Here is a 55,267-nt window from a genome sequence, read left to right as displayed (position 1 = left end):
TGTGAGAGGACGGCGGTTAGTCACCGCCTCCTACTCGATTATGTTTGTGTTGACAAGTAGGGTATGCTATAATAATAAGATGATAAATTGCAAAGAGGGTAGAAAAAATGAGTGGATTTAAGTTGGTATCTAATTTTAAACCAACAGGAGACCAACCTCAAGCTATAGATAAATTAGTTGAAGGGGTAAAAAAAGGATATAGATTTCAAACCTTATTGGGTGTGACGGGTTCTGGAAAAACCTTTACTATGGCTAATATAATCCAGAAGTTAAATCGTCCTACTCTTGTCATCGCTCATAACAAGACCTTGGCTGCACAATTATACAGTGAATTTAAAGAGTTTTTTCCAGACAATGCGGTAGAATATTTTGTGAGTTATTATGACTACTACCAACCGGAGGCTTATATACCCCAAACTGATACTTATATTGAAAAAGATGCTTCTATAAATGAAGAAATAGATAAATTGAGGCACTCTGCTACGGCAGCTCTTTTTGAGCGAAGAGACGTTATAATTGTCGCCAGTGTTTCTTGTATATATGGCTTAGGTGACCCTGTAGATTACGAAAATCTTATGCTTTCTCTAAGGCCGGGAATGATAAAAGATAGGGACGAAATAATTAAAAAGCTTGTAGATATACAATATGAAAGAAATGATGTGAATTTTACAAGAGGCAAATTCAGGGTAAGAGGAGATGTTATAGAAATTTTCCCTGCTTCTTTTTCCAATAAGGCGATAAGGGTTGAGCTTTTTGGAGATGAAATTGACAGAATAGCGGAAATTGATGTGTTAACAGGTGAAGTACTGGGATTAAGAAAACACGTGGCTATATTTCCGGCTTCTCACTATGCTACTTCAAAAGACAAATTGGAAAGAGCAATAAAAAGCATTCGAGAAGAACTGGAGCAAAGGTATAAAGAACTTAAAGATGCTGGTAAAATAGTAGAAGCTGAAAGGTTAAGACAGAGAACAAATTATGACTTAGAGATGCTACAAGAGATGGGATACTGCCAAGGAATAGAAAATTATTCAAGGCATATTTCAGGAAGACCTCCAGGAAGCCCTCCTTATACCCTTTTAGATTATTTTCCTGAAGATTTTCTCATTTTTATAGATGAGTCCCATGTGACAATTCCTCAGATCAGAGGCATGTACAATGGAGACAGGTCAAGGAAAGAAGCATTAGTAGAATACGGATTTAGACTTCCTTCTGCTTTTGACAATCGTCCCCTTACTTTTGAAGAGTTTGAAGAGAGGATAAATCAAGTTATCTTTGTTTCTGCAACACCAGGGCCTTATGAAATTGAACATTCAGAGCAGGTTGTTGAGCAGTTAATACGACCGACAGGTCTTGTGGATCCAGAAGTGATAGTAAAGCCTGTTAAGGGACAAGTAGATGATTTGATAGGGGAAATTAGAAAAACAGTTGATAAAGGCTTTAGAGTGCTTGTTACAACTCTTACGAAAAAAATGGCTGAGGATTTAACGGATTATCTCAAAGATATGGGAATAAAAGTAAAATATTTACATTCTGATATTGAGACGATTGAAAGGGTTGAAATAATAAGAGATTTAAGGCTGGGTAAATTCGATGTTTTAATAGGCATAAACCTTTTGAGAGAGGGATTAGACATACCTGAGGTTGCTTTGGTGGCAATATTAGACGCAGACAAAGAGGGATTTTTGCGTTCAGAGACTTCTTTAATACAGACTATAGGACGTGCTGCAAGAAATGCGGAAGGACGAGTAATAATGTATGCAGACGCTGTAACAAATTCTATGAAGAGAGCAATTGATGAGACGAACAGAAGAAGAAAGATACAAATGGAATATAACAAAAAACATGGTATAACTCCAAAGACAGTAATTAAGGGAGTAAGAGATGTAATTGAAGCTACTCACGTTGCTGAAGAAGAACAGAAGTACACAAGAAAGAAAGTTAAAACTTATGACCCTGAAATTATTAAGTCAACTATAGAGCAACTTGAAAAAGAAATGAAAGAAGCTGCAATTGAACTGCAGTTTGAAAAGGCTGCAAAATTGAGAGATGTGATTTTTGAATTGAAGAAACAGTTGGAGGAAGTAGTTTGAGGTGAAATCATGGGGAAGGACAAAATTGTAATTAAAGGGGCAAGAGTTCACAATTTAAAAAATATAGATTTGGAGATTCCACGAGATAAGTTAACTGTAATAACGGGTTTATCAGGCTCTGGCAAATCTTCTCTTGCCTTTGATACCCTTTATGCCGAAGGTCAGAGAAGATATGTGGAGTCTTTGTCAGCTTATGCAAGGCAATTTTTAGGACAAATGGACAAACCAGACGTTGATTATATAGAAGGCCTTTCACCGGCAATATCTATAGACCAAAAGACCACAAATAAAAACCCTCGTTCTACGGTAGGAACGATAACTGAGATTTACGACTATCTAAGACTTTTATATGCAAGGGCTGGGATTCCCCATTGTCCTGTTTGCGGGAGAGAGATTAGCATGCAAACTATAGATCAGATGGTGGACAGGGTCAAAGAATTGCCAGAAGGTACAAGGATACAGGTACTGGCTCCTGTTATTAGAGGAAGAAAAGGGGAATATGCTAAGCTTTTAAATGATATAAAAAAGAGTGGATATGTCAGAGTGAAAATTGATGGAGTAATGTACGATATAAATGAGGAGATTAAGCTTGATAAAAATAAAAAGCATACTATTGAAGTCGTAGTAGATAGGATTATTATAAAACCGGGAATTGACATGAGGCTGACGGATTCGATAGAAACAGCTTTAAAATTAGCAGATGGGATAGTTACTATTGATGTAATAGACGGAGAAAGCTTTACACTCTCTGAAAAATACGCTTGTACAGAGTGCAACATAAGTATTGAGGAGCTCTCTCCGAGAATGTTTTCCTTCAATAGCCCTTATGGGGCTTGTCCTGTTTGCACCGGATTGGGAGAATTTATGAAGGTAGATCCAGAGCTTTTAATACAAGACCCTAAAAAATCATTAGCAAATGGGTTGTTGCCGGGGATTGTTGCTTCACAGGATAGTTATGCTTATTACAACATTTTAAGATTGATTGAACATTTTGGATATACAGAGAATACTCCTTATGAAAAGTTTAGTGAAGATTTAAAAAATGTACTGCTTTATGGCAAAGATACAAAAGGAAAGTCCTATGGATTTGAAGGGATAGTAAACAATCTTGAAAGAAGGTACAACAATACTTCTTCAGATTTTATAAAAGAAGAGATAGAAAAGTATATGAGACCGGTTACTTGTCCTGCATGCCATGGAGCAAGATTAAAGCCAGAAGCGTTAGCTGTGACTGTTGGTGGACTTTCCATAAAAGAAATGACAGACCTTTCTGTTGGCGAGCTTATAAAATTTATTGACCAACTCAAATTAACAGAAAGACATGAGATTATTGCAAAGCCAATTTTAAAAGAAATAAAAGCAAGGCTTAGTTTTCTTGTAGATGTAGGCCTTGATTATTTGACTCTGTCAAGGCCCGCAGCTACTTTATCAGGTGGAGAAGCACAAAGGATAAGATTGGCAAGTCAGATAGGTTCTGGACTTGTAGGAGTCACATATATCTTGGACGAACCCAGCATTGGACTTCATCAAAGAGATAATGAAAGACTTATAAATTCCTTGAAAAAATTAAGAGACCAAGGCAATACTCTTATAGTAGTAGAGCACGACGAGGATACAATATATGCGGCAGACTACATTGTGGATGTAGGACCAGGTGCAGGTGAGCATGGAGGAGAAATTGTAGTTGCGGGTACGATAGAAGATGTGTTAAAATGTGAAAAGTCAATTACAGGACAGTATTTAAGTGGCAAAATAAAGATAGAAGTGCCAAAACAGAGGAGAAAACCTAATGGAAAAGCTTTAATAGTGAAAGGAGCGAAGGAAAACAATTTAAAAAATATAGATGTGGTTTTCCCTCTTGGAGTATTTATATGCGTTACAGGGGTTTCTGGCTCAGGCAAAAGCACCCTTATAAATGAGATACTGTACAAAGCATTGGCACAGAAGATTTATAAGTCCAAAGATAAACCAGGTATGCACGATGCAATAGAGGGTATCGATAATATAGATAAAGTAATAAATATTGACCAGTCTCCTATAGGCAGGACTCCTCGCTCAAATCCTGCTACATATACAGGAGTTTTCGACTATATAAGAGAGGTTTTTGCAAATACCCCAGAAGCTAAAATGAGAGGCTATAAACCAGGGAGATTTAGTTTTAACGTTAAAGGTGGAAGGTGTGAAGCCTGTGGAGGAGATGGTATAATTAAAATTGAGATGAACTTTTTGCCGGATGTGTATGTCCCTTGTGAAGTGTGCAAGGGTCAAAGGTATAATAGGGAAACATTGGAAGTAAAATATAAAGGAAAAAATATTTCGGATGTACTTAATATGACGGTAGAAGAAGCGTTAGTGTTTTTTGAAAATATACCTAGGATAAAAAATAAATTGATGACTTTGTATGATGTAGGACTAGGATATATTAAACTAGGGCAACCTTCTACTCAGCTTTCAGGAGGAGAAGCCCAAAGAGTAAAATTAGCTACTGAACTTTCTAAAAGACCTACAGGTAAGACATTATATATTTTGGATGAGCCTACAACTGGATTACATTTTGCAGATGTGCATAGGCTTCTTGATGTTTTAAATAGATTAACTGATGCAGGTAACACTGTTATTGTAATTGAACACAACTTAGATGTCATAAAAAGTGCAGACTATATTATTGACTTAGGACCAGAAGGTGGAGACAAAGGTGGAATGGTAATAGCTACAGGGACACCTGAGGAAATTGCTGCTAATGAGAATTCTTATACTGGATGGTTTTTGAAAAAAGTCCTTTCTCAAAAATGAGGTGAATTTATGTATTATGCCATAGCTTCTCAGATATTAAAATATGTCCTTATTTTTCTCATCTACCTGTTTTTATACAGGGTTTTTAAAATAGTGTATATGGACATAAAAGGGGCAAGATATGAGAGGCAAATAACCTCTGCAAAACTTTCTTTTTTAAATGGAGAAAGGACTTTTAATCTTTTTGAAGTTACTACTATAGGAAGGTCGGAGGAATGTGATATAGTAATTGAAAGCCCTTATGTGTCTGCACGGCATGCTATCATACGAAAGAGGGGCAAAAGGTTTTATATACAAGATTTAAACAGTACAAATGGCACTTTTGTTAATGGCAAAAGAATAAAAGGAATTGCTAAAATAAGGAATAACGATGTAATTACTTTAGGTGATGTTGAACTCAAATTTATTTTGTAGGTGAAATCTTATGGAAGAATATATAAAAACCGGATCTAAAGCTATGAAAAATGTTTTTTGGATATTTGTAATAGCCTTTTTACTGCTTTTTATACACAATAAACCGAAGGGATTTGACACAATATATTTTACATTAGCATTTCCAATATTAATTTATATTGTTTATTACTTACATGTAAGATTGTTTCCATTGGGTGAAATCCAATTTATCATTTTAACTTCTTTTTTAACAGAAATGGGACTTATAATGATATACAGGGTTACTCCAGATTTGCTCATAAAGCAGATTGTTTGGATTGCAATAGGATTTTTACTTTACTTCATTTCCTCATATATTTCAAAATACTACGATTTACTCTATAAACTCAAATATGGGGAAGCTATTTACATTGCACTTACAATAGCACTACTGGGCTCAACATTAATTTTTGGAAGAGAGATAGGTGGTGCTAAAAACTGGCTTACTTTTGACGGCATATATGTTCAGCCAGCTGAACTTGCTAAGATAATATATATAATTTTTTTGGCAAAATATTTGTGCACCAGGAGAGAAACAAAAGACATAATTATTTTAGGATTAATAACTCTTGCAATTCTAGGAATATTTGTATTAGAAAAAGACTTAGGGATGGCGTTTTTATTTTATGCTACTACAGTATTATTAATTTTTGTCTCTACTTCTAATCTATTGTACACAGCAGTAGGGATTGGGCTATTTGTTTTAGGAGGCATAATATCCTACTTTTTGTTTTGGCACGTAAGAGTAAGAATTGAGGCATGGTTGAATCCTTGGATGGATGTACCGGGGAAGACATATCAAATTGTACAATCTCTTTTTGCTATTGCAGCAGGAGGATTTTTTGGCACAGGTCTTGGCATGGGGCATCCAGAGTATATACCTGTGGTTGCAAGTGATTTCATTTTTTCAGCAATTTGTGAGGAATTTGGACTTTTAGGAGCTGTAGCTATAATCCTTGTGTATTTTGTTATAATGTATAGAGGGATTAAAGTAGCATTAAATGCTAAAGACGGGTTTGGTGCGTTAGTAGCTACGGGACTCATTTCAATGTTTAGCTTACAGGTTTTTACTATAATTGGTGGGGTTATAAAATTTATACCGCTGACAGGGGTAACCCTTCCCTTTGTAAGTTATGGCGGTAGTTCTATGGTGATGAGCTTTGTGACATTGGGTATGCTCAATGGCATAGCTCTTAAGGAGGAACAACAAGATGTCCAATTTGAATCGCAATATTAAAATTCTCTTTGGAGTTTTTTCTGTACTTTTTTTCGGTTTAATCGCGTATTTAACTTATTTTCAGATATATGAAAGAGATAGATTAATTACCAGTTCTTATAGTGTTTATAATCGTAGGCTTATAGAACAAGAAAAAAAGATATTACGAGGTAGTATTTTAGATAGAAATGGAATTGTACTTGCAAAGAGTATAATTGAAGCAGATGGTTCCCAAAAAAGAGAATACTTAGATGGTTCTGCTTTTGCTCAAGTAATAGGGTATAGCCGTAGAATATATCAACAGGGAAATGCAGGAATAGAAAAGGCTTATGACAGAGAATTACTTGGAATGGTAGGAAATGACCCAATAATTATTCTAAGGAAATTGGTTTTAGCAAAAGGGCAGGTAGGTGATAATGTATATTTGACAATAGATAAAACTCTTCAAGACCTTGCTTATAAAGAGATGGAAGGAAAAAAAGGAGCAGTGGTGGCTTTAAATCCTAAAACAGGGGAAATCTTAGCCATGGTCTCTACCCCTTCTTATGACCCTAATACTTTAGGGGAGAATTGGAAAGAAATAATGACAAGCCCAGATAACGTGGTTTTAAATAGAGCTACACAAGGTTTGTATCCCCCTGGTTCTGTCTTTAAGATTGTAACTACTGCAGCAGTTTTGACATATGAACCTGAGTTATATAACAAGACTTTTGATTGCAAAGGATATATAATTGTGGATGGCAACAGGATAAATGATTTTGGAGGCATTGCTCATGGAATAGAGGATTTTAAACAAGCTTTTTATAGATCCTGTAATTCCTTTTTTATACAGATAGGTTTAGATTTAGGCAGTGAAAATTTACAGTCAATGGCATATAATTTTGGGTTGGATAAGAGAGTTCCTTTAGAAATAGATACAGCAAAAAATTATTTTCCTCCTATTGAAGGGAAAGTTGCTTTAGCAGAAACTTCTATAGGACAGGGTAAAATCCTTGTAACACCTCTTACAATGGCATTGGTTGCTTCTGCCGTTGCAAATGATGGGGTTATAATGAAACCTTATTTGATGAGATACGTGGCAGATCCTATTTCAGGTACAGTCATCGAAAAGAGCACTCCTTCGCAGTATTTGAATCCTATATCAAAAAAAGTGGCAGATACTATTAAACAATTGATGATAGGCGCAGTTAACGATAAAGAGGGGACAGGTAAAGCTGCACAAATTCCTGGTATTACAGTTGCAGGTAAAACTGGGACTGCAGAAAATCCTCACGGTGCTCCCCATGCGTGGTTTGTAGGTTTTGCACCTGCCGAAAATCCACAAATTGTCGTAAGTGTAATAGTTGAAAATGGTGGTGAAGGTGGGAAAGTAGCAGCGCCTATAGCAAGAGATATAATAAGATCTTATTTAACTAAATGAAATTCTAAGGTGATGGACAATGAACATAGAAGAGAAATTAAAACTTTTGCCTGAAAAACCTGGTGTTTATATAATGAAAGACAAAAGCGGCAAAATAATTTACGTAGGAAAAGCAGTAGTTCTCAAAAACAGAGTGAGACAGTATTTTCAAAATAAAGAAAATCAATTGCCAAAAGTAAAAGTAATGCTTTCTCATGTGGAAGACTTTGAGTACATTGTCACTGATACTGAACTTGAGGCTTTAATGTTGGAATGTAACTTAATTAAAAAGTATAAGCCTAAGTATAATGTATTATTAAAAGATGACAAAAATTACCCCTATATTAAAGTTACAGTAAATGAAGAGTATCCCCGCATAATGTTTACAAGAAGAATTGAGCCAGATGGAGCTAAATATTTTGGCCCTTATAGCAGTGCCTTTGCAGTGAGGGAGACTATAAAACTTGTCAGAAAAATGTTTCCAGTAAGGACATGTAACAGAAATATTGAAAAAGACATTGGTAAAGTAAGAGAATGTCTCTATTACCACATAGGATTGTGTTCTGCTCCTTGTACTAACAAAATAAATAAAGAAGATTATAGAAAATTAGTTGATCAGGCAGTTCTCTTTCTTGATGGAAAGAGGGATTGGCTCATACAAAAACTTAAAGAAGACATGCAAAAAGCGGCAGAAGAATTGAGGTTCGAGGAAGCGGCGAGGATTAGAGACCAGATTTTTGCTATTGAAAGGACGTCAGAAAAGCAAAAAGTGGTATCAGTAGGAGAAGATGAACAGGATATAATTTCAATGGCCCGAAGTGCGGATATTTCCTGTATACAGGTGTTCTTTGTACGAGATGGAAAATTAAGCGGAAGAGAGCATTATTATATGAAAAATACAGAAGGCATGGAAAGAGGAGAAATAATCTCTTCCTTTATAAAGCAATTTTATGAAGGTGCTCCTTACATTCCCAAAGAAATAATAACTGATGTGGAATTAGACGAAAGAGAGCTTCTCAGTGAATGGTTATCGCAAAAGAGAGGCAACAAAGTTTTTATAACAATTCCTGTAAGAGGTAAGAAAAAAGAACTGGTGGATATGGTTTATCAAAATGCTTTGGAAGCCCTTAAGAATGACATATCAGTAAGAGAAGAAATTTCAAAAGACCAAGCTGTATTAGAACTTTCTAATTTAGTAGGACTCGACTACGCCAAGAGAATTGAAGCCTATGATATTTCAAACACAAGAGGTCAGGATAACGTTGGAGCTATGGTAGTATTTGTGGATGGCAAGCCTAAAAAAAACCAGTACAGAAGATTTACCGTAAAATATGTTGAAGGGCAAGACGATTACCAGAGCATGAGAGAAGTTATAGAAAGGCGTTTTTTGCACGGTATTGAAGAAAAAGAGCTTATTGAAAAAGGTGAACTTAAAGAGGATAAGGCAAAATTTGCTGAAATGCCAGATTTAATATTTGTAGACGGCGGCATAGGGCATGTAAATGCTGTATTGCAGATGTTAAGTGGTTTTGGTATTTTTATTCCTGTTTATGGTATGGTAAAAGATTCAAAACACAGGACTCGAGGCCTTGTGTCACCTCAAGGTGAAATTGACATACCTATGACTACAAAAGCCTTTCGCTTAATTGCTCAAATACAAGAAGAGGCCCATAGGTTTGCTATAACTTTCCACAAAGAAAAGCAAAGCAAAAGATTTAAAAGCGAACTTCTCAATATCCCCGGCATAGGTGAAAAAAGGGCAAAAGCCTTATATGATGCCTTCAAGTCCATAGAAGAAATAAAAAGGGCAAGTGTGGAGGACCTTAAAAAAGTGGAAGGAATGAATGAAAAAGCTGCTCAAGCTGTATATGAATATTTTAGGAAATAAAAAGCGTCAAGATTTTGTCTTGACGCTTAAACATAATCCAGTAACCCCCTTACAGACACATCTCCTGACATAATACTAAGTCTTTTGCCCTCTTTTGTCTCTACTACCAAACTTCCATTATTGTCAATAGTGACAGCTTTTCCTTCAATTTCACCTTCATTGGCAATGACTTTTATCTGCCTTCCTATTGTTATGGACTTTTCAATGCATATAGGCCTTATGTATTCAAAGCCTTTTTGTAAATATGCATTATAATAAAATTCCAGGTTATTTAAAATGCTGGCGGTAAGTTTTTTCCTATCAACTTTAGAGTTGGTTTCTAAGTACAAGGAAGTGGCTTTCCCTTTTAATTCTTCAGGGAAATTGTCACAATTTACATTGACTCCAATTCCTATTATCACATAGTTTATTTTGTCAATTTCTGAACTCATCTCTGTCAATATTCCACACACTTTTTTATTGTTTAGTATTATATCATTTGGCCACTTTATTTTGCTTTCTACATGAAATACTTCTTCAATAGCTTTGACTACAGAAATTGCCGCTACTTGTGTGAGATTAAGTGCCTCCTGTGGCTGTATATTTGGTTTTAAAATGATAGACATCCAGATGCCACAGCCTTTTTGAGATATCCAACTTCTTCCTAATCGGCCTCTTCCTGCTATCTGCTCTTCGGCAATAATTACTGTACCATCAGGAACCTTTGATGCCATTTCTTTTGCGAAGTTGTTTGTAGAATCAATGACTAACTTATGTATATAATTTTTTCCTATAAAATTTGTAGTAAGATAAGGGGATACTTCTTCATAAATTAACAAATCAGGCTCAGAAACTAACATATACCCCAGCTTGTGATGGGCTTCTATTTGGTATCCTTCATTTTTTAATTCATTTATATGTTTCCATATAGCAGTTCTTGAGACGTTGAGTTGATCAGAAAGTTTTTGCCCAGAGATATATTCCCCTTTGTTTTCTTTTAAAAGTTTAAGAAGCTTTGACCTTAACATTTTTTCACCTCAAAAGTTTATATGGCTATAAACATATTATAATTTACATCTTCCAAGAAGAAAAGGTTTTGTCTATTTACTTATTTTACATTAAATAATATAATTGAATTAAATGCAGCGTTTTGTTGCTGGCTGGAGGTGAAAAAGTGGATAAGATTCCTGTTGAAACTTTGATAAAGGATTTAAATTTGGAAGTTATTGTTGAGGCCAAAAATAATAAAATAGATATAACTACACGTGATGTAAATAGGCCGGGCTTACAATTTTCCGGCTTTTATGAGCATTTTGCTTACGAAAGAGTGCAAATCATTGGAAAAGTTGAAACAACTTTTATAGAACAGTTGCCAGATGATGTATTAGCTGAAAGAGCAGACAGGTTTTTTAATTATCCCATTCCCTGTCTTATTGTAACGAGAGATTTAAATATTCGTCAAGAGATCATAGATGCTGCGCAAAAACACGATAGATACCTTTTAAGGACAAAAGAAGCTTCTACCAAGTTTATAAATAGATTAATTAATTACCTTGATGAAAAGTTAGCACCACAAATTACTATTCACGGAGACCTTGTAGATGTGTATGGTATAGGTGTTCTTTTATTAGGAGAAAGTGGCATAGGTAAAAGTGAAACGGCATTAGAGCTAATCAAAAGGGGACACCGACTGGTTGCTGATGATGCGGTGGAAATCAGCAAGATAAGTGAGGACAAGCTTCAAGGGAGTTCACCTGAGATAATAAGGCATTTTATTGAAATAAGAGGTATTGGCATACTTGACATAAAGACATTGTATGGTGTGGGTTCTGTTAGAAATTCTATGAACATAGACTTAGTTATTCAATTGGAAGAATGGGACGAAGATAAGTACTACGACAGGTTAGGATTAGAAGACGATTATATCAAATTTTTAGATGTCAAAGTTCCAAAGCTTACTATACCTGTAAGACCAGGAAGAAATCTCGCGATAATAGTAGAAGTAGCAGCGATGAACCACAGGCAAAAACAAATGGGATACAACGCTGCTCACGAACTTAACAAAAAATTATTAAAACAAATAGGGAATTAAAGGGAGAGGATAAAGTTGAAGTTAGTTTTGGATACTCACACTCACACAATTTCCAGCGGTCACGCTTACAGCACTATTACAGAAAACGCAAGGGAGGCTTATAAAAAAGGGCTTCAACTTATATGTATGACAGACCACGGACCTAAAATGCCAGGAGCTGCTCACCTTTGGTATTTTGGAAATTTAAAAGTGTTACCTGAAAAAATAGAGGGGGTGGAGATATTAAAAGGGGTAGAAGTTAATATAATGGATGAAGAAGGAAATTTGGACTTACCAGAAGGAATACTTAAAAAACTAGATATAGTGATTGCCAGTTTACATGACGTGTGTTTTGAACCAAGTGACGATATAGAAAGAAACACAAAAGCTATTATAAATGCTATAAAAAACCCTTATGTAGATATAATAGGACATCCTGGGAATCCCATCTATCCAATAGATATTGAAAAAGTTTTAATGGCTGCTAAAGAATATGGCAAATTTATTGAAATAAACAACAGCTCCTTTGTAAGTTCAAGAAAGGGCAGTGAAGAAAATTGTTTTCTCATTGCTAAAAAAGCGAAAGAAATGGGAGTAAAAATTGCTGTGGGAAGCGATGCACATGTAAGCTTTGATGTAGGAAGGTTTGAGGAAGCTCTCAAAGTTATTAAGAATGCCGGTATAACTGAAGATTTAGTGCTTAATACTGATGTTGGAAAAATAAAAGAATATCTTAAAGAGAAAAAACGGAAAATTGGAGGAGAGGAAGAATGAGAATTGGTGTTGACCTTGGAGGCACTAATATTGCTGTTGGATTGGTGGATGAAGAGGGACGTATAGTAGCTACAGGTAGCAGGCCGACAAAACCGGAAAGGGGTTATGAAGCAGTTGCCAAAGACATAGCGGATATAGCTATAGAACTTATTAAGAGGAGTAATCTAAGTGGAAGTGATATTAAGTCAATGGGAATAGGAGTCCCGGGTGTAGCAGATAGCGAAAGAGGCATAGTAATACGAGCGGTGAATCTCTTTTGGACAAAAGTTCCTCTTGCAAAAGAAATAAGAAAATACATTGATTTGCCAATATATATGGACAATGACGCAAATGTAGCAGCTTTGGCAGAAGCAGCATATGGGGCTGGCAAAGGTTCTAAGTCCTCAGTGACAATTACCTTAGGAACAGGAGTAGGTTCTGGTTTTATCCTTGATGGTAAAATATACAATGGTGCACATCATTTTGCACCTGAGCTTGGACACATAGTGATAGGAGACAATGGTATAAGATGTAACTGTGGTAAAATTGGATGTTTAGAGACATATGCTTCAGCAACTGCTTTAATAAGAGAAGGGAAAAAGGCAGTAGAGAAGAATCCCAATTCTCTTATTTTAAAATTTGCAAATGGAGATATAAACAGCATAACGGCTAAAAACGTAATTGATGCTGCGAAGCAGTATGATGAAGACGCCATGAGGATTTTTAATGACTATGTCAAATACTTAGCTATTGGGATTGTAAATGTGATAAACATGTTTGACCCTGAAGTGATAATATTGGGTGGCGGAGTTGCAAATGCAGGGGATTTTCTCATAAAACCTCTTAAAAAAGAAGTGGCAGAGAATATTTTATTCAAAGACTTACCGTATGCTGACATAAGAAAAGCAGAGCTTGGAAATGATGCAGGGATCATCGGTGCTGCCATATTAAGTTAAAGGAGGATAATTATGCAAATTCATGAACTTCACAAAAACGCAAAAGTGTCTGACGATCATGTTGCAATAAAGTTTAAAGATAGAATCTATAGTTACGGAGAAGTTGACTCTCTCATAGATAAGTACGCTTCTTTCTTTCAATCAATAGGTGTAAAAAAAGGTGATAGAGTAGCATTGAGTTTTCCTAATTGCCCTGAATATATTTTTTCTTTTATGGGAGCATCTAAAGCAGGGGCAATTGTTGTACCGCTAAACATGATGCTTACACTTGAAGAAATTGCATATATAATTATGGAATCAGGTGCTAATACTATAGTCATTCATCCTTTAATAGCTCAAAAAATTGATAAGTCTCAATTAGGAAGATTGAATCTCAAAAATGTGGTCGTTTTAGATGAAAATACCATTAATGCAATTTTAAAAATGGGTCCTTCTCAACATGTTGAAATAGAACCAGACGAAGTATGTACGTATATATATACCTCTGGAACGACAGGGAAACCTAAAGGTGCGATGCTTACTCACAATAACTTCATTGCTGATGTAAAAGCATTAGACGATGTATCTGACTTAGGACCAGAGGATAACTTTTTGTGCGTATTACCTTTGTTTCACAGTTTTTCTTGGACAGTCAACATACTTCTTGGATTTTATTTGGGTTCTGCTATTACAATAAAAGAAAGTTTTATGCCAAAAGACACATTGGAGACACTGACAAAAGAAGATGTAACTGTATTTTGCGGAGTGCCTTCGATGTTTGCAGTCCTTATGAGAATGGCAGAAAAGGGACAATTTAAAGCTTTAAGGTTAGCTATATCAGGTGGAGCTCCATTAGCCCCTGAGATACAAAGAGGATTTGAGGAAAAATTCAATTTTCCTCTTGTAGAAGGCTATGGTTTAAGTGAGGCAGCTCCTGTTGCACTTTTAAATCCTTTAGAGCCTAATGCAATAAGAAAGCCAGGGTCTGTGGGATTGCCACTTCCTTGTGTTGAAGCAAAGATAGTGGATGAAAATGACAATGAACTTCCTGTGGGAGAAGTAGGGGAGCTTGTTTTAAGAGGACCTAATATAATGGTTGGCTATCACAACATGCCAGAAGAAACTGCTAAGACTTTAAGAGGTGGTTGGCTCCACACGGGTGACCTTGCAAAAAAAGATGAAGACGGATATTTTTACATTGTAGACAGACTAAAAGACATGATAATATTAGGTGGGTTCAACGTATATCCGAGGGAAGTAGAAGATGCCTTGTTAGAACATCCAGATGTTTTAGAAGCTGCTGTGATAGGAGTGGGTGATCCATTGAAAGGAGAAGAAGTCAAAGCTTTTGTGGTGCTAAAAGAAGGAGCGAAAGCTGATAGAAAAGAGCTTCAAAGCTTTTTAAAGGATAAATTGGCTTCATATAAGATTCCAAAGCATTTTGAATTTGTGTCAGAACTTCCTAAGACTCCGACAGGTAAGATTAATAAAAAACTACTAAAGCAAATGTAAAGGTGAAAAAAATGAGAGATTCTAAACTTTTTGATATTGCATATTTTATAAGCGATTTAATGATATTAAATCTTCTGTGGATTGTATTTTCACTTCCTGTTGTGACAGTTTTTCAATCCACAGAAGCTCTTTTTCATTCAATACGTTTATTGAGAAAAGATGAAGGAAGCAGCGTGTGGAGAGAATTTTGGAAGGGTTTTACAAAGCACTTCTCGTGGATGCTTATAAACTTTGTGATTACCGTTGCTGTTATTTTAATACTTTACGTAGATGTGAGGTTTTTTATACAACAAAACACAGTTTTTGCATATATTCTTGCTGGCTTATTATTGTCAATGGGACTCATGTTTTTAATCACATTGATATACACGTTTTTGACGATTCAATATTATGAGGGGAAACTTTTTGGCTTATGGAAAACTTCTTTTTTATTAGGGCTTGGGTATTTGCCCCAAACAATACTTATACTTGTAATACTTATAGCTGCATTATTTATTATACAGATTATTCCAATACTATTTTTTATAATATTGGTAAGTGGCTCAGCTTATCTAATAGATATGATTTTTGAAGGAATAATTAAGAAGTATATAAAACGGGACGAAGAATAAAATATGATGGCATATATTTAGCATTTTATACAGCAGGCTTTCAATATATTGTTGAGTATTTAAATTATTTAAATCAAAGTGCATTATATTACTTTCATTTTTGAAAATCTTATCTATATTTTTAATTGATGATACAAAGCCACTTATGCGGGGAATATGATAAAGTTTTGCAGCATAAAAATTTTTTTAACATAATTTATTGACAGGTAAAAGTTAATATGCTATTATTTAATTAAATTAATTCGAAACGTTTCAATAAGGCAGGTGGTATAATGGCAACAATAAAGGATGTTGCAAATTTAGCAGGGGTAGCAGTTTCAACAGCGTCATATGCGTTGAACAATAGTCCTCGTGTAAGTCAAGAGACTAAAGAAAAGGTTTTAGCGGCAGCGAAACAATTAAATTATCAGCCTAATGGAATTGCTAGAGATCTAAAATTAAGTAAAACAAATACTATTGGGTTAATATTATCTGATTTATCTGGACCATTTTATTCAGAGCTTATTAAGGGTGTTCAAGATATAACAATTGCAAACGGTTACGATTTAATAGCCATAAGTTCACTTGGGGGTAAAAATAGTACGGCAGTGAAGTTTCTCAAAGAAAAAAGAGCTGATGGGATAATTATTTTAGCTCATAATATTGATAACAATTTGATAATTAGCGCCGCAAGAGAAGATATGCCTATTGTTCTTTTAGATCGCCCTCTTAAAGCAAAATATGTGTTGAATATTCAAGTAGATAATGAAGGAGGAGCGTATAAGGCTGTTGAACATTTGATAGCATTAGGACATCGTAAAATTGCATATTTAAGTGGACCTAATAATTCATACGATAATTTGAAACGTTTTGCGGGGTATAAAAAAGCGTTAGAAGATAGTGGCATTGCTTTTTCAAACCAGTGGGTATATCAAGGTAATTTTACTAAAGAAGGAGGATATCATGCTGGTAAATTAATGCTATTACAAAACTATATTCCGGAAGCTATATTTGCGGCAAATGATGAGATGGCAATAGGAGTAATTGAAGCCTTTAAAGAGGCTGACATTCTTATTGGAGAAGATGTTGCTTTGGTGGGCTTTGATGATATACAACTGTCTGAATATGTGACTCCAGCTTTAACTACAGTTAGGCAACCAATGAAAGAAATGGGAGTCATAGCAGCACAACAAGTCTTTCAAGCTTTGAATGGTAATTTTTCTACAGAAGCTATTTTATTAGAAACTAAATTAATTATACGCGACTCGTGTGGTGCTAAAAAAGTTAAATTGTAAATAAAAGAATGACTATTGAATGAGTTTTTATAATAAATTTTGGAAAGGTTGTAATATTGGATGAAGATAGAAATAAAAAAGAAAATGGTTATTATAAACAATGAACCTGTTTTTCTATATGGTGCAGAACTTCATTACTTTAGATGCCCGAAAAGTGAGTGGGCTGATCGGTTAGATAAAATTAAAAATGCTGGTTGCAATCTTGTAAGTAGTTATATACCGTGGTTGTGGCATGAGGTAAAAGAAGGTGAATTTGATTTTTATGGTAAAACCCGTGAAGAGAGAGACTTGGATGGATTTTTAAATCTTGTTAAGGATAAAGGATTATACTGTATAGTTAGACCAGGCCCTTATATTATGGCGGAAACTAAAAACTCTGGTATTCCTGAATGGTTATTAAGTAAGTATCCAGAGATAATTGCTAAGGATAGAGATAATAAAGAACATCCAGCAAAAGTTATTACCTATCAACATCCTGTTTTTTTAGAAAAAGTTAAAAAGTGGTACCAGTCAGTTAATGATGTCATTTCTAAATACCAAATTGATATGGATGGCCCTATAATAATGTACCAGTTGTGCAATGAAATAGGAATGTTCCATTGGGTGACAAATACTTCTGATTATAGTGAACACATGCAAAATAAATTTGCAGACTATTTGCTAAAAAAATATGGTTCTGTCGATAAATTAAACAAAAACTATAAATTTAACTACAATAATATAACAGAATTAATAAAGGATTTTGTAAATGGAAAATTAAACAATAATGCAATCAAATTACATTATGAGTGGGGAAGGTTCTGGAGAGAGTATATAAAAGAATATGTTTCGATTTTGAGAGATTATGCTGTAGAAAGTGGTATAAAAGTGCCGTTTATCATAAATATTCATGGTTTTAAGGATTTGTCATTGAGCAGCAGAGGTATGGATTATCCTATTGGACTTTCACAGCTTTATAAGACTGCAAAAATAGACGAGGTAGTATTAGCAGGAGATTTTTATCCTGGTCATGTATCTTATGATTCATATCACGACCTTGTTTTAAGTTGTGCTTTGACAGATGCAATTTCACAGAGTGAGCAACCTATATTTTCTGCGGAATTTCAGTCAGGTAGATTATCTGATAGACCTCGCATAAGCCCAAATGATGTAGATTTGGCCACACGAACTTGTATAGCAAATGGGATGAATGCAATTAACTTTTACATGTTTGTAAGTGGTGAAAACTATGATGATATAGGTCTTTTTGGGCGAAGACATGACTGGCAAGCACCTGTTGACTTTAAAGGAAATTTAAGACCCCATTATTTTAAAATTCAACATATAGGCAAAATGATTAAACTTTTTGAAAAACAGTTATTAAATGCACAGAAGGAAATAAACACATATATTGCTTTTTATCCAGATTACTATATGACGGAGGTTTATGATGAACAGACAAAAGGTATATTAAGTAAGATTGCTGATGAAAGAGATGCTTTTTTTTATAACGGTATTGGAAGGTTATTAACGGCAGCAAATATTTCATTTGATGCTTATGATATCATGAAGGAAGCTGTAATTCCGGTTGATAAAGTTCCGTCTCTTTGGATATTTTCTACAAAATGGATGGATGAAGAAATTCAAAAGAAATTATTGCAGTATGTAAAAGATGGGGGAATAATGATACTTTATCCTACGGTCCCTAAATTTAATTTACAAGGAGAAGAGTGTAGAATTTTGGCTGATGCTCTTGGGATTAAAGAGTTTTATATAAAAAAAGGCTGGGAACAGGTTGATGTACTTAATATAGATTCTGTTTTTGTGAATCAGAGAATGGTAATAAATGAATGTATCGGTGAGCCTGTGGTATGGGCAATGGAAAACGGGAAAAAAGAATACTCTGGTTTTATAAAAGATTATGGTTTAGGGAAAGTCTTAATGTTAGGTATAGGAATGGAGCATGACTACAGTTACAAATTGGATGTTATACGTGCAATTGCAGATAAAGTAGGAATAAAACCTGTAGTTTGGCTAGAGGATGAAAACCTATCAGCAACTATTCGCAAAAATGGGGAAAATAGTTTTATTTTTATAAATAATTATGATGAGATAGATAGAAAAACCACTATTAAATATAATAACAATTTTTTATTTGATGGAAGGGAATTGGTGATACCTAAAAGGTCTGGAGTTATGCTTACTATAGGATGTAGCTTAGTCGATGATATAAGTATAGTTTATAGTACTATGGAAATATATGATATTGTGAAAAATAAAAATTATCTTGCGCTATTTACAAAACTTTCTACAGGCGACACAGGAAAAGTTGTGTTCAAATCATTGAAGTGGGAACCTATGAGAGATGAAAAAAATGATGTAATTATCATTTCTAAAGGAATGTATAAGGTTAAAATAACTGGTATATTAGGTCAGGAAGCTACTATATTGTTTAAAATGAGCAATAGCGAGGGGAAGATCAATGAAAATTGATTTAAATGGGAAATGGGAGTATAGGCCAATAGCTCATACCCGTATTTGTGCAAATGGAGATTTAATTGAAAGCACAGAAGGTCTTCCAAAAGCTGGTATAATGGACATACCTAATAATTGGGAGATTGCAGGTATTCACGACTTCACAGGAAAAATTGAATTTATTCGGTATTTTGTTGTAAAATTAGATGATATTCAAGACAAGCTTCCTTTTCTGTGTTTTGAAGGGATTGATTATTTTGCAGAAATTTATTTAAATGAAAAATACATTGGATACCATGAAGGATACTTTCAACCATTTGAGTTTAATATAAAAGGTCTTTTAAAAGAACAGAATATCTTGAAAGTCATTGTTAATTCGCCTATGGAAGACCCAGAAACGGTATGGCCTAATAATAAAGTATTAATAAAGGGTGTACTAAACCATCATGATGCGCGACCGGGAGGTTGGAATCTAGAGCAAGGGCAAACAAAAAATACTGGTGGTATATGGAATAATGTTTATATAGACTTAAGACCGTCATGCTTTATTAAAAATATAAAATGGATTCCAACGCTTTTAAAGGATGGTACTGCCAAAGTTAACATAAAAACTGATATATATTGCGTGAAACCAGGGAACTACGATGTAAATATAGAGATAGATGGGGAGAAATATGAGCGTAAAATAGAAATACAAAATATAATAGAAGAGAAGGATTTTGTTATAACAATTAAGTCTCCTAAATTGTGGTGGACCTGGGACACAGGGGAGCCTTACCTTTATCACTTAAAGGTTAGCCTTGTCAAAGAAGGCGAATCAATTCACAGTAAAGAGCTGGATGTGGGAATAAGAAGTTTTACATATGATTTTTCTAATAACGAATGGTTGTTAAATAATGAGAAAATTTTTATTAGGGGTACAAATATAATACCTACTCAATGGCTAAGTGAATATACAAATAAAAAAATTCAAAAAGATATAAAACTAATAAAAGAAGCTAATATTAATTCTGTTCGTGTACATGCTCATATTACGAGAAAAGAATTTTATGAAGCCTGTGATAAAGAAGGCATACTTGTATGGCAAGATTTTCCGTTGCAATGGAGTTACGATCGAAGTGACAGATTCATAGAAAATGCGATAACCCAAATAAAAGACATGGTTGAGACTCTTTATAATCATACATCTATTGGAATATGGTGCTGTCATAATGAACCTAGTGTAAATACAGAGGAATTAGATGTGGTCCTTTATAAAACAGTCTGTGCACTTGATTCTACAAGATATGTCCATAAGCACTCTGATTATCGCGAACATCCTTATCCTGGTTGGTATTATACATCTATGGAAGAGTTTATAACAAAACCTTACAAACCAATAGTAAGTGAATTTGGAGCACAAGCTATGCCTAACATAAAAATAGCTAAAGAAATTTGTGGTGAAACTTGGCCACCTGATTGGGATAAGATGGAGTATCACGATTTTCAATACGATGAGACATTTAATGTAGCAAAAATACAGATGGGAAATAACTTAGAAGAATTTATAAAAAATTCTCAGCTATATCAAGCTAAACTTTTAAAATATGCTATTGAAGAATATCGCCTGGATAAATATAAAGATTTAAGCGGTATATACCAGTTTATGTTTGTAGACTGTTGGCCTTCTATAACGTGGTCAATAGTTGATTATAATAGAGAACCAAAGTTAGGATATTTTGCTTTAAAGAAAGCCTACCAGCCTTTACTTCCGGTTGTAAAAATGATGAGAAACACATGGATGAAAGAAAAAGGTGTAGAAATAAGATTGTACGTTATAAATGATTATCATAAGGACATTGAAAATTATCAATACGAACTTTTAATTAAAAAGGATGGAAATGAAACTATCATAAAAAGTGGGGATTTTAATATTGAAAAGGATACAGTAAAAGAAATACTCAAGTTTACATATTCTGCTTCAAAAGAGTTGCCGGATGGTGATTATAAGTTAGTAGCCAGGATTTTAGACAGCAGCAAAAAAATTGTTTCTTCAAATGATTACGAAATCAAAATAGTTTCTATGAAGGCAAATAATAAATAAAATTTCTGCGAGAGGAGAAAATGCTATGTCATACAAAAAAATGTTTGAAAATCAATATGGATATTTTTCTGAGGATGGAAGAGAGTATGTCATAAAGACGCCAAAGACTCCGCGTCCTTGGGTAAATGTAATAAGCAATGGTGATTATTCATTTATAGTTTCACAAACGGGTAGTGGCTTTTCTTGGAGAGGTAATGCTGTTGAAAATCGTCTTACAAGGTATTCCCAAGACATAATCAAGGATGAATGGGGGAAATACATATACATTAGAGATGAGGAATCCAAAGAATTTTGGTCTGCATCATGGAAACCTGTATGCAGCGAACCTGACTTTTATGAAGTCCGCCATGGAATTGGGTATTCTGTAATAACCCAGACAAAGAACGGTATAAAAAGCAGTTTGAAAATGTTTGTTGCACCATATGAACCAGTAGAATTATGGGAACTGACACTAACTAATGAAACTGATAGAAAACGCGTACTTAACCTTTTTACGTACCTTGAGTGGAATTTGGGTTTTGGGCACGATGAGCACAGAGAGTTTCACAAAATATTTATTGATACGAAATATGAGAAAGATATAAATGGATTTATAGTAAATAAATATTTATGGGGTTTGCCGAATAAAAAAGGACAGCACAACAATAGAAGCTGGGAATATGTAGCTTTTCATACGACAAGCGAAGTGCCTGTTTCTTACGATGGGGATAAAGAATCTTTTATAGGTATGTATGGTTCACAAGTAAATCCAAAGGCAATGGAGGAAAAGTTTCTGAAGAAAAATACAGGAAGATTTGGTGATGCCATTGGCGCTCTTCAAGTTGAAGTTGTGCTTGATCCAGGTGAAACTAAGAAAATTGCTTTTACTTTAGGTTGTGCAGATAATCTCACAGAGGCTTTAGAGCTTTCACGAAAATACAATAAGGTAACTGAAGTTGAAAATGCTTTTGAAAAAGTTAAGGAATTTTGGAGCCGATTTATTGATAGTGAAAAAATAAATACACCTGATGATGGAATGAATATTATGACTAATATCTGGCTTAAATACCAAGCAATATCATGTCGTATATGGGGTAAAGCAGCATATTATCAGATAAGCGGTGGCTATGGTTATAGAGACCAACTTCAGGATTCTATGATATTTTTAGAGAGTATACCAGAATATACAAAAAGGCAAATTCTCATGCATGCATCAAAACAAAAAAGAGACGGGACTGTACTACATTGGTGGATGACTATATCTGGTAATGGGCCTGAAACAAAATGTTCTGATGATTTGCTATGGCTTCCGTTTATAACGATAAATTATCTAAAGGAGACAAACGACTTTGATATACTTAATGAAGTAGTGCCTTTCCTGGATGGTAATGAAGGCAATCTTTATGAACATTGTAAACGCTCAATTGAAAGGGCATTCATGCGATTTAGCCCAAGAGGTGTTCCACTGATTGGAGAAAATGACTGGAACGATGGATTAAGTGCAGTTGGTTGGGACTGGAAAGGAGAGAGTTTCTGGCTTGGAGAATTTTTATATGTTATTCTTGAGGACTTTAAATATATTGCAAGAAAAATAGGGGATATAAAATTTGCCAATAAATGCGATGATGTTCAAAATACTCTTAAGGATTCTATAAATAGATTTGGCTGGGATGGAGAGTGGTATTTACAAGCTACTACTGATGAAGGTGAAAAAGTAGGAAGCAAAGAAAATGATGAGGGATTTATCTATTTAAATCCACAGACATGGGCAGTAATTAGTGGAATAGCAGATCCAGAAAGAAGTAAAGTTTGTATGGAATCTGTATCAAAATATTTGCTTAGAGATTATGGCACCCTTTTACTTTATCCCGCTTACAGTAAAGTAAGAGAAGATATTGGATATATTACAAGATATGCGCCTGGTCTTCGCGAAAATGGAGGAGTATATACTCATGCAGCTACTTGGTCTATTATAGCATATATTTTAATTAATCAAATTGACAAAGCTTATGAAGTTTATAGAAAAATATGCCCTCCTAATCGTTCGAGCAATATTGAGCATTATAAAGCTGAACCGTATGTATTGCCAGGAAATACGGATGGACCCCAGTCCCCTAATTATGGCCGTGGAAGCTGGACGTGGTATACTGGTTCTGCACAATGGCTTCATAGGGTAGCTACTAATTGGATTTTGGGTATACGTGCAGATTATGATGGTTTAATTGTTGACCCAGCTATTCCTGCAGAATGGGAAGGTTTTACTTATACAAGGAAGTTTAGAAACTCAATTTATAATATTGTTGTTGAAAATAAGGAACATGTTCAGAAAGGTGTAAAGGAAATTTATATAGATGGCAAATTGATTGAAGGTAATAAAATTCCCGATTTAAATGATGGTAAAACTCATGAAGTAAAAGTAATAATGGGTAAATAAAGCTCATATAGGAGGCTTTTTAATGAGATTATTGTTTGAATTACAATTATTTAAAAAGAAGAAAATTTTAGATTTAGAAAGTCAAAAGAGTTTTAAGTTTTTTTGGGAAGAAGCAAATACAGATAAAAATAGTCCTGGATTTGGTTTGATAAAAGATAGGTCTCCAAGCAATCCAGATGTGTGCAGTATTGCCTCTGTAGGATTTGGATTAACGGCTATTACAATTGGGGTAGAAAGGCATTGGATTACTTATAAAGAAGCATATGACAGAGTTTTAGGAACTCTTGATACTTTAATAAATAATGCAGAACAAATAAATGGTTTCTTTTATCACTTCTTAGATATGAATACTGCAAAGAGGACAAGAAATTCTGAAATATCAATTATAGATACAGCTATATTAATTAACGGAGCAATAACAGTAGGAGAATATTTTGGAGGTATCATAAAAGAAAAAGCTGAGCAGATTTATAAAAGAGTAAATTGGAAATGGTACTTAAATCCTAGGACAAATCATTTTTATATGGGATACTCTCCTGAGAAAGGTTTTTTTGGGGCCTGGGATTGGTATGCTGAGCAATTTATGGTATATTTTCTTGCAGCAGCCTCTCCAACTTTTCCTGTTAATGCAGAGGTGTTTTATCACTTTGAAAGGGCATGGGGAGCATATGGCTATTATCCTCCTATTGTTCATACATGGACAGGTTCTCTTTTTACATACCAATATTCTTTTGCTTGGTTTGACATGCGAAATAAAATTGATAAGGAAGGAGTTAATTGGTGGGAGAATTCAATTATTGCTTCAAAGTCAAACAGACAATTTTGTATTGATTACAGTGATATATATAAAACTTTTGGAGAAAATTCGTGGGGATTAACTGCCTGCGATGGGCCAAATGGTTACAAAGGAGGATATGGAGCTCCTCCATCAGGTTATGATAACAGGCAGAATTTTGTTGATGGGACAGTTCCACCTGCGGGAGCAGCTGGTTCTGTTATATTTACGCCAGAAGAATCAATTGAGGCTTTAAATAATTATTATAAAAACCATAAGAAATTATGGGGAAAATATGGATTTAAAGATGCTTATAATTTAGATGTTTCTCCGGAATGGTATGCTGAAGATGTTATAGGAATAGATAAAGGTATTACACTTTTAATGATAGAGAACTATAGAACAGGATTTATCTGGAAAACTTTTATGAAGAACAAGTACATACAGTCGGGAATGAAAAAGGTTGGTTTCGTGGACATTGCTTCTAAGATTATAGATGATTTTGAGGGTAATTCCATTTCAACAGGCTGGAAAGACGGAGGCAATAATGTATATCAAATACATATAGTAGATAATATGGCTAACACAGGGGTATATTGTTTGAAAGTAGAATATAAAAAAACGGAAGTAAAAGATGCTTATTTTTATACAAATATCAAGGAAATAGACCTGGATTATATGGATAGTTTTGTTTTTTCAATATATGGAAGAGTAAAATTAAAAATAAGTTTTATAGATAATAAAGGAAACAAGATTTCTGAGAAAATTTTCAAGGCAACAAATAAAAATGGTTGGAAGACTTATGAATGGGATATTTCTTCTATAAAAAATAAACTGGCGCAATTAACCGAAATAAGAATTGGAGTTGAACCAGGTGACATTAATGCTTCAGAAATTTTTTACCTTGATGATATTGAATTTAGGACTAATAAACCTATTGCTCACTCTGTATTAATAGATGGAAAGCCAATAGTGGGAAATATTTTAAAAGGAAATTATGTCTATTACAGTTGCAAAGGAGTTAAAGAAGGAAATTCAATTTATAGGTGGTTAATATCTTCATCACCTAATGGAGAATTTATACCTATTCCTGGCGCAAATTCATTAACATATAAATTAAAGCCAGAAGATAGTGGAAAATATATCAAATTTGAAGTTATTCCGAGGACCAAAGGAATTTTTGGCATTTTAGGTTCAATTTCAGGGCAAGCAGTGCAAAGTGCTGCAATTGGTGAAATAACTGAAGACAAAGTAGCCTTAGCGAGAAATAATTAAATTTTGGGTGGTATAGAAAATGATTGAAATTAAAAACAAGCAGATTATTATAGATGGCAAACCACAAATTATTATGTCTGGCGAAATACATTATTTTCGTCTTGATAAAAAATATTGGCAAGACCGTATTAATAAGTTAAAAGCAACAGGTTGTAATGCTGTATCTTCTTACATTCCATGGATTTGTCATGAGTCTTGCGAGGGAATGGTAGATTTGGAGGGTAAATACCGACCTGAATTGGACTTGGGCGGTTTTATTGATTTATGCAAGGAAAATGGGCTTTATTTTTTAGCAAGACCAGGGCCCTTTGTAATGGCAGAAATGAAAAACGAAGGTATTCCTTACTGGGTTTATGAAAAACATCCGGAAATTATTCCTGCATGTTGGGATAATAAACCTACAACTACAAAAACTGTTGATTACCTTGCACCTGGATTTTTGCAAGAGGTATATAAATGGTATGGAGCTGTAATGCAAGTAATTGCACCTCGTCTCTATACTAAAGGAGGAAATATTATTGGTGTTCAACTTGATAATGAAGTAGGTATGCTCTCTTGGGTAAGTAATTGCCCAGATTTTACAGAAAATACTCTTGTAGATTTTGTAAAATGGCTTAAAGAAAAATACGACGAAAAAACTCTTAGATTACGATATCCTTTTGATATAGAAGATATGGAAAGCTTTGCAATAAAAATTCGATCTCCTAAAGAAGAGTATGCCTTAGAACTTTTTCGCGACCTTGGATATTATATGAGAAACCGTTTTGCCCGTTATATTGCTGCGTTGCGTTCGTATGCAGAAGAATTCGGGGTTAAAGACATCCCGTTTTTTGTAAATATTCATGGTACTAGTAATGGGCGTGGTTTTACATTTCCTATTGGAATAAGTCAATTGTATGAATCATATACACAGGCACCCGGCTATATTGCGGGATCAGATATATATCTAGGTAATTTAACTATGGACAATTTTCAAGACTTATATATTATTAATAGTTTTATGGATGCAGTAAATACTACGGACCAACCCCTTACATCTTTAGAATTTGAATGTGGAGATGGTAATTACGGAAATACTTATGGTGGCCGATATGATTCTGCTGCGGTAGATCTAAAAACCCGCATGTGTATTGCTCAAGGAAATAAACTATTAAATTATTATCTTTTTTCTGGAGGCATAAACTACATTCTTGAGCCTAAACCTAACGATGGAAATGATAGAATAGCTACTACAGGTGAACGGCATGGTTTTGCAGCTCCAATATCGCCTGAAGGTGAATTAAATTATACATATCCCAGAATGGCACGCATTATTAATACGGTTATGGCGGTTTCTGACAAAATAGCATCTATGAAAGAAGAACATGATGAAGTCGCATTTGCTTTTATACCCGATTATTATATGACAGAGTATTATTACAGTAAAAGTAATAAAATGAAAGATATCATAGAGAATCTTACAATGAATAGGGCATATAGCGCTTGGGAAACTATGATACGGGCTATATTACTTGCTAATTATCGTTTTGGCTCCATTGACCTTCAAAATAAACCTATTGATCCTCAAAATATTCCAGTATTAGTTGTTGCATCAGCTCGCTATATGGATTTTAATATTCAACAAAAACTAGTTGACTATATGAAAGAGGGAGGAAATATTCTTCTTTATGGAGAAGTTCCACAATTAGATATGGAGGGCAAATCCTGCACTATTTTTGCAGATGCTATAAATGTTAAAGAAATTGGCATTAGAAAAAGCAGTGACGATTTTTATTTGACATTGTATGCTGATGGTTGGACTGCACCACGTCCTGAGGTGCGTGCACACTTTGCACAAACTTTTCAAGTGAAAAAAGGACAGGCTCTTCTGCGTATCCATGGTACAGATGAAGTGTGTGGTTTTGAAACCCAAGTAGGTAAAGGGAAGATCATAGCTATTACAACAAATTATGTTTGTGATGTTCTGTTTTTTAAAACAGCATTAGAGAGGCTTGGGGCTAAAGCAGCTCTTTCTCATGACTACTTGCAATATGGCATTTTTATAACTACAACTGTTAATAAAGAAAAAGAGCGCTTCCTATACATTATTAATCTGGATGACTTTGATAAAGAAATACATTTATATGAAAATGGACAGAAACTTTTAGATGGGCAAAAGTTTGTTATTCGGGGAAAAGATGGAGTCATGTTGCCCCTCAATGTTTTTTTCAATGGCGTAAAAATAATTTATTCTACTGCTGAAATTGTGGGAGTTGAAAAAAATTCTATAAAATTTCGGCTTACACAGCCCCAAGATATTATTGTATTAGAAACTGATAGAGAAGTAATTGCCAGTCAAGATTATGATATTATAAAAAACGGAGAGAGGATTAAAGTAGTTTCTAAAAAACATGCGAAAATAAATAATATGCTTGAGATAGGTTTTAAATAAAAGGGAAATAATAGTTGAAATGTTTCAATTAACTTAAGATAAGGATTATCTTTTAATAATGTTTATTATGTTATTTTTTGCATCTATTTTACACCGAAGATCTTGTGGGAAGTAAATGCGACTTTAAAATTAAATAAAAAATAAAAAAACTTATTGACAGTCTTAAAAGGAGGTGATATACTAAAATTAATCGAAACGTTTCACTAAATTTCCCAAAAAATATTACTCTGATGTAGTAATAACAAGTATCAGAATTTTTTACAGGCACATTGATTACGATTACACATTTTCGTGGATATAACAAGTTATACTTATATAACTTGTTATATTATAAAAAATTAAGGAAGAATGGGGGATTTTTATGAAAAATTTTAAAAGAGTGTTAGCCATAATCATGACGATACTTCTTATTACTTTGGCAGCAGGTTGTTCTAAGACTAGTAACAGTGCCTCTAACACTTCTGAAACAAGTTCGAATTCTAATACTGCAACAAAGGAAGTCGTGACAATTAAATATGCCAATTGGAATCTTGGAACAGAGGAAGAAAATAATCTTGAAAGACAGATGATACAAGCTTTCATGGAAACACATCCTAACATAAAAGTAGAAATTGACGAATCAATTAGTACACAAGATTGGAATGGAAGCTTAGCTACAGCTGCAGCTTCTGGAGAAATGCCTGATGTATTTATGCTTATAAATGTACCAACAGGTATTGCTAATGGTTGGTTATATGACTTGTCATCTCTTGCTCAAAATGATAACGAATGGAATCAAATTCCTAAGAATATAACAGATACAATCAATTACAATGGTAAAATTTATGCAGTTCCTTTTGCGGAGCACTTTATGGGATATTACATCAATAAAGACATTTTTGATAAAGAGAATATCACGCCGTTGAAATTTGGATTTACAGTTGACGAATTTAAAAAAGCTGTATTAGATTTAACTAAACCTAGCAAAGGAATTATAGGTTTAGACAATGAAAGCGAAATAATAGACTGGTATCCTGGAGCTGTTTCTAATAAATACGGTTGGTATACATGGGATGGGAAAGGATTTAATTTGACATCACAGGAATTCATTGATGGCATAAATCTTGCTAAGACTTTTGATAAAGCTGGTGCTGTTTTCAATGCTTTAAGTGATGAACAAAAGGCCAAAATTGCAGGAAGTAAAGATGCTAATGCTTGGCAAACTGGACATGTAGCTATTCATTGGGATGGAACTTGGATGATACCGGATTTTAAGAAAAACCTTAATTTTAATTGGGCATTTGTCGGAATTCCTAATGGTCGAACTCCAGTAACTTTGGACTATCTTGGAATATCAAAATCAACTAAACATCCTCAAGAAGCATATGAATTTGCAAAATGGATGTCTTTTTCAAAAGAGGGTTATTTAAAACGTCTTGAATTAGCCCAAAAATCAGGAATATATGTGAATTCCTTGCCTATTATGAATGATAAAGAGTTAATAGATAAATTTATTTCTTTAGCAAATGTCGAAGGACTGAAAGAAGCTTATGATAATATTAATAATAGTTTTGTAGAAGGATTTAAATTTATTCCAGGCTATGTAGATGCAAGGTGGAATGCTCCAACAGGTATTAAGATTGGTGATAAAGATAATGCAACAATTGGAGATGTTTTATGGAATGCTCCTAAACTTGGTCTCAAGATAGAAGATTATGTAAATCAACTTAATAAGTTAGCAAATGAGAAATATCAAGAAGCGGAAAAAGCAATTAAATAAGACTGTTTACTTTTATATTCAGGAGGCCGGTACAAATGAGAAAAGTAATTATATTTATTTTAATTACATCAATTCTTCTCTCTAGTGTTTTCTATCCTACTTATGTAAAAGCAGATAACTCGACAAAGAATACTGTAAAAACTACTTCAAAGGTTACGAATAACATTTTATTGGAACCCCAATATTACAAAGTTTTAGAGCAGTGGCGTAGTTTAGGTATAGCAGATTCTGTGCAGTTTAATATGACTGTACCGGCTTCTGAATTTCTATTAAAGGGTGGTGCTTATTTCCTCGAATTTCCTAAAAACAAAGGATATAATGGTAAGGCTGTCTATTTTAAAAGCGGTTCTGAAATTTCCTTTAGGGTAAATGTGGAAAATGATGCTTTATATATTTTGGCATTGGATTATTATCCAGTTGATGATTCTAGCGAAAATTTTGAAGTTTCAATAAAAGTAAATAATAATTTTCAGTTTTATGAATCAAGGAGGATTGCTTTTCCTTACGATTGGAAATATGCCAAAGAAGTATTTGATACTGACAGATACGGAAATCAGATCCTCCCAAGACAAATAAAAATATTTAAATGGTATAATGAAGATGTACAAGATCCAATGCACTTGGAGAGCAGTCCTTTAAAGTTTTATCTAAAAAAAGGTTGGAATATAATTACTATTTCTAATATAGGAGAAGATGCTATTGTTGGTGATGCTTATATAAAATCTGAAGAAAATATCATTAATTATCAACAATATTTAAATCAAGTTTCAAGTGATAAAGCATTTGACTTTTTCCATTCGTATGATGGTGAAAAAATATATAGCAAAAACAATTTAAGGACAAGGATTAAAGCAGAAAGAGATGTAGATTTATCTCCTTACAGTGTAAAATATGATTTGTTTAATATTGTTGATGGGAAATCCTGGAATAAATCAGGGGAAAAAGTAACTTGGGAAATCAATATTGAAAAAGATGGATATTATAATATTGCTTTAAAAGGCAGGCAAGACTTAAAAGTTAATAGGCCGGTTTTTAGAACTTTATACATTGATGGTAAAATACCTTTTGAAGAAGCAAAGCAAATTCGATTTATGTTTTCCACTAATTGGAGTAATTATGTGTTATCAGATGAAGAAGGTAAACCATACAAGTTTTATTTAACTAAAGGAAAGCACTTTATAACTTTGGAAGTAAATGCTTCGCCTTTTAAACAAGTAATTGAAAAAACTAATGAAATTATCAAAGAAATTAATAATTTGTCTCTAGATATAAGGAAGCTTACTGGCAATAATATTGACCTTTATCGAGATTGGACAATTACGGACTATATACCGGATATAAATGATAGATTGTATAACTGGGAAGTCCAGTTAAAACAAGAATTACAATATTTAAATGCTATCGATAAAACTCAGCAAGATTCAATGGAAGCCACTCTTATAAAAATGTCAATTACTCAATTAAAAAAATTACGGGAAAAGCCAAATGATATTCCAAAAAGGCTCACTATGTTGTCAGAAGGATCTTCTTCGGTATTAGAATATCTTAGCACTTTGGCAAATAGTTTAGAAGACAATCCATTTTCCGTTAATAAAATATATGTATATAGTGGTAAAGTTATTTTACCAAAACCAAATGTCGGACTTTTAACTAAATTAAAAGATAGTATCGAAAGATTTATATTGTCTTTTTACAATAATCCGTATCAAATGGTTGCTAATACAGGAAATGAGATAAATATATGGGTTAATAGGCCAAGACCTTATGTAGAGTTAATGCAAAAAATGGCGGATAATGAGTTTACTACAAAGACGGGTTATAAAGTTAATTTTTCTATTATGCCTGATGAAGGAAAGTTGATATTGGCCAATGCAGCAGGTGAGCAGCCAGATGCAGCATTAGGAATAAGCAATTGGTTACCTTATGAATTAGCTATAAGAGGAGCCGTTTATGATTTAAGGCAATTTAAAGATTTTGATAAATTTATAAGAGTTTTTTCAGCTGGTGCATTTCTTCCTTACATTATAGACGACAAAGTTTATGGGATTCCTGAAACACAGGATTTCTGGGTGTTATTTTACAGAAAAGATATATTTGATAAATTAAATTTACCTGTTCCAGATAATTGGAATGATGTTATAAAAATTTTGCCTGAATTGCAGAGATACGGTATGAATTTTTATGCACCTATAGCTGGTTATGGTGGGTTTAAGCCTTTTATGGTAACAGTGCCTTTTATTTATCAATATAATGGACAATTATATAGCAGCGATGGAATGAGTACGGCAATAAATAGTGAAGAAGCATTGAAAGGCATTGAGCTTATGAGTGAATTGTTTACTACTTATAGCTTGCCGATGCAAGTACCAAACTTCTATAACCATTTTCGATACGGTACTTTGCCAATAGGTATATCAAATTTCACAACTTATGTTCAGCTTTTAACAGCGGCTCCGGAAATTAAGGGGCTTTGGGACATAAGCCTTTATCCGGGGGTAGTCAATAAAAATGGAGAGGTAGAAAGGTGGGTGCCTGGTTCTGCACAATCTTGTGTTATTTTTAATAAAAGCAATAAAAAAAATGAAACTTGGGAGTTTTTAAAATGGTGGATGTCTACGGATACACAAATAGAATTTGCAAATAATTTAAGACTATCCTATGGGGATGAATATCTCTGGAATACTGCAAATATAGAAGCTTTCAAGAAGCTTCCATTAGATCCAAAGCAAAAAGAAGTTATTTTAGAACAGTGGAAATGGATAAAAGAAGTACCAAAAACTCCGGGCAGCTATATGTTAGAAAGAGAAATAAGCAATATATGGAACAAAATTGTTTTTGATGGTGAAAACCCTCGAAGTGCTATTGATGATGCGACGATTGTTGTAAATAGAGAGATAAGGCGCAAAATGGAAGAGTTTGGTTATATCAAAGATAGCAAAGTTATAAAACCATATAAAATACCTACTGTTGAGATGGTAGAGGGATGGATGAAAAATGATAAAAAATAGTATGAGTATTATAAAAAGAAATACAACTTCAAAAGAACCATATCTTTTTATGCTGCCCTACTTGATTTTATTTGCTACTTTTATTGTATTTCCTATTATTATTGCGATAATATTGTCTTTTACAAATTTTAATGGGCTTCAATTCCCAAAATTTATTGGGCTAAAAAATTATATAGATCTTATTACAAATGATGATGTATTTATGCAGTATGTTTTGCCTAACACTATTAAGTTTGCTTTAATTGTAGGACCGGGCGGATATATTCTGTCTTTTTTGTTGGCATGGATGCTAGCACAAATTCCAAAACTTCCCAGAACTATATTAGCACTTTTAATCTATTCTCCCTCTATGACGACAGGAATAGCGATGGCCGTTGTATGGACAGTAATTTTTAATGGAGACCAAACAGGTTATTTAAACAGCTTATTACTAAGCTTAGGAATTATAAATCAACCAATTCAATGGCTACAATCTCCACATTATTTAATGCCAATAATGATAATAGTGTCTTTATGGAGCAGTATGGGTTTAGGTTTTTTAGCGATGTTAGCTGGAGTCTTAAACATTGACCCTACCTTGTATGAAGCAGGTTATATTGATGGAATTAGCAATAGATTACAAGAAATAGTTTATATAACTATTCCATCGATGAAACCACAGATGCTTTTTGGTGCAGTTATGGCAGTAGTAAATACGTTCCAAAATGGTGCGATTGGAGTTATGCTGTCTGGCGCTAATCCAACACCTAATTATGCAGGACAACTGATAGTTAACCATATTGAAGATTATGGTATTATACGATATGAAATGGGTTATGCAGCAGCTATTTCAGTTATTTTATTGCTTATGGTTTACTGGATATCAAAAGTTGCTTGGAGATTATTTGGAGAAAATGATTGAAGGAGGGGTAGAGCTATGGCATCTTTTAGTGGTACCAAAATTAATCCTGCTAAATTTGATAAAAGTCAACTGCCTTTTTATATAATTTTAATACCTTTAGCTATTTTCATGATTTTGCCGATTATTTTTATTTTTTCTCACGCGTTTAAACCTTTGGATGAGTTATTTGCATTTCCACCTACTTTTTTTCCACAGAAGCCGACATTGCAAAATTTTAGAAATTTATTTAGTGCTACTAGTGAAAGTGGTATTCCGGTAACAAGATATCTTTTTAATAGTATCTTTGTTACTTCAACTATTATGATTATTACAATTTTCATTAGTACTGCAGCGGCTTTTGCTCTGTCCAAAATGAAATTTAAACTTAAAAATATTATTTTTGAGATTAATACATTAGCTTTAATGTTTGTAAGTACAGCTGTTACTATACCGAGATATCTTTTAATTTCAAAGCTTCACATTATAGATACTTATTTTGCACACATTTTGCCGTTAATGGCTATGCCAGTGGGATTATTTTTGATTAAACAGTTTTTAGATCAAATACCTGATTCATTAATAGAGGCTGCAAAAATTGATGGAGCATCAAGTTTTTATATTTATAGAAAAATTATTTTACCACTAATCAAGCCTGCTATTGCTACAGTTGCAATTTTATCGTTCCAAATTGCATGGAATAATATTGAAACGTCAAATTTATATGTCAATAATGAAAGTTTGCGGACATTTGCATTTTATATGAGCACGCTTACATCAAATGTAGGTAATACGGTTGCTGGTCAAGGTATGGCTGCAGCTGCAACTTTAATAATGTTTATACCGAACCTTGTTATCTTCATAATTTTGCAAAGTAATGTTATGAATACAATGGCTTATTCTGGAATTAAATAGATAGGTGATAGAAATGAATAAAAAAAGAAAACAATTTATTATAGTAATTTTTTTATTAATATCAACACTAATTCCCTCCTTTGCTTTTTCTGATGTTCCGTATTCTGTGTGGACGATGAATCCTGACGGGAAGATTGTTCTTACACAAATTCCTTATGTGCCGGTGGAAGTAATATATGGAAATTTCAACAATCCAGAAGATTTATTTATAGATAAAGAAGGGAATAAATATATTGCAGATACAGGGAATGGTGCAATATCTATAATAAATAAAGCTGGAAGTGAAGTTAAGAATATTGGAAAAGGTATCTTAAATCAGCCAACTGGCTTATTTGTCAATGATGAAGGATATATTTATGTTGCTGACTATGGGAATGAAGCTGTATATATTTTTGATAAAACAGGAAAACTTTTAAAAACTTTTAAGAAGCCAATCTCTCCTTTATTTGGGAAGGAATCGAAATTTAAACCCAAAAAATTAGTTGTTGATAAAAGAGATAATATATACGTGATAAGCGAAGGTTCTACCAACGGTGTAATACAGCTTAACAAAGATGGAGAATTTTTAGGCTATTTTGGAGTTAACACTACAAATCTAGGTTTTTTAAAAATACTGCAAAGATTTTTTTATACCGAATCTCAGATAAGTCAGTTGTTTAAAATAGTTCCTCCTTCCCCAGATAATATAGCAATAGATGATCAGTCTATAATTTACACTGATACGAGAGATATAAAGAGTCAAAACATAAAAAAGTTAAATGTTGCTGGACTTGATATGTTTGAAAAAGATAAAAAGTTTTTTCCTAATGATGTCGATATTACGGTTGACGATAATGGAAATATTTTCACTGTGGATGACAATGGATTTGTTTATGAGTATGATAATTTTGGGAATTTGTTGTTTGTTTTTGGAAATAAAAGTACAACAGGTTTAAGAGTCGGGTTATTTAAAAATCCTTCAAGTATTGTTGTGGATAAAGAAGGAAGAGTTTATGTACTTGACAAAGATTTGGGAAATATAACTGTTTTTAAGCCTACGGAGTATGCAAATGAGATACATAAAGGACTTTATCTTTACAATCAAGGACTATATGTGGAAAGCCAGAAACATTGGCAAAATGTTTTGAGAATGAACAGTGATTTTCTTTTGGCTCATAAAGCTATGGGAAAAGCCTATTATAAGCAGCAAGAATATGAAAAAGCTTTATTAGAATTTAAGTTAGCGAAAGATAAAAAGGAATATTCAAATGCTTTTTGGGAAATAAGACAAAATTATTTAATGAAAAATCTAGGGAAGTTTATAGCTATATTTTTTAGTCTATGGGTGCTATATAGAATATTGTTTTTTATAAATAAAAAAACAAACTTTTTATATCCTTTAAAAAGAGTTTATATTCGATTTTTTAACATTAAGATTGTAAGAGACTTAAATATGATATTCAAGTTTTTAAAGCATCCAATTGATTCCTTTTACGAATTGCATTGGGAAAATAAACCAGGAATTGCTGCTGCTACAATATTGTATATTTTGATTTTTGTAATACAAGTTATTAGGATTTATTATACTGGTTTTATATTTAATGATGTTGATTTACAAAATGTATCCATATTTGCAGAAGGATTGAAAATTTTTATACCTTTGTTACTTTGGATAGTTATGAATTATTTAGTAAGCAATATAACTGAAGGAGAAGGACGATTTAGGGATATATACGTGGGCATTGCTTATGCTTTATCACCCTATATAGTATTTAGTATACCTTTGGTGCTACTTTCAAATGTTTTGACATTAAATGAAATTTTTCTATATGACTTTGGATTTAAATTAGCAATTGTTTGGTCGATTGTTCTGATATATATTATGATTGTACAAATACATGATTATTCTTACTTTGGTGCACTTGCGAATATATTTACGACTCTTTTTTCGATGGTGATTGTTGTTTTGGTAGCTTTTGTTTTATATGTGGTCTGGAATCAATTATACGTGTTTATATATGACATTATTCAAGAGGTGGTAACCCGTGTTTAAAAAAATTTTAGTCGTGATTTTGTTATTGAGCTTTTTTTTAACACCTATGTTTTTTATTGCTAGAAAACAGAGCCATGCTTATGCTAATAATGAAAATCTATATATTTCTGTAAATACAAATAATTTTACACAAAAAGATGAAAAACAAAATAATAATGTAACAATTGGAAGTATAGGGGTTCAATATGAAAAAGTAGCAGAAAATAACCATCTCTCATTGTACATTGATAGAAATCCTTTTTCTATAAAAATAAAAAATAAAGTTACAGGATATGTGTGGAATTTTAACTTGGAAAATACGGAGAAAGAGAGACTTAATGAAGAATGGCAAAGATTTGCTAAGTCTTTAGTGGTTATATATTATTATGATACGAATTTTAACAAGAGACAAGCTACAATATATGATAAAAATGTTAATCTAAGTTTCGACAAAATAGAGGATGGTGTAAAAGCCAATGTTGATTTTAAAGACATTGGGATAAGCTTTGATATTTATCTCAGGCTAAATGATGACAGCTTAGATGTTAAGGTACCTTATGAATCAATTAAAGATTCTAAGGGGTCATTAGCTTCAATAGAATTATTTCCCTTTTTAGGGGCTGTTAAAGATGGAGAAAGAAATGGATATATATTTATTCCGGATGGCAGTGGTGCACTAATAAGGTTTAATAAACCTGTAAAAGAAATTGATGAACCTTATGTGGCGAGAATTTATGGCAATGACGAGGCAATAAGTAATACGCAGGAAAACAGTAAAAGCAATTTTATTAATAACTTAACAAATGTATCACCTAAAAGAATTTTTATACCGGTCTATGGTATGATTCATAACGTAGGGAAAGATGGGTATTTGGCAATCATTGAAAGTGGAGCAGAATATGCAAATATTGTTTGTTATCCTGCAGGTGTTTCTACAGATTTTAATTGGGTTACTTCTGAGTTTGTTTATAGAAATAAATATTTTCAGCCAATTAGTAAGAATATGGATGGATTTTTAACCTATCAAAAAGATAAGAACAGGTTTGATATAAAAATAAAAATTGCATTTTTAAGTAATAATGAAGCAGATTATGTTGGTATGGCAAAAAGGTATCAACAAGATTTAATAAATAGAGGATTATTATCTCCTAATATTATAGATCGCAATGATAGAGGAATTCCACTAAGAATAGAGTTTTTCGGTGGAGAAATGAAAAAAGGGATCATATGGAATAGTATTGTTGTGATGACAAAAGTAAAACAAGCAGAATATATTCTTGACGATCTTAAAAAATCTGGTATTCCGAATTTTTTAGTTATCTATAAAGGTATTACAAGAGGAGGCTATACAGGAACTTTACCTCAATTATTTCCTTTCGATGGAAGGCTTGGGAATTATAATGACTTTAAAGATTTTTTTGATGGAAAAAAGGTTGATGATATTCAAATTGCATCATTTACAGATTTTACCACTGCTTATCAAGGAGCTGGAGGCTATAACCCACGTACAGATATTGCTTATAAAATTAACAAAAGGCCAATACAATTTAACAAGGGCAAAGATTTAAAAGATTATTTTTATCTATCACCTGGTGCAGCTTTAAAAAAATTTGAGATGGATAGAGAGAATTTCAAAAAATATAATATTTCTTCAATAGCTGTAAACACAACGCCATCTGTTTTGTTTTCTAACTTTTTAGAGGGTAGAAATGTAACAAGATCGCAAAGTATTGATATATATAAAAAATTATTTAAAGAAATGCACAAAGATTTTACAAGTATTTCATTATATGCACCTAATGAATACTTGTTTAAATATGCTAACAATTTTTTGGATATCCCTATGTATTCATCGCAATATACTTATGAAACTGATACAGTGCCGTTTTTACAGATTGTTTTAAGGGGATATGTTGACCTTTATGCGCCTATTTCTAATTATTATGCAGATATTAATGAGGAAACTCTTAGGATGGTTGAATATGGAGTATATCCGTCGTTTTTATTAACATATATGCCTTCATATATGTTAATAGATACCCCGTCTAAAAATATAATTTCTTCACGATATTATGATTTGAAAGACTTAATAATCAGGCAATATAACAAAGTAAATAATGCGCTTAAATACGTAAAAGGTGAGAAAATTGTTTCAAGAGAAATTTTAGATGATAAAGTTGTTAAGGTAGATTATTCTAATGGGGTATCGATTATTGTAAATTATAAGGACAAAGATTATATTTACAATGGGAAAACTGTACAAGCTAAAAATTATCTTATTTTAGGCGGTGGTTTAAAATGAAGAGAAAAAATATTTATGGATATATTTTTGCTGCGCCGTGGATTATTGGATTTTTTATATTTACTGCTTATCCTATCTTTTATTCTTTGTATTTAAGTTTTAATAAAGTTAAAATCACCGCGGATTCGGGTATTATAACTCAATTTGTAAAATTTGATAATTACAAATATGCATTTTTTACAGATGTATCTTTTTTAAATGCATTAGTTACATTTTTTATACAATTGATTTTATCTGTACCTATTATTGTAGTTTTTGCTTTAATTATTTCGTTATTGCTCAATTCAAAAATAAAATTTAAAGGGATATTTAGAACAATCTTTTTTCTACCCGTGGTTATAACCAGTGGACCGGTAATAAATGAATTAGTATCACAAGGCGCAACAAAGATTCCAGGTATGGCAGATTTAGTTGATATAAATAATTTGACAAAAAGTTTGCCTTTAATAATTTCTCAGCCTTTGAATTATATTTTTTCAAATATTATATCGATTTTATGGTTTTCAGGAATACAAATATTAATTTTTTTAAGTGGACTTCAGAAAATGGATGTAAATGCTTATGAAGCAGCTAAAATTGATGGTGCCACAATGTGGGAAATTTTTTGGAAAATAACTTTACCATCGATAAAGCCTTTAATAGTAGTGAATATAATTTATACTGTAATTCTTTTATCAAATTTTGAACTTAATCCTATATCTTCAATTATAAAGATAAATATGTTTAAATTAGAGACGGGTTTTGGATATGCAGCTGCCTTGGCTTGGTTGTATTTAATATTTATTTTAATAATTTTAGGGGTTTACGCACTTTTTGCTTTAAGAGGAACATCTGATTAAAAGAAAAGAGGTGAATGCTTAAATGAACGAGGTACTTTATACTGCGAAAATACGAAAGATTCTCTTTGGAAGTAAAGAGTCAAATGGTTTAATAGCTAATTTAGTTATTTATTCTCTTCTTATAGGTATAGGCTTTGTATATTTATATCCGCTTATATATATGTTTGCTAATAGCATGAAAGACTTAAACGATTTGCTGAATCCAATGGTCAATTGGATTCCAACGCATATTTTTTATGGCAATTATACAAAAGCATTGAAGGTTTTAAATTATTTTCCAACTTTATATGAGACACTTTATGTGACTCTAATTACAACAATAGCTCAAGTAATATCTTCGGCATTTATAGGCTATGGATTTGCAAGATACAATTTCGTCGGAAAAAAACTGTTCTTGTTTTTGATGATAATAACTTTTTTAATACCACAACAGTTGCTTATGATTCCAAGGTTTTTAATATTTCAAAGATTACACATGTTAAAAAATGTTTTAGCTTTTTTCGTTCCTGCGATATTTGGACAGGGAATAAATCAAGCATTATTTATTTTGATTTTTTATCAATTTTTTAGCATGATACCTAAGTCTACTGAAGAAGCAGCACAAATTGATGGTGCTAATGATTTTATTGTTTTTTTAAAGATTGCTATTCCATCGGCAGTTCCTGCTTTTGTAATTACTTTTGCTCTTTCAATGGTGTGGTATTGGAACGAAACTTATTTAACTTCCCTATATTTTGGTGATGCTATTAGGACTTTGCCACTACAACTTCAAAAATTTGTTGATACTTATCAGAGAATGTTTGGCACTGAGTTGTTATTACCGATAGATTAAACGAGGCTGTTAGAATGGCAGGAACTTTATTGACAATACTGCCGCTACTTGTAATATATTTTATCATCCAAAAAAGATTGATTGAGAGTATAGATAGTGTTGGCATAACGGGAGAATAGGGGGATTAGTGTGAGAAAAAGATGGTTAATAATTATAAGCACTTTTTTGAGTCTTGCAATTGTTTTTTCTGTTATTTTCCTTTTTAGTTTAAATAGTAAACAAATAGTATATAATCCTAAGGATCCACCAATATTAGAACTTGAGAGCAGAAAAAGTTTTAATTTTTTTTGGAAAGAAGCTAACACGGATAAAAATAGTAAAGGGTATGGATTGATAAGAGATAGAGCTCCCGGAAATCCTGAAATATCGAGTATCGCTTCTGTTGGTTTTGGATTGACAGCGATTGCTATTGGAGCAGAAAGAAAATGGGTGCCATATGATGAGGCTTATGAGAGAGTATCTAGAACTTTAGATACTTTATTGAATAATGTTTCACAAGAAAATGGATTTTTTTATCATTTTGTTAATATAGATACAGGGCGAAGAGCATGGAATTCCGAAATTTCTATAATTGATACTAGCATTCTGCTGTGTGGCGCAATCACTGCAGGTGAATATTTTGGAGGAGAAATAAAAGATAAAGCAGAACAATTATATAAAAGAGTTAATTGGCAATGGTTTGTTGATCCTAATAAAAATCAATTTTATATGGCATATACACCAGAAAAAGGGTTTGCCGGACATTGGGATTTTTATGCAGAACAATTGATGATGTATTTTTTAAGTGTTGCTTCTCCAACGTACCCTACGAATCCGCAAATGTTTTACGATTTTCAAAGACATTTTGCGGCATATGATGGAGGTAAAAGGTTTATTCATTCTTGGTTTGGCTCTATTTTCACTTATCAGTTTTCTTTTGCTTGGTTTGACCTTAGAAATATGGTGGATAAAAAAGGAGTTGATTGGTGGGAAAATTCTATTATAGCCATTGAAAGCAATAGAAAGTTTTGCATAGATAACAAAAATAAATTTAAAACCTTTGGAGAGAATTCATGGGGAGTTACAGCATGTGATGGACCTAAAGGTTATAATGGTAAATATGGTGCTCCTCCTTCAGGATATGATAATACACAACATTATGTTGATGGGACAGTTCCACCTTCTGGTGCGGCTGGTTCAATAGTTTTTTTGCCAAAGGAGTCAATTGCAGCTCTTGAGTATTATTATAAAAATTTTCCTCAATTGTGGGGAGAATATGGATTTAAAGATGCATATAATTTAGACGTTTCACCTCCATGGTTTGATAAAGATGTAATAGGCATTGACAAGGGAATATCTTTGCTGATGATTGAAAACTACAGAACTGGATTTGTTTGGAAGTATTTTATGAAAAATCAATATGTGCAAAAAGGTATAAAAGAGGTAGGATTTAGAGAAAAATAGGTTTCAAGATGTATTTAAAACTAGTGATTTTGAAGTATCTAATTTGCATGTTAGAGAAATAATTAATACTGGCAATAGAATTATGTAATTTTTAAAGAGCTTCACCCTAATATTAATTTATAAGGGATGAAGCTTTTGTTATTGTGGTATAATCAATATATGAAGACAAATTACATTTCGAGGTGTTAAAAAATGGGAGTTTTGTTGTCTTGTTATCTCATGCCTCATCCACCTATAATCGTACCTGAAGTAGGGAGAGGAGAAGAAAAAAAGATTCAAAGGACGATAGATTCACTTAATACTGTTTCAAGCAACATAAAAGAAAAAAAGCCTGATACAATAATAGTTGTCACTCCTCATGGATACGTTTTTAGAGATGCTGTGGCAGTGACTGTTTTTTCTAGTTTAGAAGGAGACCTTGGACAGTTTGGTGCAAGAGGTGTAAGGTTTGAATTTGAGAATGATTTAGAACTTGTTGAAAAAATTGTAGAAGAATCGAGAAAGAGAGATATACCTATTGCAGAAATAGATGATGAATTAGCCAAAAAATATGCGCTTCCAAAAAAGCTTGACCATGGAACTATTGTACCTTTATGTTTTGTTACAAAACATTATTCTAACTTTAAATTAGTCCATATTTCTTATGGATTTTTGTCCTTTGAACAGCTTTATGAATTTGGCACTGCAATTGGAGATGCTATAAGAAATTCAAACAAAAAGGTCGTTTTTATCGCCAGTGGGGATTTATCTCACAAATTGACTCCCAATAGTCCGAATGGCTATACGCCAAAGGGAGAAGTTTTTGACAAAAAACTTCTAGACTTGCTTTCTGAGATGAAGGTAGAAGAAATAATTGGAATGGACAAAGGCTTAATTGAAGAAGCCGCAGAGTGTGGGTTTAGGTCTGTTTGTGTCATGTTGGGAGTTCTTGATGGTTATGAGGTCAAAGCGAAAGTATTATCCCATGAAGGGCCATTTGGCGTAGGATATGGTGTTGCGCAATTTGAAGTGGATCAGTATAAGGAAACAAGCCTTTTAGAAAAGTTATACAATCTAAAAAGACAGAGAATTGAAGAAATAAGGCAAAAAGAAGACCACTATGTGAAACTTGCAAGAGAAAGCCTTGAATATTATGTGAAATATAGAAAACCAATGCCAGTTCCAAAAGGTTTGCCTGAAGAAATGTATACAAAAAGAGCAGGAGTATTTGTCTCTCTTCATAAAGATGGGGAACTTAGAGGATGCATAGGTACAGTAGTTCCACAGAGAAAGAATATAGCAGAAGAAATAATAAAAAATGCCATAAGTGCAGGTTTTGAAGATCCTCGCTTTGAACCTGTAGAGGAGTATGAACTGAAGGATATTGAGTATTCAGTGGATGTTTTGACACCTCCTCAACCTGTTAAATCAAAACAAGAACTTAACCCCAAAAAATACGGAGTAATAGTGAGAAAAGGCTATCGTTCAGGATTGCTTTTACCTGACTTAGAAGGAGTAAATACTGTTGAAGAACAAATTTCTATTGCCTTGAGAAAAGCTGGAATTAGTCCAGATGAGGATTACACCATAGAAAAATTTGAAGTTGAAAGGCATAAATAAAAACTTAAAGGGAGGGATTGCCATTTCTCCATTTGAGTTAAATAATGGAGATGTGGCGCTTTTTAAAATGTTAAAAGAGGCTATGTTCTATAAAAAACTAGAGAATAATGTTGTAAAATGTTTATTATGTCCTCACAATTGCCGTATAAATGAAGGGAAGTACGGGGTCTGCAATGTGAGAAAAAATATAAACGGAATATTAGTGACTGAAAATTACGGAATTATAACCTCTGTAGCAATGGACCCAATTGAGAAAAAGCCTCTTTATCACTTTTATCCAGGCAGATATATATTTTCTGTGGGGACTTTTGGCTGCAATTTAAAGTGTAAGTTTTGTCAAAATTGGGAAATAGCACATCAAAAATGGGAGGGAGATTACATCTCTCCCCAACAATTGATTGCTGCAGCAAAAAGACAAAGAGACAATATAGGAATTGCTTTTACTTACAACGAGCCTTCAATATGGTATGAATATATACACGATGGATTGATTGAAGCTAAAAAAGAGGGGTTAAAAACTGTACTTGTGACAAACGGATATATAAATTTAGAACCATTAAAAAAGATACTTCCTTATGTAGATGCCATGAACATAGATGTAAAAGCTTATACAGAGGATTTTTATAAAAAGATTGTTGGGGGAAGATTAGAACCCGTTTTAAAGACCGTCGAAGAAGTTTCGAAATATTGCCATGTAGAGGTTACTAATTTAGTTGTTACCGATTTAAATGACAAAGAAGAAGAAATAGAAAACTTAGTAAAATGGCTTTCTCAAATTGACAAAAATATACCTTTACATTTTTCAAGATATTTTCCAAATTATCAAATGAATAATCCAGCTACTCCTATAGCTACACTTCAAAAAGCTTATGAGATAGGGAAAAAATATTTAAATTTTGTCTATGTAGGGAATGTATTGGGATTTGATAATAATACACATTGTCCTTATTGCGGTAATTTGCTTGTAGAGAGGCAAAACTGGTATGTTAATGTAAAAGGATTGGAAGGCAATAAGTGTAGGAAATGTGGTAACAGTATAAATATAGCTAATTAAAGATAAAAAATATTCATGAGCCAGTAAATCAATTAATAAAGCGACTTAACATAAAATTGCTTGGACACTACAGATACTATGGAATCACAGATAACAGTAAAAGTATAGGTAGTTTCTTCTATTTGACCAGGAGACAATTATTCAAAACGCTAAAAAGAAGGTCACAAAAGCATCGATTAAACTGGGATAAATACGAAAAACTTCTGATGAAATTTCCATTAGCAACACCAAAAATCTATGTAAGTATATACTTATAGCTACGATAAAATTAAATGATGATATGAAGAGCCGGATGCGTTAATAACGCACGTCCGGTTCTGTGAGGGGGTGCCGCTGTAAAGTAGTTCTCTACTCGACTCTTGTCTGAATTTTTCAGATGAAAGGAACTGTCCCCTTTGTCTGCGTTGGGAATAACCCTGGCAAGCAATAATAAACCTACCGATTTTCCCATTCCCGTCTCTTCAAAAGTTCTCATGGACAAAGCAATAAAAGTAAACCAATCACCCAGTGTGGTAATAAAGAGACCTATTAAAAGCAGTCCGAAACGCGATGGTAATTTCTTTAACAATTCATACCCCTCCAAAAACTTCAATTAAAAAAGAGAAGGGGATAAAAACCCCTTTTAAAATTGATTTAAATTATAATAAATTTATAAATAGGCGTGTTTACACATACCACAACCACTTCTAGCAACAAGATAATTACGAATTCGTTGTAATTTCATAAATCTTGGAGTAATATAATCTTTCATTTATTTCACCTCCCTCCCTCTTTAATACTTATTAATTTTAATTTCAATTATAACAAATAAATCCAAATTTTCAATATACTTGGCGCGATAAGTCGAAAAATTGGCGTGAATGGTATGAAATATATTTTATGTTTTGAATTTTCTATCTTTATTTCAATTTATTGGATAACGCCACATTATTAATAAATAGTCTAAAAAATAAAAAAAATAAAGGTTCTTTGTCAAGAATTGGGGTGGGTATTTTTTCTGAATACCCGCCCTTTAGTTTTATATTGAAATATAATATAGTTATTGTAAATTTTATAAATGAAACAGCAAAATTAAAGGAAAGAGTGTGTGCTCAAAAAAATAATTTTTATAATTTTTTTGACATCAAGTAATAAAAATCAGCATTATATAATCATAGTAATCGGGGAAGCTTTAACTTTCTAAGTCATACAATATAATATCCTCTATCTAAATCTGTAAAAATTCTGGTAGCTATATGCATTTCTTTTAAGTACTTTAATCTTGTTATTGCATCCTTCTGTAAGAGCATTTGTATATAGTACGTCAAATGCGTTGACTATTTCTTCAAACCAATTTGTAAATATTTTTATACATCGCATGAATTCTGGAATTTCACTCTCTTTCGCCATTTGTATCCATTTCTTTAATTCTTTTTTTGCTTCTTCAGAAGATTTGCATTTTAATACATTGTTAAAATTCTCCTTTAATCTGTGTGCCATCTTTAAATCTTCATTATACCAAAACATTACCTCTAATTTTTCCTTTTGTTGCCAAACAAATGTATCATATTTTCCAAGAATTTTCTAAGAATTTTCCAAGAATTAACCGCCTACTTCTTTTAAAATATCTCCTCTTACCATCTGATAAATCTTGTTGTACCCTCTTTCTTACATTCTCTACTGCCTAATACACATATCTTGTAAAATGAAATTTATCTATTGCTATCTTTTGTATTCTATAGTCATGTATTTTTGACGTTAATCTCTTGCATCCTGGACAAATATGAGGTTTTGGCTTCATTTTTATGTGGAATTCTATTTCCTCTTTATCTTCTATATATCCTCAAAAATTATATCTTCAGCTCTCAAAAATTTTGTGATACAATTAGTATGCACTTATTCTGATGCTTCCTTTTGATAAATTTTATAGTTTTAGCCAATTTTATTATAGCAGGCATTCAGAATAAGTGTGCTGTTTTTTATGGGCTTTTTACCAATCCCAACATTTATTATAGAACCTAATTATTTAAAATCCAATCTTGGACAGACTATCTCTCTATCCCAATGGAATTATAAGAGTGCAATTCTATTGCATCTTCTTCCCATAATGGTGCTACTTTTCCTCCTCCTAATACGTTGAAAAGGCAAGATGTAAATAAAATGTTTACAACAAAGAACATAATTAATATCTTCTTCTTCATTCCATCTTCACCTGCTCTTTACATTTCCTTCTTTTAACTATATAATAGATAATAACCAACATAATTTCAAGCCGATTTGAATCGGCATGAGGTGTTAAAAAATGGATGAATTCTATTACGATTTAGAAGCATTTGGTGAAGAACTTAAAAATATTCGCAAATCTCTGGGGCTTTCCCAAAGCGATGTTTCTAAGCATGGCTTTATTAATAGAGATACTCTTAGAAAAATTGAAAACGGTAAGGTTCTACCCAAACAGGAAACTTTAGATCTTTTGTCACACCTTTATAAAAAAGATTTAAATGAGTTGCTCCTAAAATACAGATTAAAAGATTATTCTATCTTCTTTGACATAAAATCCTCTCTAGAAAAGAAACTTGAAAGCGGAGATTTTGAAAGTTTGAGAGATGATATTGATAGGTTAAAGAAATTGCTTGAAAAAGGTGATATGAGCCTATATTATTCTAAGTTATTAAATCAACTTTTACTAATCGCTAACTCTGTCTTTGAAAAAACAATCAATGAAAATTATGAAAAAGCTATGGAAAAGCTTCAAAAAGCGATGGAATTTACTATTCCCAACTTTTCTCTTTCTAATTACACTGATTTCGTCTACAGCGATATGGAAATTAGAATTTTAATGAATATGGCTTTGATTATCAAAAAAACAGAAGGTGTACAAAAAAGCCTTGAAATGCTTTTGTTCTGCTAGGAAAATTTATCACCAGAGGAATGGGAAACAAAAATAAAAATATATTACAATATATCCTATAACTATCATATCCTTTCTCTTGCTGAAGAATCTCTACATTATGCAAATCTCGGAATAGAAACCTGTGTAAAGAACAACACCTTAAGTAGCCTAGGACTTTTGTATTTTAGAAAAGCAATTGCAGAGTACAATCTCGGCAGAGAAGAATACAAAGACTCTTTATCTAAATCCATACATTTACTCGAAATAACTGGTCAGGAAAAACTTATAAAGACGATTATGGAGTCCTGCAGAAAGTTTTATAATTTGGAAATTTCTAAGGAAGACAGTATGCTTGTAATAAAAAGTCATGAATAAAACGAAATTTTTCTCTCTTATTTCTACGTTTGACACCAAAATTTTCAATTGTTCTATCGCATCCATTGATGAGATAGTGTCTTCTATAAAAGGACAAAACAAAAAGTTCCCCATCTTCTGGAGAGCTTTTTGTGGGTGCGCCCGGCATGGGTGATAACTAGGCGGTGAAAGTCCGCTTATTTACTTACCGAACCGCCGTATACCGAACGGTACGTACGGTGGTGTGAGAGGACGGCGGTTAGTCACCGCCTCCTACTCGATTTTCGGACAAAAAGAACCGTCCCCGGTGTCTGACTCGACGTTTGTCTGAATTTTTTCGGATAAAAGGAACCGTCCCCTTTTTTCATTTTTTATTTTTTTGTGACACTATCGTGATAATTTTCATATATTATCTTTAGATTATACTTTTTTGGGGGTAAATAATAATGGATGACATAAAAAAAGAATTTCAAAAGGCAGTTGATGCCTTAAAATATGCGATGGAATTGTCTTTTAAGGAATATAAAAAAGACCCGTCTAAAAAGAATGAAATAGTAAATATATGGCAAGAGACAATAGAAGAATTTTTACAATATTTTTCTAGAATTAGTGAAAAATATAATGCAAAGGATTTATATAAAGCGATAACAAAAGTTATGATTTTTGGTAAATAACACATTAAATTATATAAAAAATTGAGGGCAAAATATTAATGGAACAAAAGAGAGGAGGAGAGAAGAAAATGGGTATTTTAAAATTTCTTTCCTCCAGAAAGCTTTACTGGGGGATTGGAGCAGCAGCTTTAAGTTTAATGCTCTACCCAAAAGCAAAAGAAAATATGAAACCATCAATAGAAAAGAGCATAGAAGAGATGCAAGATGCTGTTAATAAAGCTATGGAATTTTTTGACAATAGCAAACAAAAAATAGTTGAAACAGTTAAAAATAAGATGGAAGAATTAAGACAGCAAGGCAGTCAAAAAGAAGAGATGATGCAACAAAAACAACAAGCACTACAGCAATTAGAATACCTTAAAAATAAGATACAAGCTCTTGAAGAGCAGATAAAAACATTAGAATGATAGTTTTGCTCAACCGATAAGGTTGAGCTTTTTCGGTTCACAAAGAGGCGGAATAAATTTGTTTTGTATAAAAACTTAGCAATATGTACATACTGTACATATTGCACATAATATGATATAATGGAGGTGAAAAAGGGGGAATGAATGAAATGTTTACAGTGAATGCAACAGATGCTCGAAATGAATGGAGTGATTTTATCAATTCGGTCATTCGTGAAAAGCCAAAAATTATTAAGCGCACAAAAGATTATATTTTTGTTTCAAACTTAGAAATGGCAAAAGAAATGTTAAAAGTATATACATTTACAGCAAATATTTTTAAAGAAGAGGATGGGAGTGTAACAATTTCATTAAACGAAATTGATATTGTTGCTAATGGAAAAAACGAAGAAGAAGCTTTAAATCGTTTAGTAAATGATTTAATTGAATATGCAGAAGATTTTTATAACGACTTTCAATATTGGTATTCAGCTCCTAACCGTAAAAAACATTTACCATATATTTTAAATGTCTTATTACAAGATAGTCATGAAGGAGTAAAAAAACTAATAAAATGCCGACGTGGAGAGAATTAAAGCGTTTTTGTGAAAGAGACGGTTGGGAGTTATACAAACAAACGGATCATTATTTCTACGTTAAACGTGATAAAAATGGCAATGTTAGACGGACAAAAGTTTCAATGGGAAGTGGTGAAATTCCAAAATATTTATGGAAAGAGATTTTAAAAAATCAGCTTCAAGTTTCAGAAGAATATTTTAACAGCAAAATATAGTATCGAGGTAAAGTATTTTTACTTCGATGCTTTTTATTTTGTTAGACTGCTTCGGCAGTCTTTTTTAAGTAAAAAAACAAAATTTAAAATAAAAGTATGAAAATTTATTTGTTGCTATTGATTTTTTTTAATTTAGAGGTATAATAGTAAATGTAATGCGTTACACATTTTATTAGATATGTCTCTGAAAATCAATGAAAAATATTATGTAATCTGTTACACAGGAGGTTATGATGGCTAATATTAGAGAAGTTGCTAAAAGAGCAGGAGTCTCTGTTGCAACAGTATCAAGAGTTTTAAATGGCAGTGACTCGGTGTCTGAAGAAACAAAGGAAAGAGTATTAAAAGCGATAAAAGAATTAAATTATCATCCAAATCTCCTTGGAAGAAATTTAAGACGTTCTGAAACAAAAATGATATTGGCTTTGATGCCTAATGTCTCAAATCCTTTTTATGCAAGGGTTGTAAAAGGAATAGAAGATGTAGCCCATAAAAATGGTTATAATGTAATGCTTTGCAATACTGATTCTGATATTAACAGAGAAAAGGTATACCTTGAAATTTTAAAAAACAGATTAGCGGATGGCGTTATTTTTATGGCGCCTGTGATGGGAAAAGAAGAATTGACATTGATAGGCCAAAATTATCCTGTCGTTCAGTGTTGTGAATACATAGAAGGAGCTGGCGTTTCATATGTATCTATAGACAACTTTTCTGCAGCTTACAAAGCAGTAAAGCACTTGGTAAGTTTAGGACATAAAAAAATAGGAATGATAAGCTGTGAAAATAACTTTGTATCTACGAAGCAGAGGGAAGCGGGTTATAAAAAAGCTCTTGAAGATTCAGGGATAGAATTTGACGAAAAGCTTATAAAATACGGAGATTACAGCTTTAAAAGCGGAGTAAGAGCAGCGAAACAGCTTTTGGCGATGGAAGAAAGGCCTACTGCTATATTTGCAATTTCTGATATCATGGCTATTGGAGCTATAAGAGCGATAAAGGAAGAAGGGCTTAAAGTCCCTGAGGATATAGCGGTTGTAGGCTTTGATGATATAAGCTTTGCTTCTATGTATGACCCTATGCTTACAACTATTTCACAGCCAAAATACGATTTAGGATGTGTTGCTATGGAACTACTGATAAAACACATGAGTGGCAAATTAGAAGAACCACAGAGGATTTTTTTAGAGCATGAGCTAATAATAAGAGAGTCAACAGTAAAATAAAGAATAAAGTTTTGTCTTTAAAATACAAATTTAAATATAATTAGGGGAGGAATTTTTATGGTAAAAGAGAAACTTAGAGTAGGAATTATAGGTTGTGGAGGAATTGCTTTTGGCAAACACATGCCCTCTTTGGCAAAACTAGGCAATGTTGAAATGGTGGCCTTTTGTGACATCATAGAAGAGAGGGCTCAAAAAGCGGCAAAAGAATATGGTACAAAAGACGCGAAAGTATATACGGATTACAAAAAACTTCTTGAAGATAAAACGATAGATGTGGTTCATGTTTGTACTCCCAACAAGTCTCATGCAGACATAACTGTTGATGCTCTTTATGCAGGAAAACATGTAATGTGTGAGAAGCCTATGGCTAAGACTGCTGCAGATGCCAGAAGAATGGTGGAAGCATATAAGAAAACAGGTATGAAACTCACTATAGGGTATCAAAATCGCTTTAGACCAGATTCTCAATATTTACATAAAGTTTGTCAAAATGGTGAATTAGGGGAAATATATTTTGCTAAGGCTCATGCTATACGTCGCCGCGCGGTACCTACATGGGGTGTTTTCTTAAATGAAGAAGAGCAAGGTGGTGGGCCTTTAATCGATATAGGAACACATGCCCTTGATTTGACATTGTGGATGATGAATAACTATAAGCCTAAAGTTGTAATGGGAAGCGCCTACTATAAATTAGGCAAAAGAGCAAATGCTGCGAATGCTTGGGGGCCATGGGATCCTGAAAAGTTCACAGTTGAAGATTCAGCTTTTGGATTTATAGTAATGGAGAATGGGGCTACCATTATATTAGAGTCCAGTTGGGCTTTAAATACTTTAGAGGTTGGCGAGGCTATGGCCACTTTGTGTGGAACAGAAGGCGGAGCTGACATGAGAGATGGACTTCGCATAAATGGAGAGAAATTTGGAAGGCTTTATACAACTAAAGTTTCTACTGATGTAGGTGGAGTAGATTTCTATGAAGGTAAATCAGATGACCCAGGATTTTTAGAAGCAAAAGCTTGGATTGATTGCATCATAAACGATACAGAGCCGGTTGTAAAGCCAGAAGAAGCTCTTGTAGTAACTGAGATACTAGAGGCTATTTATACATCTGCGAAAACAGGAGAACCAGTATATTTTAACAGGTAAATGGAGGCTTTTGTATGGGAAAACTTAAATATGCATGTGTTGGTGCAGGGTCAGTTGCTGATTACAAACACTTAAATGGTTATTCAAAAGTAGAAGATGTTGAAATTGTAGCCATATCTGATCCGGATATAGAGGCTGCAAAAAGATTAGCGGAAAAGTACAATATACCTCATGTTTATACAGATTATGAAGAAATGTTTGCAAGAGAAAAACTAGACCTTATAAGCGTGTGTACCCCAAATTATTTACATGCACCTATTTCTATAAAAGCGATGGAAAAGGGAATTCATGTGCATTGTGAAAAACCTATAACTCTAAATGCAAAGGAAGCTTATGAGGTCATTGAATCAAAAAATAAATACAAAAGGAAGTTTATGATAGGATTAAATAATAGGTTTACAAATGAATCTTTGTTTGTAAAAAGATATATAGAGGAAGGGTATATAGGCGAAATATACCATGTAAAGACTGGCTGGAGGAGAAGGAGAGGCATTCCTGGAAAGGGCGGATGGTTTACAAATAAGAAATTGTCTGGAGGAGGCCCATTAATTGATTTAGGTGTACATTTTTTAGACTTAGTCTTGTATTTCATGGGATACCCAGAGGTGCAATCTGTGTCAGCAGCTACTTATTCTAAGTTTTCAAATAGCAACAGTTTAAACAGCTGGAATTATGCAAAAAGCGGGGATGGAATTTACGATGTGGAGGATATGGCAGTAGGCTTTGTAAGGCTTAAAAATGGTGCCACAATTGACTTTGAATTCAGCTGGGCTTCCAACATTGAGGGAGATTACAATTACTATGAAATTTTAGGTGATAAAGGTGGCATATGGTTTAAAAACGGACAGCTTAAAGTATTTTCGGAAATTGTTGATACATTGATTGACATAGTTCCCGACACCAATTATCCAAAATCGCCTTTAAATGAATTTGAACATTTTGTTGACTGTATAAAAAATGACGAAGAGCCTCTGGCTTCTGCTGAAGAAGGGGCAATTCTCATGAAAATAATAGACGGTGCCTATGAATCATCTGAAAAAGGTAAGGAAATAGTTTTAGGTTAAAGGGGGAAAAAATTAAAATGAGTATACCTATAGCACTTCAACTTTACACTTTGAGAGAGGAGACACAAAAAGATTTTATAGGTACTCTTGAAAAGGTTGCGGAAATAGGATACGAAGGAGTGGAGTTTGCAGGATATGGCGGTTTAAAAGCATCAGAATTAAGAAAAACGCTTGATAAATTAAGATTAAAAGCTGCTGGTAGTCATGTAGGAATAGAATTACTTAAAAACAATCTTGAGGAAGTGATAGATTATAACCTTGAAATAGGCAATAAATACATCGTCTGTCCGTGGAATGAGTACAAGTCAAGAGAGGATTATATTGAAACAGCAAAGTTGTTTAATAAAATAGGTGAAAAGTGTAGGGAAAAGGGACTTGAGTTTTGCTATCACAACCACAATCACGAATTTGAAATATACGATGGAGAATATGGACTTGATATACTTTACAAAAATACAGATAAAGACCTTGTAAAGGCTGAAATCGATGCGTATTGGGTTACATATGCGGGAGTTGAACCGGTAGAATATCTTAAAAAATTCTCCAATAGACTACCTTTGATTCACTTAAAAGACATGGATAAAAAGGACAGGTCTTTTACTGAAATAGGAAATGGAATTATCAATTTTAAAGAAGTAATAAAAATTGCAAAAGAAAATGGAGTTAAATGGCTAATTGTTGAACAGGATGTGTGTAAAAGACCTCCAATTGAAAGTGTGAAAATTAGTTTTGAAAATTTAAAAAAGATTTTAGAGGAGGAAATGTAAAATGTATTTAGGATTTTTAACAGTATGTCTTGGGAATATGCCTCTTAAAGAAAAAGCTAAGTGGGCAAGTGAAAATGGGTTTAAATCACTGGAAATTGCATGCTGGCCTAAAGACAATACGAGGGATTATTCTGCAAGTGACATAGATGTAGAAAATCTCACACCTGAAGAGGCGGAAGAAATAAAAAAATATTTTAAGGAGTACGGGCTCACAATTTCATCTCTTGCATATTATGACAACAACCTTGACAGAGACCCAGAAAAGAGAAAGTTTATAAACAATCACTTAAAAAAGTGCATTGATGTAGCTAAAATGCTTGGGACTGACATGGTGGGGACTTTTGTAGGGAGAAACATTGAAAAGAGCATAAAAGACAATTTTGATGAATTTGAAAGAGTTTTTACTGATATAATAAGCTATGCGGAAGACAAAGGAATAAAAATTATAATCGAAAATTGCCCTATGGAAGGATGGCAGGTACCTGGCCTTCCAGGAACCATATCTTTTACACCAGAGCTTTGGGAGGAGATGTTTAGAAGGATACCTTCTAAAAACTTTGGTTTAAATCTTGACCCTTCCCATCTTGTTTGGCAGTTTATAGACTATATAGATGTGATACCAGAGTTTAAAGATAGAATATTTCATGTACACGCAAAAGACACAGAAGTGTTTGAGGATAAATTTAAGCGATATGGAGTTTTCAACAGACAGCTTTACACAGGAACGCATGGAGAGTTTGGATACTGGAGATACCGAATGCCAGGTATGGGAAATGTAGATTGGGGCAAGTTTATAAAGGCGCTAAAAGACAATGGATATGATGGGGTAATAAGCATAGAACATGAAGACCCTCTATATGAAGGCAGTGAAGAAAAAGTAAAAGAAGGGCTTCTTTTAGGATTAAAACACTTAAGCCAATTTGTAAAGTAGAAACAAAAGAGCTCAACCACAGCGGTTG

At 33.1% G+C, this 55,267-nt stretch carries 41 protein-coding genes and 1 pseudogene; 38 read left to right on the top strand and 4 right to left on the bottom strand.

Annotation, left to right across the window (positions count from 1 at the left end; genetic code table 11):
* Window positions 1-107 precede the first annotated feature (107 nt).
* From uvrB to uvrC, 6 genes are read left to right on the top strand one after another with little or no spacing between them, the layout of a single operon-like run.
* On the top strand, window positions 108-2,093 hold the full coding sequence (gene uvrB / locus M663_RS0114250) for an excinuclease ABC subunit UvrB (RefSeq protein ID WP_029689421.1): 1,986 nt from the start codon (window positions 108-110) through the stop codon (window positions 2,091-2,093).
* Between the two features lie 9 nt (window positions 2,094-2,102).
* Window positions 2,103-4,886, top strand: coding sequence for an excinuclease ABC subunit UvrA (gene uvrA, locus M663_RS0114245; protein WP_029689420.1), 2,784 nt, complete (start codon window positions 2,103-2,105; stop codon window positions 4,884-4,886).
* A gap of 9 nt (window positions 4,887-4,895) precedes the next feature.
* A complete protein-coding gene (locus M663_RS0114240; RefSeq protein WP_029689419.1) occupies window positions 4,896-5,300 on the top strand; it encodes an FHA domain-containing protein in 405 nt (134 codons plus the stop codon).
* Window positions 5,301-5,310: 10 nt separating this feature from the next.
* Window positions 5,311-6,555 (top strand): FtsW/RodA/SpoVE family cell cycle protein, encoded by a 1,245-nt coding sequence (locus tag M663_RS0114235; RefSeq protein ID WP_029689418.1) that lies wholly within the window; start codon window positions 5,311-5,313, stop codon window positions 6,553-6,555.
* Window positions 6,530-7,954: a penicillin-binding transpeptidase domain-containing protein gene (locus M663_RS0114230; protein ID WP_029689417.1), complete on the top strand. Its 1,425-nt coding sequence runs from the start codon at window positions 6,530-6,532 to the stop codon at window positions 7,952-7,954. The genes M663_RS0114235 and M663_RS0114230 overlap by 26 nt, the downstream gene beginning before the upstream one ends.
* Window positions 7,955-7,973: 19 nt before the next feature.
* Window positions 7,974-9,821 (top strand): excinuclease ABC subunit UvrC, encoded by a 1,848-nt coding sequence (gene uvrC / locus M663_RS0114225; protein WP_004400478.1) that lies wholly within the window; start codon window positions 7,974-7,976, stop codon window positions 9,819-9,821.
* Between the two features lie 26 nt (window positions 9,822-9,847).
* Here the strand turns inward: uvrC and M663_RS0114220 are convergent, their stop codons facing one another.
* The gene (locus M663_RS0114220; RefSeq protein ID WP_012269069.1) at window positions 9,848-10,828 is read right to left on the bottom strand and encodes a biotin--[acetyl-CoA-carboxylase] ligase; all 981 of its coding nucleotides are present in this window, start codon (window positions 10,826-10,828) and stop codon (window positions 9,848-9,850) included.
* Window positions 10,829-10,974: 146 nt separating this feature from the next.
* Here M663_RS0114220 and hprK point away from each other — a divergent pair, with 146 nt between their 5' ends.
* From hprK to amrS, 22 genes are all read left to right on the top strand, one after another.
* Complete coding sequence (gene hprK / locus M663_RS0114215; RefSeq protein ID WP_029689416.1) at window positions 10,975-11,892, top strand: HPr(Ser) kinase/phosphatase; 918 nt, start codon at window positions 10,975-10,977, stop codon at window positions 11,890-11,892.
* Window positions 11,893-11,907: 15 nt separating this feature from the next.
* On the top strand, window positions 11,908-12,645 hold the full coding sequence (locus M663_RS0114210; RefSeq protein ID WP_003866606.1) for a phosphatase: 738 nt from the start codon (window positions 11,908-11,910) through the stop codon (window positions 12,643-12,645).
* The gene (locus M663_RS0114205) at window positions 12,642-13,580 is read left to right on the top strand and encodes an ROK family glucokinase (RefSeq protein ID WP_003866607.1); all 939 of its coding nucleotides are present in this window, start codon (window positions 12,642-12,644) and stop codon (window positions 13,578-13,580) included. The genes M663_RS0114210 and M663_RS0114205 overlap by 4 nt, the downstream gene beginning before the upstream one ends.
* Before the next feature lie 12 nt (window positions 13,581-13,592).
* Window positions 13,593-15,071 carry a long-chain fatty acid--CoA ligase gene (locus M663_RS0114200; RefSeq protein WP_029689415.1) on the top strand — a complete coding sequence of 493 codons (1,479 nt, stop codon included), beginning with the start codon at window positions 13,593-13,595 and terminating at the stop codon, window positions 15,069-15,071.
* Between the two features lie 11 nt (window positions 15,072-15,082).
* Complete coding sequence (locus M663_RS0114195; RefSeq protein ID WP_029689414.1) at window positions 15,083-15,682, top strand: DUF624 domain-containing protein; 600 nt, start codon at window positions 15,083-15,085, stop codon at window positions 15,680-15,682.
* A 272-nt stretch (window positions 15,683-15,954) separates the two neighbouring features.
* Window positions 15,955-16,956: a LacI family DNA-binding transcriptional regulator gene (locus M663_RS0114190; protein ID WP_029689413.1), complete on the top strand. Its 1,002-nt coding sequence runs from the start codon at window positions 15,955-15,957 to the stop codon at window positions 16,954-16,956.
* Between the two features lie 60 nt (window positions 16,957-17,016).
* Window positions 17,017-19,428, top strand: coding sequence for a beta-galactosidase (locus tag M663_RS0114185; RefSeq protein ID WP_029689412.1), 2,412 nt, complete (start codon window positions 17,017-17,019; stop codon window positions 19,426-19,428).
* Window positions 19,418-21,493 (top strand): glycoside hydrolase family 2 TIM barrel-domain containing protein, encoded by a 2,076-nt coding sequence (locus M663_RS0114180; protein ID WP_029689411.1) that lies wholly within the window; start codon window positions 19,418-19,420, stop codon window positions 21,491-21,493. The genes M663_RS0114185 and M663_RS0114180 overlap by 11 nt, the downstream gene beginning before the upstream one ends.
* A 25-nt stretch (window positions 21,494-21,518) precedes the next feature.
* Window positions 21,519-23,906: a glycosyl transferase family 36 gene (locus M663_RS0114175; RefSeq protein WP_029689410.1), complete on the top strand. Its 2,388-nt coding sequence runs from the start codon at window positions 21,519-21,521 to the stop codon at window positions 23,904-23,906.
* A 22-nt stretch (window positions 23,907-23,928) separates the two neighbouring features.
* Entirely contained in the window at window positions 23,929-25,956 is a 2,028-nt protein-coding gene (locus M663_RS15790; protein WP_273702766.1) for a glucoamylase family protein, read from the top strand.
* A 19-nt stretch (window positions 25,957-25,975) separates the two neighbouring features.
* The gene (locus M663_RS0114165; RefSeq protein WP_029689408.1) at window positions 25,976-28,387 is read left to right on the top strand and encodes a beta-galactosidase; all 2,412 of its coding nucleotides are present in this window, start codon (window positions 25,976-25,978) and stop codon (window positions 28,385-28,387) included.
* A 361-nt stretch (window positions 28,388-28,748) separates the two neighbouring features.
* Complete coding sequence (locus M663_RS0114160; RefSeq protein WP_029689407.1) at window positions 28,749-30,146, top strand: extracellular solute-binding protein; 1,398 nt, start codon at window positions 28,749-28,751, stop codon at window positions 30,144-30,146.
* A gap of 35 nt (window positions 30,147-30,181) precedes the next feature.
* On the top strand, window positions 30,182-33,154 hold the full coding sequence (locus M663_RS0114155; RefSeq protein ID WP_042805435.1) for an extracellular solute-binding protein: 2,973 nt from the start codon (window positions 30,182-30,184) through the stop codon (window positions 33,152-33,154).
* Window positions 33,141-34,055, top strand: coding sequence for a sugar ABC transporter permease (locus tag M663_RS0114150; RefSeq protein ID WP_273702765.1), 915 nt, complete (start codon window positions 33,141-33,143; stop codon window positions 34,053-34,055). The genes M663_RS0114155 and M663_RS0114150 overlap by 14 nt, the downstream gene beginning before the upstream one ends.
* Window positions 34,056-34,070: 15 nt before the next feature.
* Window positions 34,071-34,946 (top strand): carbohydrate ABC transporter permease, encoded by an 876-nt coding sequence (locus M663_RS0114145; protein WP_029689404.1) that lies wholly within the window; start codon window positions 34,071-34,073, stop codon window positions 34,944-34,946.
* Window positions 34,947-34,959: 13 nt separating this feature from the next.
* Window positions 34,960-36,978: a YIP1 family protein gene (locus tag M663_RS0114140; protein WP_029689403.1), complete on the top strand. Its 2,019-nt coding sequence runs from the start codon at window positions 34,960-34,962 to the stop codon at window positions 36,976-36,978.
* Complete coding sequence (locus M663_RS0114135) at window positions 36,971-39,259, top strand: DUF5696 domain-containing protein (protein ID WP_029689402.1); 2,289 nt, start codon at window positions 36,971-36,973, stop codon at window positions 39,257-39,259. Before M663_RS0114140 ends, M663_RS0114135 begins: the two co-directional genes overlap by 8 nt.
* Window positions 39,256-40,098 (top strand): sugar ABC transporter permease, encoded by an 843-nt coding sequence (locus M663_RS0114130; protein ID WP_029689401.1) that lies wholly within the window; start codon window positions 39,256-39,258, stop codon window positions 40,096-40,098. The genes M663_RS0114135 and M663_RS0114130 overlap by 4 nt, the downstream gene beginning before the upstream one ends.
* Before the next feature lie 22 nt (window positions 40,099-40,120).
* Window positions 40,121-40,930: a carbohydrate ABC transporter permease gene (locus tag M663_RS14955; RefSeq protein WP_273702764.1), complete on the top strand. Its 810-nt coding sequence runs from the start codon at window positions 40,121-40,123 to the stop codon at window positions 40,928-40,930.
* Window positions 40,931-41,059: 129 nt separating this feature from the next.
* Complete coding sequence (locus M663_RS0114120) at window positions 41,060-42,373, top strand: glucoamylase family protein (protein ID WP_273702763.1); 1,314 nt, start codon at window positions 41,060-41,062, stop codon at window positions 42,371-42,373.
* Window positions 42,374-42,565: 192 nt separating this feature from the next.
* Window positions 42,566-43,972 carry an AmmeMemoRadiSam system protein A gene (amrA, locus tag M663_RS0114115; RefSeq protein WP_029689399.1) on the top strand — a complete coding sequence of 469 codons (1,407 nt, stop codon included), beginning with the start codon at window positions 42,566-42,568 and terminating at the stop codon, window positions 43,970-43,972.
* A 52-nt stretch (window positions 43,973-44,024) separates the two neighbouring features.
* Window positions 44,025-45,026, top strand: coding sequence for an AmmeMemoRadiSam system radical SAM enzyme (amrS, locus tag M663_RS0114110; protein ID WP_273702768.1), 1,002 nt, complete (start codon window positions 44,025-44,027; stop codon window positions 45,024-45,026).
* Between the two features lie 268 nt (window positions 45,027-45,294).
* Here amrS and M663_RS0114105 read toward each other — a convergent pair whose 3' ends face one another.
* From M663_RS0114105 to M663_RS15780, 3 genes are all read right to left on the bottom strand, one after another.
* The gene (locus tag M663_RS0114105; RefSeq protein WP_029689397.1) at window positions 45,295-45,594 is read right to left on the bottom strand and encodes a hypothetical protein; all 300 of its coding nucleotides are present in this window, start codon (window positions 45,592-45,594) and stop codon (window positions 45,295-45,297) included.
* A gap of 635 nt (window positions 45,595-46,229) precedes the next feature.
* Entirely contained in the window at window positions 46,230-46,586 is a 357-nt protein-coding gene (locus tag M663_RS14950; protein WP_337954506.1) for a transposase, read from the bottom strand.
* 467 nt (window positions 46,587-47,053) lie between these two features.
* The gene (locus M663_RS15780) at window positions 47,054-47,206 is read right to left on the bottom strand and encodes a hypothetical protein (protein ID WP_273702762.1); all 153 of its coding nucleotides are present in this window, start codon (window positions 47,204-47,206) and stop codon (window positions 47,054-47,056) included.
* 101 nt (window positions 47,207-47,307) lie between these two features.
* On the opposite strand from M663_RS15780, the pseudogene M663_RS14945 reads away from it, so the two are divergent.
* The 10 genes and pseudogenes from M663_RS14945 to M663_RS0114040 all read left to right on the top strand — a co-directional run bounded on the left by M663_RS14945 (window position 47,308) and on the right by M663_RS0114040 (window position 55,239).
* Window positions 47,308-48,273, top strand: a pseudogene (locus M663_RS14945) (helix-turn-helix transcriptional regulator).
* A 425-nt stretch (window positions 48,274-48,698) separates the two neighbouring features.
* Complete coding sequence (locus M663_RS0114080) at window positions 48,699-48,926, top strand: hypothetical protein (RefSeq protein ID WP_029689396.1); 228 nt, start codon at window positions 48,699-48,701, stop codon at window positions 48,924-48,926.
* A 68-nt stretch (window positions 48,927-48,994) separates the two neighbouring features.
* Window positions 48,995-49,333 carry a hypothetical protein gene (locus M663_RS0114075; RefSeq protein ID WP_004404828.1) on the top strand — a complete coding sequence of 113 codons (339 nt, stop codon included), beginning with the start codon at window positions 48,995-48,997 and terminating at the stop codon, window positions 49,331-49,333.
* A 149-nt stretch (window positions 49,334-49,482) separates the two neighbouring features.
* Complete coding sequence (locus tag M663_RS0114070) at window positions 49,483-49,908, top strand: hypothetical protein (RefSeq protein ID WP_029689395.1); 426 nt, start codon at window positions 49,483-49,485, stop codon at window positions 49,906-49,908.
* Window positions 49,887-50,105 carry a type II toxin-antitoxin system HicA family toxin gene (locus M663_RS0114065; RefSeq protein ID WP_003869404.1) on the top strand — a complete coding sequence of 73 codons (219 nt, stop codon included), beginning with the start codon at window positions 49,887-49,889 and terminating at the stop codon, window positions 50,103-50,105. Before M663_RS0114070 ends, M663_RS0114065 begins: the two co-directional genes overlap by 22 nt.
* A 233-nt stretch (window positions 50,106-50,338) precedes the next feature.
* Window positions 50,339-51,331 (top strand): LacI family DNA-binding transcriptional regulator, encoded by a 993-nt coding sequence (locus M663_RS0114060; RefSeq protein ID WP_029689394.1) that lies wholly within the window; start codon window positions 50,339-50,341, stop codon window positions 51,329-51,331.
* Window positions 51,332-51,388: 57 nt separating this feature from the next.
* Window positions 51,389-52,477 (top strand): Gfo/Idh/MocA family oxidoreductase, encoded by a 1,089-nt coding sequence (locus M663_RS0114055; protein ID WP_029689393.1) that lies wholly within the window; start codon window positions 51,389-51,391, stop codon window positions 52,475-52,477.
* Between the two features lie 14 nt (window positions 52,478-52,491).
* Window positions 52,492-53,541 (top strand): Gfo/Idh/MocA family oxidoreductase, encoded by a 1,050-nt coding sequence (locus M663_RS0114050; protein WP_029689392.1) that lies wholly within the window; start codon window positions 52,492-52,494, stop codon window positions 53,539-53,541.
* Window positions 53,542-53,558: 17 nt separating this feature from the next.
* On the top strand, window positions 53,559-54,308 hold the full coding sequence (locus M663_RS0114045; RefSeq protein WP_029689391.1) for a sugar phosphate isomerase/epimerase: 750 nt from the start codon (window positions 53,559-53,561) through the stop codon (window positions 54,306-54,308).
* A 1-nt stretch (window position 54,309) separates the two neighbouring features.
* On the top strand, window positions 54,310-55,239 hold the full coding sequence (locus tag M663_RS0114040; protein ID WP_004404801.1) for a sugar phosphate isomerase/epimerase family protein: 930 nt from the start codon (window positions 54,310-54,312) through the stop codon (window positions 55,237-55,239).
* Window positions 55,240-55,267: the final 28 nt, after the last annotated feature.

It is taken from the genome of Thermoanaerobacter sp. A7A, from assembly GCF_000445185.1.
Lineage (GTDB): Bacteria > Bacillota > Thermoanaerobacteria > Thermoanaerobacterales > Thermoanaerobacteraceae > Thermoanaerobacter.
The sequence above is the reverse complement of the archived record's forward strand: the minus strand, read 5'-3'. Positions and strand labels throughout refer to the sequence as shown.

Bases quoted from the DNA above. Each gene is read 5' to 3' on its own strand.
- M663_RS14955 (WP_273702764.1), top strand. From the start codon at position 40,121: ATGAACGAGGTACTTTATACTGCGAAAATACGAAAGATTCTCTTTGGA.
- M663_RS0114080 (WP_029689396.1), top strand. From the start codon at position 48,699: ATGGATGACATAAAAAAAGAATTTCAAAAGGCAGTTGATGCCTTAAAA.
- M663_RS0114240 (WP_029689419.1), top strand. From the start codon at position 4,896: ATGTATTATGCCATAGCTTCTCAGATATTAAAATATGTCCTTATTTTT.
- uvrB (WP_029689421.1), top strand. From the start codon at position 108: ATGAGTGGATTTAAGTTGGTATCTAATTTTAAACCAACAGGAGACCAA.
- amrA (WP_029689399.1), top strand. From the start codon at position 42,566: ATGGGAGTTTTGTTGTCTTGTTATCTCATGCCTCATCCACCTATAATC.
- M663_RS0114185 (WP_029689412.1), top strand. From the start codon at position 17,017: ATGAAGATAGAAATAAAAAAGAAAATGGTTATTATAAACAATGAACCT.
- M663_RS0114150 (WP_273702765.1), top strand. From the start codon at position 33,141: ATGATAAAAAATAGTATGAGTATTATAAAAAGAAATACAACTTCAAAA.
- uvrC (WP_004400478.1), top strand. From the start codon at position 7,974: ATGAACATAGAAGAGAAATTAAAACTTTTGCCTGAAAAACCTGGTGTT.
- M663_RS0114130 (WP_029689401.1), top strand. From the start codon at position 39,256: ATGAAGAGAAAAAATATTTATGGATATATTTTTGCTGCGCCGTGGATT.
- M663_RS0114075 (WP_004404828.1), top strand. From the start codon at position 48,995: ATGGGTATTTTAAAATTTCTTTCCTCCAGAAAGCTTTACTGGGGGATT.
- uvrA (WP_029689420.1), top strand. From the start codon at position 2,103: ATGGGGAAGGACAAAATTGTAATTAAAGGGGCAAGAGTTCACAATTTA.
- M663_RS0114220 (WP_012269069.1), bottom strand. From the start codon at position 10,828: ATGTTAAGGTCAAAGCTTCTTAAACTTTTAAAAGAAAACAAAGGGGAA.
- M663_RS15780 (WP_273702762.1), bottom strand. From the start codon at position 47,206: ATGAAGAAGAAGATATTAATTATGTTCTTTGTTGTAAACATTTTATTT.
- M663_RS0114230 (WP_029689417.1), top strand. From the start codon at position 6,530: ATGTCCAATTTGAATCGCAATATTAAAATTCTCTTTGGAGTTTTTTCT.
- M663_RS0114055 (WP_029689393.1), top strand. From the start codon at position 51,389: ATGGTAAAAGAGAAACTTAGAGTAGGAATTATAGGTTGTGGAGGAATT.
- M663_RS0114190 (WP_029689413.1), top strand. From the start codon at position 15,955: ATGGCAACAATAAAGGATGTTGCAAATTTAGCAGGGGTAGCAGTTTCA.
- M663_RS0114195 (WP_029689414.1), top strand. From the start codon at position 15,083: ATGAGAGATTCTAAACTTTTTGATATTGCATATTTTATAAGCGATTTA.
- M663_RS0114140 (WP_029689403.1), top strand. From the start codon at position 34,960: ATGAATAAAAAAAGAAAACAATTTATTATAGTAATTTTTTTATTAATA.
- M663_RS0114070 (WP_029689395.1), top strand. From the start codon at position 49,483: ATGTTTACAGTGAATGCAACAGATGCTCGAAATGAATGGAGTGATTTT.
- M663_RS0114175 (WP_029689410.1), top strand. From the start codon at position 21,519: ATGTCATACAAAAAAATGTTTGAAAATCAATATGGATATTTTTCTGAG.
- M663_RS0114045 (WP_029689391.1), top strand. From the start codon at position 53,559: ATGAGTATACCTATAGCACTTCAACTTTACACTTTGAGAGAGGAGACA.
- M663_RS0114200 (WP_029689415.1), top strand. From the start codon at position 13,593: ATGCAAATTCATGAACTTCACAAAAACGCAAAAGTGTCTGACGATCAT.
- M663_RS0114235 (WP_029689418.1), top strand. From the start codon at position 5,311: ATGGAAGAATATATAAAAACCGGATCTAAAGCTATGAAAAATGTTTTT.
- M663_RS0114060 (WP_029689394.1), top strand. From the start codon at position 50,339: ATGGCTAATATTAGAGAAGTTGCTAAAAGAGCAGGAGTCTCTGTTGCA.
- M663_RS0114065 (WP_003869404.1), top strand. From the start codon at position 49,887: ATGCCGACGTGGAGAGAATTAAAGCGTTTTTGTGAAAGAGACGGTTGG.
- M663_RS15790 (WP_273702766.1), top strand. From the start codon at position 23,929: ATGAGATTATTGTTTGAATTACAATTATTTAAAAAGAAGAAAATTTTA.
- M663_RS0114205 (WP_003866607.1), top strand. From the start codon at position 12,642: ATGAGAATTGGTGTTGACCTTGGAGGCACTAATATTGCTGTTGGATTG.
- M663_RS0114165 (WP_029689408.1), top strand. From the start codon at position 25,976: ATGATTGAAATTAAAAACAAGCAGATTATTATAGATGGCAAACCACAA.
- M663_RS0114145 (WP_029689404.1), top strand. From the start codon at position 34,071: ATGGCATCTTTTAGTGGTACCAAAATTAATCCTGCTAAATTTGATAAA.
- M663_RS0114155 (WP_042805435.1), top strand. From the start codon at position 30,182: ATGAGAAAAGTAATTATATTTATTTTAATTACATCAATTCTTCTCTCT.
- M663_RS0114040 (WP_004404801.1), top strand. From the start codon at position 54,310: ATGTATTTAGGATTTTTAACAGTATGTCTTGGGAATATGCCTCTTAAA.
- M663_RS0114160 (WP_029689407.1), top strand. From the start codon at position 28,749: ATGAAAAATTTTAAAAGAGTGTTAGCCATAATCATGACGATACTTCTT.
- M663_RS0114180 (WP_029689411.1), top strand. From the start codon at position 19,418: ATGAAAATTGATTTAAATGGGAAATGGGAGTATAGGCCAATAGCTCAT.
- M663_RS0114050 (WP_029689392.1), top strand. From the start codon at position 52,492: ATGGGAAAACTTAAATATGCATGTGTTGGTGCAGGGTCAGTTGCTGAT.